Source organism: Aeromicrobium tamlense (genome assembly GCF_013408555.1).
GTDB lineage: Bacteria > Actinomycetota > Actinomycetes > Propionibacteriales > Nocardioidaceae > Aeromicrobium > Aeromicrobium tamlense.
Genome location: NZ_JACBZN010000001.1, coordinates 2352082 through 2408570 on the forward strand (window position 1 = coordinate 2352082; position 56489 = coordinate 2408570).

Sequence of the window (56489 nt, forward strand, 5' to 3'; positions counted from 1 at the left end):
CAGCAGATCCGCCTCAACCGCGGCTGCACGTTCGGCACCCGCGCCGCGGGGCGGCCTCACGTGATCCTCGTCGGCGACTCACACGCGAGGGCCCTGATGCCCGCGTTCGTGGAGATGGCCGAGGCCGGCCACATCTCGCTGGAGGCGCAGGTGCGCGGCTCGTGCTCGTGGACGACCTCCCGCGTCAACCACCCCGACAAGTCCCGCATCCGACCGTGCACGCTCTACCGGAAGAACCTGCAGCGGTGGCTGCTCAGGCAGGCGCGCACCACCGACGTCGTCGTGACCACCGGCTATGCACGCCAGGTCTCGGGCAGCGCGAAGTCGCAGGTCATCAAGATGCGCGACCTGTGGCGACCGGTCATCAAGCGCGGCGTGCGCGTGATCGCGATCAGCGACAACCCGCGACTCACGCGCGAGCCGCAGAAGTGCCTCGTGAAGCACGGCGCGACGCGTGGCGCGAGGAAGTGCGGCGTCTCGACGAAGGCCGGGCTCCACCGCGACCCGTTCCTGCTCACCGCGAAGAAGACGCGGGGCGCCACCGCGCTCGACCTGCGTCCCCGGTTCTGCAAGAAGGGCTTCTGCCCAGCGGTGATCGGCGGCGCGAACGTCTACCGCGACCACACGCACATCACCGTGACCTACTCCAAGACGCTCGCCCCCGTCATCACCGGCAAGTTCCGGGCGATGCGGATCATCCGCTGACCCCCGGCTCGTACAGCGTCAGGCCCTCGCAGAGATCGGGAGCGGCCGTGGGAGGCGTGCACCCGTACGGAGAGTGAACGACGGCGGCCGCGCCGAGGCCCGTCGTCCGGAACACGTCCGCCTCCTCCCCCTCCGCGGTCCCGGGACCGACGACGACGTGGCCCCGTTCGCCGTCCGCCGTGCTGTAGGCGAGGTCCAGCTGCCACGAGCACGCGCAGTCGCGCGCCGACGCCAGGACGTCGACGAACTCGAGGTCGGAGCTGGTCACCTCGAGGGTCTTCGGCTCAGTCTCGGCCCCGGAGACGGGATCGCGCCAGGCCACGCGCTCGTCGTCCAGCGACACGCTCAGGTAGGAGACGTCGGCGACGCCGCCCTTGTCGCCGGTGAACCAGTAGCCGGCGAGGGGCCGGTCCCGCTCGCTGACCCGGACCGTGAACTGGTGGATCGTCACCGGGTCGTCCGTCGCGGCACGCAGCTGGAGGCGGAACATCGTGGTGCCGGCGTCGAAGGCGCCCGCGGCGTCCTCCTGCTCCATCGCGGCCTCGCCGCCCTCGCCCGCGATGTGCTCCTGGGCGTGCTGCCGCACGTCGGGCGCGCCGGGCGGCCACACGTGCTCGTCGCGGTGCTCGGCCTCCACCATGGAGTCGAACTCGTCCGTGGCCAGCACGGTGACCTGGAGCGGGTCACGCCCGGTGGCGTCACGGACCGACGACCACAGACCGGGTCCGAAGTAGGAGACCGCCCAGGCGGCCACGATGGACGCGAGCCCCGCGGCGATCACCTTCGAGCGCTGCGTCAGCCACGAGACGGCCCCGGCATCGCGGGTCGACCGTCCGGCGCGCGCGGCGGATCGACCCGTGCGCTCGCCCCGGCCCGCCATGTCGCCCCCGACCGGAGGAGCCGTTCAGCGGGAGTCGATTCCCGAGACCGGTCCTCCGGCTCCAGCATGATCCCGCGGTCCCGCGGCTGACAAGGGCGTGTCGCGCGCAGGGCTCAGTTGGCGGCGTCGAACGCCTCGAGGATCTCCTTCTTGATCCGGCCGCGCTCGTTCACCTGGTGGCCGTTCTCCTTGGCCCACGCACGCACGTGGGCGAGCTCCTCGGGCGACCGGCCCGAGCCGCTGCCGGTGCTGCCGCGGCGGGAGGAGGACGCCGACGAGCGGGTCGTCGTCCTGCGCCCGGCCTTGATGTAGGTGGCGAGGGCGGACCGCAGCTCGTCGGCCTCCTTCGTCGTCAGGTCGATCTCGTAGGCGGTGCCGTCGAGCGCGAAGGAGACGGTCTCACCCTTGCCGTCCTCGATCTCCTTGCCGGAGATGTCGCTGGAGAGAATGGTGACCACGCGCTGCGCCATGGTTTCTGCCTTTCGCCGTGAATTCCCTATTCGGCGAGAATTGTCATTCCGCCGTCGAATTCACCTTATCGACAGAGAACACGAGAAAGTCGTCCCGTCGATATCGATATCTCGAGAAAAAGAGAATTCAGCGCTCGTTGCCGCGCTTGAAGTTCCCCGTGGCCCGCGCGAGCAGGTGCTGGACCTGGCGACGGTCAGCCGACGCGAGGCGCGCGGCGAGCCGTTCGGCGGCGCGGCCGGACACGGTGGTCACGGTGCGGCCCTGCCAGTCGATGAGGACCGTGCCGTCCTTCGTGACGCGATGGGTGAAGACGTCCTCGGCGAACCGGTCGCGGGCGTCCTCGACCACGATCAGTGCTTCGGGGTGCCCTCGGCGGCGGGAAGCGGCATGCGCTGCGTGGCCTCGATGTCGTGGCCGTCCGTGGCGGTCTCCGGCGGGATCACCGGGACGTGGTGCTTGCTCTTGGCGTTGACGGCCATCGCGAGGATCCAGATGACGACGTACACCAGCGCGGTGCCGCCGATGAACAGGCCGATCCACTCGATCGTGGACAGGGCGTTCTCGTCGACCGGCCAGGAGTCCGAGTCGGGGACGGTGCTGGCCATGGCCGGGGTCGCGGCGGCGACGACGGCGAGCAGGGCTGCGGTGACGGCGGTGATCACTCGGGCGAGGCTCATGGGGCCATGGTATCGGCCACCGTCTGGGCCTGACCGCTCACCCGTAGGGTTGAGGGGTGGAATGGACATGGACCCCTGAGGACGTCGTGGCGTGGCTGCTCGACGTGCCCGGGCGAGCCCTGCTCATCGTGCTCATCGCCATCGCCATGCGGTGGCTGGCGCACCGCTTCATCAACCGACTGACCGGTCGCGCCGCGAAGGGCGCCGTGCCGGGAGTCCTGGCGAACTCGAAGGCCGGCGTCTTCCTGGCCGACCTGCGCAACGGCTCGAGCGAGCGCCGTCGCCAGCGCGCCGAGACGATGGGATCGCTGCTGCGCAGCATCGCCTCGGGCGTCATCTGGAGCATCGCGTTCGTCATGGTGCTCGGCGTCTTCGGCCTGCCGATCGCCCCGCTGCTCACCGGCGCCGGCGTCGCGGGCGTGGCCCTCGGCTTCGGCGCGCAGACGCTGGTGAAGGACTTCCTCTCGGGCATCTTCATGATCCTCGAGGACCAGTACGGCGTCGGCGACGCGGTCGACGTGGGCGAGGCCGTCGGCACGGTCGAGGCGGTGGGCCTGCGGGTCACGCGGCTGCGCGACGTGAACGGCACCGTCTGGTACGTCCGCAACGGCGAGATCCTGCGCGTCGGCAACCACAGCCAGGAGTGGGCGCGCACCGTGCTCGACGTGACGGTCGCCTACGACTCCGACCTCGAGCTCGTGCAGCAGATCCTGCGCGAGGAGGCGCACGGGCTGTTCACCGACTCCACCCTGTCCGCCGTCATCATCGAGGAGCCCGAGGTGTGGGGCGTCGAGCGGTTCGACAAGGACGGCGCGGTCGTGCGCACGGTCCTCAAGACCGCTCCCCTGCACCAGGCCGACGTGGGTCGCGCGCTGCGCAGCCGCGTCCTGCGCCGCTTCGACGAGAACGGCATCCGCATCCCCTCGACCACACTTCCGCCCTCGGGAGGCACCGCATGACCGAATCACCCGCGCAGGAGACGTTCTACGAGGCCATCGGCGGCCGCGCCACGATCGAGCTGATCGTGGACGTCTTCTACCAGGGCGTCGCGCAGGACGAGGTGCTCAAGCCGATGTACCCCGAGGAGGACCTCGGTCCCGCGGCCGAGCGGCTCACGATGTTCCTCGAGCAGTACTGGGGCGGCCCCACCGAGTACTCGCAGCGTCGCGGTCACCCGCGCCTGCGGATGCGGCACGCGCCCTACGCCGTCACCGAGGACGCGCGTGACCGCTGGCTGAAGCACTTCCGCGAGGGACTCGACGCGGCGCGGCTCGATCCCGAGCACGACGCCCAGTTCTGGGCGTACGCGCAGCACGCCGCCAACTTCATGATCAACTCGCCGAGCTGATCAGGACATCGCGGCCGCGAGCGACTCCTTCTCGCGGTCGCTGAACGGGCGCGACGACTGGGTCGCGGCGTCGAAGCCCACCAGCACCGCCAGCGACGAGGCGAACGCGACGCCCTCGTCGCCGAGCTGGGCCTCGATCGTGAACGAGGCGTTGCCGACGCGACCCACGCGTGCCGTGGACTCCAGGCGCGCCTGCGCCGGGATCGGGCGGTGGTAGCGCGCCTCCACGCTGGCGACCACGAAGTTGCCCGGCGTGAGCCGCGTGAGGACGCCGTTGATGAACGGCACGCGGGTCTCCTGGAAGAGCTCGAAGACCTGCGCCTCGTTGACGAGGCCGGTGGCGTCGAGGTCGGTGTGCCGTAGCGCGATCGAGCCGGGCTGGGCCGCGGCGTTGAGCTGCTCCTCGGGCGCGAGGGCGCCGTAGGTGACGTCGACGACCGCGAACTCGTCGTCCGAGCCCTCGACCCCGATGACCTGCTGCACGTGGTCACCCTCGACGCGGCTGGTGACCACGACGGGTCGCCTCCCCAGCAGCATCGGGCGCTTGAACTGGATGTTCATCGCGCCGATCGGGCCCGCCGGCAGCTCCGGGATCGCAGCTCGCGCGTTCTCGGCGTACTTGAGGTAGACGACGTTGTTGACGTGGTTGAGCGAGTCGAGGTCGGCCCACCGCATCGGGATCTCGTGTCGGTACTCGGTCACCCGCGCATCCTGTCACGGCGCCCGGAGTGATGCTCAGGCGCCGAGCGTGTCGTCGATCTCGACGACGGAGTCGCCCTCCTGGACGATCTGGCCCTCCGCGACGAGGATGCTCGCGACGTGGCCGTGGGCCGGCGCGACGACGGGGATCTCCATCTTCATCGACTCGATGATGACGAGCGTGTCGCCGGGACCGACCTGGTCGCCCTCGCGGGCGAGGATCTTCCACACGTTGCCGACGATCTCGGCCTTGGCGTCGATCACGCGTGCTCCAGCAGGCGCAGCGAGGCGGCGAGGCGCTCGCGCGTCTCCTCGGGGTGGATGACGTCCTCGATGATGCCGTTCTCGGCCGCGACGAACGGACGGGCGACGTTCTCGCGGTAGTCGGCGGCCAGCTCGTCGCGCAGCGCGGCGGGGTCCTCCGCGGCGGCAAGCGCGCGACGGTGCAGCAGCGCCACGGCGCCGCCGGGGCCCATCACGGCGATCTCGGCGTTGGACCAGGCCCACGCGTGGTCCGCGCCGAGCGAGGTCGAGCCCATCGCGATGTACGCGCCGCCGTAGGCCTTGCGCACCACGACGGTCAGGCGCATCGACTTCTTGGCCTCGACGTACGCCTTGAGCACCTTCGCGCCCTGCGTGATGATGCCGCGCCCCTCCTCGACCGTGCCGGGCAGGAAGCCGGGCACGTCGACGAGCGTGACGATCGGGATGCCGAAGCGGCCGCAGAACTCGACGAAGCGGGCGATCTTGACCGAGTTCTTCGAGTCGAGGATGCCGCCGCGGACGGCGGGCTGGTTGGCGACGACGCCCACGGGGCGGCCGTCGATCCGGCCGAACATCGTCAGCGCGCTCCCGCAGTACTCCGGCGACAGCTCGAGGCGGGCGCCGTTGTCGAGCACGCCGTCGATGACCTGGTGCATGTCGAAGACGACGCTGGCCTTCTCGGGCACCACGGTCGGCAGCGCCTCCGCCGCGATCGGGTTGACCGGCACGGGGGCGGTCACCGGCAGCGGCGCGTCGGCGTTCGAGGGCACGTAGGACAGCAGGTGGCGGACCGACTGCAGGGCCTCGACCTCGGTCTCGACCTCGAGGTGCGCGACACCGCTCGTGCGGGTGTGCATGCCCGAGCCGCCGATCTCGTCGGCGGTGGCGTCCTCGCCGGTCGCGGCGCGGACGATGTCGGGGCCGGTCAGGAACATGTGGCCGTGACCCTTGACCATGACGGTCCAGTCGGTCAGCGCGGGCGAGTAGGCCGCGGCGCCGGCGCACGGGCCGAGGATCACCGAGATCTGCGGGATGCGCTGCTGGGCCTCCACGTTGAGCGCGAAGATCTCGCCGCAGCCGTGGAGGGCGAGGATGCCGTCGGGCACGCGGGCTCCGCCGGAGTCGTTGACGTAGACGATCGGGAAGCCGCGATCGATCGCGAACCGCTGGGCGCGGCAGATCGCCTCGGCCATCACGGCGCCGATGGCACCGGAGGCGATGGCGGCGTCGTGGCAGGCCACGACGACGGGGCGGCCGTCGACCAGGCCCCATCCGGTCACCACGCCGCTGCCGGCGCCGGGGGTGGCGGCGCGCAGCGGGGCGAGCTCGACGAAGGTGCCCTCGTCGAGGAGGAGCTCGGCGCGCTCGCGTGCGGTGTGCACGCGGGCTCCGCGGGGCTCGACGCGAGCGAAGCGCTCGCGGCGTCGAGTGTCGAGGCCGGCGCGCGGGGCCGACTCCGGGGCGGTCGTCTGGGTCGTCAGCCGGTCGTCCGAAACATGAGGCATTCCTCGACTATAGACCAAACGTGAGGATTCCCTCATATTCGTTCGGCGTGTTTTCGATGTGACCTTTCGCACCAGAGGGGCGTGCGATACGGTGACGACTAAGCAAGCGCTTAGACAACCGAGGAGACCTACGTGTCCGAACCCCGTACCGCCATCATCACCGGAGCCGCCCGTGGCATCGGCGCCGGCATCGCCAAGCGATTCGCCGCCGACGGCTTCAAGGTCGCCGTCCTCGACCTCGACGAGGCCGCCTGCCAGACCGTCGTCGACGAGATCGTCGCGAACGGTGGCCAGGCCCTCGCCGTCGGCGCCAACGTGGCCGACGCCGACGCCGTCGAGGCGGCCGTGAGCAAGGTCGCCGAGGAGCTCGGCGCGCCGACCGTGCTGGTCAACAACGCCGGTGTCATCCGCGACAACCTGCTGTTCAAGATGACCACCGACGACTGGGACCTGGTCATGGACGTGCACCTCAAGGGCTCGTTCCTCATGACGAAGGCCGTCCAGAAGCACATGACCGAGGCCAAGTACGGCCGCATCGTCAACCTGTCGAGCACGTCGGCGCTGGGCAACCGCGGCCAGGCCAACTACTCGGCCGCCAAGGCCGGCCTGCAGGGCTTCACCAAGACCCTCGCCATCGAGCTGGGCAAGTACGGCGTGACCGCCAACGCGATCGCCCCGGGCTTCATCCAGACCGACATGACCGCCGCGACCGCCGAGCGCATCGGCGTGCCGTTCGACGACTTCATCGAGTACGCCTCGAAGGAGATCCCGGTGCAGCGCGTCGGCCAGCCCGAGGACATCGCGAACACCGCGGCGTTCCTGTGCGGCGAGGCCGCCGGCTTCGTGTCGGGCCAGGTCATCTACGTCGCCGGCGGACCGAAGGACTGACGTGACCGCTCCTGACGTCGTCAAGGGCCTCGATCTCGAGGCACTGCGCACGTGGCTGGACGCCGAGGCCCCCGGGGAGCTCCCGGGGGCGCTCAGCGCCAGCCTGATCACCGGTGGCAAGTCCAACCTCACGTACGCCGTCACCAACGGCGAGCGTGACGTGATCGTGCGCCGTCCGCCGCTGGGCCACGTGCTGGCCACCGCCCACGACATGGGCCGTGAGCACCGCGTGATGGCGGCGCTGGCCGGCACCTCCGTGCCCGTCCCGCGGATGATCGCCGAGTGCACCGACGAGTCGGTCATCGGCGCCACGTTCTACGTCATGGAGCGCATGTCGGGCACCGCCTTCCAGCGGGCGTCCGACCTCGAGGTCATCGGAGCCGAGCGCACCCGCGCCGTCACCGAGCGCCTCGTCGACACCCTCGCCGACCTGCACGCGGTGGACTACCAGGCGGTCGGCCTGGGCGACTTCGGTCGCCCCGACGGCTACCTCACCCGCCAGGTCGCGCGGTGGAAGAAGCAGCTCGACTCCTCGCGATCGCGCGAGATCGACGGCATCGACGAGCTGGCCGACCGCCTGACCGCCTCGGTCCCCGAGACCGGCGAGAGCACGATCGTCCATGGCGACTACCGCCTCGACAACGTGCTGGTGGACACCGAGGACGGCGACCGCATCACCACGGTCCTGGACTGGGAGATGAGCACGCTCGGCGATCCGCTCACCGACGTGGCCGTGATGCTGGCCTACCAGCACCTGGCCCTGGACGCCGGACCGTCGAGCGGTCAGGTCACCGACGCCCCGCAGGCGCCCGGCTACCTCTCCCCCGACGAGTCGGTCGAGCGCTACGCGAAGCGCTCGGGCCGCGACGTCAGCGAGCTCGGGTTCCACCTGGGTCTGGCCTACTTCAAGCTGGCCGTGATCCTCGAGGGCATCCACTTCCGCCACTCGGCCGGCCAGACGGTCGGCTCGGGCTTCGACGGGATCGGCGCCATGATCGATCCGCTCGTCCAGCACGGACTTGCGGCTACTTCCAAGTAAGTAAGGGTAGTCTGGCGCGCGTGACGGCCCAGATCCTCGAACCTCGCCGGCGTCCCACGCAGGAGCGCAGCAAGGTCAAGTTCGACAGCCTGCTCCAGGCGTCGCGCGACGTGCTGCTCGAAGCAGGCTTCGAGTCGTTCACGTGCGAGGAGGTGGCTCAGCGCGCCGGACTGCCCATCGGCACCCTGTACCAGTTCTTCGCGAACAAGTACGTGATCGTGTGCGAGCTCGACCGCCAGAACGCCGTCGCGATCCAGTCCGAGCTGGACAAGCTGGCGTCCGAGCTGCCCACGCTCGACTGGCTCGTGCTGCTCGACCGACTGGTCGACCACATGGCTGCGCTGTGGCTGAACGACCCGTCACGCAGCGCCGTCTGGTACGCCGTGCAGTCCACGCCGATCACCCGCGCGACGGCCGAGGTCACCGAGCAGCAGCTTGCGGCCCGCGTCGCCCACGTGCTCGCGCCGCTGACCCCCGGCACCCCGCGCGAGCGCCGCAAGATCATGGCCGAGGTCCTCGTGCACATGTCCTACTCGATGCTCAACTTCTCGGTGCGCGACCTGCAGGAGCACGCCGAGGCCATCATCGAGCTCAAGCGCCTCCTGGGCACCTACCTGCTGGCCGCCGAGGCCGGCGCCACCTGAGCCGACCGCCCCTCCCGAGATGTGCTCCGATTTCCACCTTTCAGCACGGCTGAAAGGTGGAAACAGGAGCACATCTCGTCATAGGGCGGCCAGGACGCGGCGCTCCTCGTCGTCGGTGAGGCCGCACCGGCGCGGCTCGGTGCGGGTCTCCTCCCACGCGAGCGTGTCGGCGAGCGTGTCCTCGAGCGGCCGGGTGACCAGGCCCTCTGCGCGGGCGCGCCGCGTGTCCAGGGTGGCGAAGCCGCGCCACTTCGGGTCGTCGATCCACAGCGGCAGCGACGCGGGCCCCATCCAGTGGCCGATCCCCAGCTCGCGCAGTCGCTCGACCGGCACGCGCCGCGGGGTCGCCGCCGAGCCTGCCACGCGCGCAGCCACGTCGAGCACCGATCCCAGGTCGGTCGTCGGGCCCGTGGCGTTGAAGACGCCCTCGACCTGCCGCTCCGCGAGGTCGACGATCCAGACCGCGAGGTCGCGGACGTCGACCATCGCGCAGGGGAAGTCGAGCTCGTCCGGCACGACGACCTCCGGGCCGACGGGGTGCGCGAGCCTCCAGGGCCAGTAGCCCGTGCGGCCCGACCAGTCCCCCGGTCCGGCGATGAGGCCCGAGCGCACCACGGCCGCCGGGCCCGCCGCCAGCACGGCCTGCTCGCACGCCACCTTCGCGGCGCCGTAGTCCTCGTCCGAGGCCATCGTGTCGGCCTCGAGCGGCGGCAGCGTGGCGGCGTCCTCGGACTGCTCGATCGAGGAGAAGTCGGCGTACGCGTTGCCGCTGGAGACGAGGACGCGGTGGTCGGCCCCGACGTCGCGCACCGCACGCCGCACGTGGCCGGGCTGGCGCGCCACGTCGATCACGCCGTCCCAGCGACGGCCGGCGAGCGGCGCGAGGCCGTCCTCCTCGTCGCGGTCCACGCGGACGAAGGCGGCGCCGTCGGGAGGCGCGGACGAGCCTCGAGCCGCGCACGTGACGCGGTGCCCGCGCGCGAGCGCCGTCCGCGCGATCTCACGACCGAGGAACGCGGTACCGCCCAGCACGAGGAGCTCCATCGCCCCAGCCAACCCCCGCCGGCGGGCGGTGGGAAGCCCTGTTCGCCGACGGCACCATCCCCGCCGGCCCCGAGATGTGCTCCCTTATCGACGTCTCAGACGTGCTGAAAGGTGGAAATCGGAGCACATCTCGCTAGGGGCGGGACAGCGTCACCATGGCGATCGCGGCCGGGCCGTCGTGGCTGAGGCTGACGTGCACCGTGACGTCCTCGAGGTGCTTCGCGACCTCGCCGAGGAGACGGATGCGGGGCCTACCCCAGGCATCGCGGATGATCTCGATCTGGTCGTGCACGTGCTCGCCGACCTGCGGCGGACTTCCCCACAGCGACTCCGACCAGGCCTTGATGAACGCCTCCTTGGCGGCCCAGCGGGCCGCCAGGGACGCCATCTCCTGATCGGGGGTGCGACGCCCGGAGCCAGAAGGAGAGCTCCGGGCGTCGCGGCGCTCGGCAGCAGTGAAGGCGCTGCCCGCGCGGGTACCCGGCTGCCGATGCTGCTCGGCGAATCCGGGCACGTCCACGAGGTCGATCCCCGTGCCGATCACCGGCACGCGTACACCCCGTCCTCGCCGAGGCGACCGCTGTCGTCGAGCAGCAGAGCGGCCTCGCGCTCCCGCACGCCCGAGTCGCCCAGGCGGCGGTCCGCCGGGCGCCGGTACAGCGCGTCGCCTCCGTACATCGCGTCCACGAGGCGCGTGCGACCCTCGATGCGGCGACGCTCCGCCGCCTCGAGGTAGCGGTCGCGCTCGTCGGCCGCGAGCGACTCCACGAACGCCTGCGCGTGCACCACGGCGATGAGGCCGGCCACGTGGCCGAAGCCGAGGCTGGTCAGCAGGCCCGCCTTGAGCGGACCGGTCGCCAGCGGCTCGCGCAGCCACACGAGGTGCTCGTGCTCGGCCAGATCGTCCATGACGCAGTCCAGGCTCCGGTTCGGCGGCACGACGCCGCCCTCCAGCACCTGGCACAGGCCGATGAGCTGGAACGCCGCGGCGCCGCCCTTCGCGTGGCCCGTGAGCGTCTTCTGGCTCATGACGTACAGCGGGTTGCCGTCAGAGCGACCCAGCGCCGCCGCGAGCCGCTCGTGCAGCTCGGACTCGTTGCGCTCGTTGACGCCCGTCGACGTGTCGTGCTTGGACAGCACGCCGATGTCGTCGGCTCCCACGCCCAGCGCGGACAGCGACCGGGCCAGCTGCGACTCGCGCCCACCGCGGCCCGCGGCCAGGGCACCGAGGCCCGGCGCCGGGATCGAGGTGTGCACGCCGTCGGCGAACGACGCCGCGTAGGCGACGACGCCCAGCACCGGCAGGCCCATCCGCGCGGCCAGGTCGCCGCGGGCCAGCAGGATCGTGCCGCCGCCCTGCGACTCGACGAACCCGCCGTAGCGGCGGTCGTTGGCCCGGCTGAAGTAGCGGTCCTCGAGGCCCTTGGCGGCCATCGCCGCGGAGTCCGCCGTGGCCGACATGTCGCCGAAGCCCACGATGCCCTCGACCGAGAGGTCGTCGAAGCCACCGGCCACGACGAACTCGGCCTTGTTCAGGCGGATCTTGTCGACGCCCTCCTCGACCGACACGGCGGTCGTGGCGCAGGCGGCCACCGGGTGCACCATCGCGCCGTAGCTGCCCACGTAGGACTGCACCACGTGCGCGGCGATGACGTTCGGCAACGCCTCCTGCAGGATGTCGTTCGGCTTCGCCTCGCCCAGCAGCGTGTCGATGTACAGCGAGTGCATCGACGTCATGCCGCCCATGCCGGTGCCCTGGGTGTTGGCGACCAGCGTCGGGTGGGTCCAGCGCATCAGCTCGGACGGGGTGAAGCCCGACGAGAGGAACGCGTCCACGGTGCAGACGAGGTTCCACAGCGCCACGCGGTCGACGGCCTCGACCATCTCGGCCGGCACGCCCCACACCGTCGGGTCGAAGCCCGTCGGGATCTGGCCGCCGACCGTGCGGGTCAGCTTCATCTTGCGCGGCACGCGGACCTGCGTGCCCGCCTTGCGGGTGACGGTCCACTCGCCCTCGGCGTCCTGCGCGATCACGGTGTGCTCGGGGTCGGCGTCGCGCATGGCCTGCGCCTCCGCCTGTCCCGAGACCGTGAAGGTCAGGTCCTGATCGAGGTAGACCGACGCCAGCAGCGGGGCGCTGTTGTCGACCATGTCGCCGTCGTCGGCGTACCGGCGCACGCCGACCCGCTCGCGGACGGCGTCCTCGTACCGGTCGGCGATCTCGTGCTCGGGCACGGCCTCGCCGGACTCGGCGTCGTACCAGCCGCGGTTCGTCGCGTCCCAGCTGAGCAGGCCCGTGGACCACGCCAGCTCGAGCACGCCGGCGGCCGAGAGGGTGTCCTCGACCTCCATCTCGAAGCGCGTGCGCGCCGAGCCGTACGGGCCCAGCTCGCCGGCGCCGACGATGACCACGAGGTCCTCGGGGCGGGCGGTGACCTCGGCCCACTCGGGCGTCTCGACCCGGTCGAGGCGCGACGGCGGCGCGGGCAGCGCCGGGATCGTCGCGGTGTCGTCGGACGAGGGCTCGTCCTTCTCGAGCACGACCTGACCGGCGAGGGCCTTCATGTCGAGGTCGGCCTCGCCGAGACCGCCGGTGAGGTCGAGCGTCAGCGGACCCTCGGTCGCGCAGACGCGGGCCTCGGGCGTGCAGGCCTCGAGCAGCGCGGCGGCCATCTCGTCGGGCGACCAGGTGCGGACACCGGCGGCCTCGACGGCCTCGACCAGCGGGTCGTTGCCGCCCATGAGGCCCGTGCCGCGGACCCAGCCGATGATGGCGTGGGCCAGCGTGACCTTGTCGGCCCAGCGCTTCTCCGAGCCCCACTTCGTGACGAGCGCGTCGAGCGCGGCCTTGGCCTCGCCGTAGGCACCGTCGCCGCCGAACATGCCGCGGTTGGGCGAGCCCGGCAGCAGCACGTGCAGGCGGGCGTCGAGGTTGCGGTCGGTGACCGACGACGACAGCGCGCCGACGAGTCGCTCGACCGACCACAGCAGGATGCGCATCTCGAGCTCGGCGCGCGGGCCGGCCTCGGTCGCGTCGCCCATGACCCGGCCGGCCGCGAACGGCACCAGCAGGGTCGGGGTCAGCGACGGCTTGGACACCGTCGTGACACCGGCGGCGGTGCGGGACTGCTCGGCCCCGATCCACTCGACCAGCGCGTCCACGTCAGCGAACGACGCCAGGTTGGCGGGGACGACCCACAGCGTCGCGCCGGCGCGGGCCGAGCGGCGGTAGAGGTCCTTGAAGAACGCGAGCTTCCGCGGCGCGAGCGACGAGGTGGTCGCCACGACCGTGGCGCCGCCGGCGAGCAGCTCGCCCACGACGGACCCCGCGATGGAGCCGTCGGCGGCACCGGTCACGACCGCGACCTCGCCGGCGAACGCTCCCGGCGTGGTGTCGCGGGCGTCCTCGGCGATGCGGGCGAAGCGCTCGTCGCCGGTCCGCGCGAGCCAGTGCTCGGCCTGCTTGGCGACGACCTCGCCGGTGCCCGCGAAGGAGCCCGTGACCTCGTCGCCGTGGGCCAGGCGCGCGAGGTCCTCGCGTGCCGACGCCCAGCGGTCGTCCAGGACGACGGCGTGCTCGGCGTCGAAGACGCCCGCCGTGGCCTTGATCCAGTCCGAGCCCAGCTCGGCCTCGACGCGCTCGACGACCGCGGCCGCCTGCTCGTCGGGCTCGACGGCCTCGGGCACGTCGACCAGGTCGAGGTGCTCGAGCACGAGGCGCGCGGCCGAGGCGAGCACGCCGTCGCGACCGGTGATGGCCGCCGTGAACTCGCCGAGCGCCGCCGCGTCGATCGTGGCGCCGCCGTCTCCGCCGCCGGCCGACGGCATCTGCACCGTCACGCCGTGGCGCGCGGCCACCGCCTGGACCGCGGCGTCGATCGCCGCGTCGACGTCGCCGGCCGAGGCGATGGTCGCCTCGCCGAACGCGCCACCGCGGACGCTCTGGCCCTCACGGGTGACCATGGCCAGCTCGGCCAGGACGTGCGACGCCCAGCCGGCGCCGAGCTGCCACGCACCCGTGACGCGCTCGGCGACCGCCGACTGCTTGCGACCCGTCGGGCCGAGCACCTTCTTGAGGTGGTCGCCGAAGGCCTCGCCCAGGACGGGGCCGAAGGGCTTGTAGGTGCGCGCGAGGGCGTCGACCTGGCCACCGAGGGTGGTGAGGTCGGCCTCCGCGGCGCCGTCGATCGCGCCGAGCGACAGCTCGCCGCCGAGGTCGATCAGCAGCTGGTTACGGCGGCTGGAGGCGCCGTCGGTCAGCGACTCGATCGTGTCGGCCGCGCCGAGCTGGTCGAGACGCAGCTTCGTCCACCAGGCGATGAGCACGCGGGTCGCGTCGGCCGCCGAGAACGGCAGGTCGGCGGCGGTCTGCGTGGCCGGTCCGCCGGCGGGAGCCGCGGCCGGGGCGGCCGCCTGCGGGGCCGTCTCGGTGGAGGTCGCCTCGGGAGCCTCCGGGGCCTCGTCCTCCACCGGCGCCGGGTCCTCGTCGGTCCCGTAGACGGCGGCGGCGTCGCGCTCGACGTTGAGCACCTCGACGCGCGGGTAGCCCGGCAGCTTGAGGGTGCCGGAGGCGAGGTTCGCGACGGTCGGGGCCGAGCCGACGCCGACCTCGACGAAGCGCTCGACGCCCAGTCCGCCCTCCTCGACGGGGGTGAACATGAGGTCCTGCGTCTCGATCCAGCGCACGGGGCTGGCGAACTGCCAGGCCAGCAGCTCGATCAGCAGGTCGCGGCACAGGCGGCCCGGGTCGTCCGACCGCGGGACCGTGGTGCCGACGTACTGCTCGACCTCGCGGATGAACTCCTCGTCGAGGCTGAACGGCCGCGGCACGAGGTTCGGCACGTAGCGGCCCTCGAGGATCGACGGGTCGATCGTGGGCGGCAGCAGGTCCTGCAGCTTGTGGCGGAAGTCCGGCACGCCGCCGTGCAGCACGCGGCTGTGGAACGGCACGTCGATGCCGGGCACGAGGATGAACGCGGCCTTGCCGCCGAAGCGGTCGCGGCGCTCGGACACGTCTTTCTCCAGCGCCTCGAGTCCACGCACCGTGCCGGCGATCGCGTACTGCGAGCCGCGCAGGTTGTAGTTCACGATCTGCAGGAACTCGCCCGACGCCTCGCCCACGCCCTCGACGTAGTCCTTGACCTCGTCGTCGGCCAGGCCGATCTGCGAGGGACGGATGGCCGCGAGACGGTAGTCGCTGCGGCCCTTCTCGTCGCGCGGGACCAGCGTGTGCATGACCGAGCCGCGCTGGAAGACGACCTCCACGACGGCCTCGAGGCTGATGACGCCCGAGACCGCGGCGAGCGCGTTGTACTCGCCCACCGAGTGGCCGGCCAGCACCGCGCCGTCGACGAACGCGCCGCCCTCGCGCAGCTCGGCCATCTGGGCGGCGCCCAGCACGGCCATCGCGACCTGCGTGAACTGCGTCAGGTAGAGCACGCCCTCGGGGTGGTGGTGCGTGACGCCGCGGACGGTCAACTCGGTCGGGTTGTCGCGCACGACCGTGAGGATCGAGAAGCCGAGCGCCGCCCGGGTGTGCTTGTCGGCGCGGTCCCAGACCTCGCGCGCCGCGGGGCAGCGCTGGTAGCCGGCCATGCCCATGCCGGGGCTCTGGATGCCCTGGCCGGGGAACGCGTACGCGGTGCGGGGCGCGTCGAGCACGGCCGAGGCGGCCATGACGATCTCACCATCGGCGCGCACGGTCACGTCGAGCACCTCGCGGCCGTGCGAGAGGCCCACGCGGTCGGCGCGGATCTCGACGTCGGCACCGGGGCGGACGGGCGCCATGAAGCGCGTCGTCCAGCCGGCGATGCGTCGGCCGGTCTCGTCGGCCACGGCGTGCTGCGCGGCGGCCGAGGTCCACATGCCGTGGACGATCGGCTCGCCCAGGCCCGCGAGGCGGGCGGCGGCGACGCTCGTGTGGATCGGGTTGTGGTCGCCCGTGACCGCGGCGAAGGCGCCGAGGTCGGACGGGGCGGTCACGGTCACCTTGGCACGCGTGCGACGCGGGGTGTCCTTGAGCTCGTCGTCGCCCAGGGCGCCGCCGGCGCGCGCCGGGTCGGCGAGGGCCGCCGCGCCCGTGCGGCCGCGGATGGCGAACCGCTCGCGCATCGTGGCGACGTCGCCGACGGTGACGTCGACGGTGACGACGCGACCGTACTGCGACTCCTCCACGTCCACGAGCGCGGCGCGGACCGCGAGCGGGGTGCGCTCGGTGGGGAGGACCTGCGTGGTGATCGCGTGGTCGAGGTGGACCAGGTCGAGCATGCCCTCGACGACCGGCAGGCCGTCGGCGTTGCGGGCGGCGCCGATGACGGCGAACACGGCCGGCCAGGCGAGCCCCACGAGCACGTCGGGCACGCGGTGGCGGCCCAGCACGAGCGGGCCCGCGCTGACGGCGGCGTGGTCGGCGGCGAGGTCCGGGTCCCAGTCGACGTCGAGGTGGGCGACGCCGTCGGAGACCTCGGGCAGCTCGCCGGCGACGGCGCCGCTGACGATCTGCGCCATGGCGGCGACGGCGGCGTCGGTGGAGACGACCGGGGCGTGGCCGCGCGAGGCACTGGACGGGACCTCGATGCGCAGGGTCAGGTCGCGGCCCTGGCCCAGCGGCACGGTCAGGTCGACGGCCGAGTCGCCCGCGGTGGACAGGCGCGCGCCGGTGGCGGCCTGCTCGGCGGTGTCGGCGTCGGTCAGCACCCACTCGGCGCCGAGGCGCTGGACGGGGTTCGTGACCGTGCGGCCGGCCCACGCCACGTCGGGCGCGGCCAGGACGACCGCGAGCGGCGAGGACAGGTGCGCGTCGCCCTCACGGCGACGGCCGGGCACCCGCTGGGGCGCGCGGCCCGAGGCGAGCAGGGCGTCGACGGCGGCGTCCTCGAAGCGCTGGAGCAGCTCGGCGACGGGCTCGTCCACCCGCGTGATGCCGGCGACGCTCGCGGTGCCGGGGATGATGCAGACCTCGTCGGCGCCGTAGCGCGGGTCGTGCGCCTGCCACAGCGAGTCCGAGCGCCACCAGCGGCGCACGTCGGCGTCGATGACGGGCACGAAGTTGACGGGCTTGCCGGCGCGGCGGCAGACCTCGACGAAGAAGGCCTCGTCGGCCGGGTGCAGCGTCACGGACGCGGCGTCGGCGTGCGCCTCGAGCAGGCGCGCGAGGGCGGCGGGGCCGTCCTCGACGTCGGAGGCCTCGGGGAACAGCGTCGCGATCTCGCCGCGGTCCTGCGTGGCCAGACGGGCCTCGGCCCGCTGGAGCATCGCGTGGAAGCGGTCGCGCAGCGACACGTCCAGCCACTGCGCCGAGCCGTCGGCGGCGGTGCCGGAGAGCTCGACGAAACGGCCCAGCCACTGGGCGTACGTCATCGTGGCGACGTCGCCGAAGTACGGCTTCGCGGTGCGGTCGAGCGCCTCGACGATCTCGTCACGGCGGGCGGCCACGGCCTCGGCGTCGCCGGCGACCTCGTCGAGGAGACGGCCGGTGCGCGAGGCGGTGTTGTCGATCTCGTGGATGTCGGCGCCGAGCTGGCTGCGGCCCGAGGCCATGCCGTTCTTCGCGGTGCCCGCGCCCACCCAGGCGCCGGTGCCGCGCGTCTCGACGAGCAGCTGCTTGACCTCGGGGGCCGTCGTGGCCTCCAGGGTCGCCATGGCGGCGGTGCCGACGAGGATGCCGTCGACGGGCATGTCGGGGAAGCCGTGGCGCTGGGCCCACGTGCCGGTCAGCCACGCGGCCGAGGCCTCGGCGGTGCCGATGCCGCCGCCGACGCACAGGACGACGTTCGACTGCGCGCGCAGCTCGCCGTAGGTGGCCAGGATCAGGTCGTCCAGGTCCTCCCACGAGTGGTGTCCGCCGGCGCGGCCGCCCTCGACCTGCACGATCACGGTGCGGTCGACCTTCTTGGCGATCGCGAGGACCTCGCGGATCTGGCGGATCGTGCCGGGCTTGAACACGACGTGCTCGATGCCGGCCTCGGTCAGCTCGTCGACCAGCGCGACGGCCTCGTCGAGCTCGGGGATGCCGGCCGTGACGATGACGGCGTCGATGGGGGCTCCGGCGGCGCGGGCGCGCTGCACGAGGCGGTTCTGGCCCAGCTGCAGGCGCCACAGGTAGGGGTCGAGGAAGAGCGAGTTGAACTGGTAGGTCGCACCCTCGTCGAGCAGCTCGTCGAGCTCGGCGACGCGGGCCTCGAAGATCTCCTCGGTCACCTGACCGCCGCCGGCGAGCTCGGCCCAGAAGCCGGCATTGGCCGCCGCGGCGACGATCGGGGCGTCCACCGTCGTCGGCGTCATGCCGGCGAGCAGGATCGGCGACTTGCCGGTGGCACGGGTGAAGCCGGTCTCGACGGCGGTCGAGCCGTCGGGCAGGGTCACCAGGCGCGGCGCGAACGCCGACCACGCCACGGGGCGCGCCGGCTTTGCGCCGGAGATGGTGAGCTCGCGGTGGCCGCGACGGGTCGTGGGGGCGACGAGTCCGGCACCGCGCACCTTCGTCTCGGTGGCGCTCAGGCGCGAGGCGAGGTCGGCGGGGCCGAGGTCGAGGACCCACTCGGCGCCGGCGTCCAGTGCGGAGGTGATCGAGGCGACCCAGTCGACCGGGTCGACGATCGCGCGCTGCGTGGCGCTGCGGGCGTGCTCGGCGTCGATGCCGATGCGGGCGGCCCAGCCGGCCACCAGCTCGGTGGTCTCGGCGAGGTCGGGGTGGTGGAACGCGAGCGAGGACTCGACCGGCTCGATCACGGGCGAGAACGGGGCGCCTCCGGTGACCTTGCGGTCGCGCTCGTCCTTCTCGCGGGCGGCCTCCTGCTCGAGGCGGGCGGTGGCCGCGTCGAGGGCGGCGGCGGGACCCGACAGGACCACGGCGCGACGGCCGTTGCGGATGTGGCAGACGGCGCCCGTACCCTCCACGAGCTCGGCGACGCGCTCGGGGACGACTCCCGAGACGGCGAGCATCGTGCGGCCGAGCAGGCCGCGGCGACGGCCGACGAGCTGGGCGGCGGTGCCGATGAGGCGGGCCAGCGCGAGCACCTCCACCTCGGGCACGCCGGCGAGCGCCTCGGCGGCGAGCACGCCCTGCGAGTGACCGGCGACGGCGACCGGCGGGTGCGCGGTGACGTCGAGGCCCTGGCGGGCGAGGGCGTGGAGGCCGGCCAGCTGGGCCAGCGTGATGCCGGGGACCGAGGCGGCCGGCGCGGCGACGTCGGCGCCCGCGGGAAGGCCGGGCGCGTCGTCGTCCTCGGCGGACTCCCCGACCGCCAGGACGTCGACCCACGCGACGGGATCGAAGGCGACGCCGGCCCGGGCGAGCTCGGCGGCGACGGGCGCGAGGAGGCGGTCGGAGCGGCGGACGAGGTCGGCGACCTCCGCGTCGAGCGCGAAGTCGCGGACGAGGTCGGCGAGCGGCGTCAGCCAGTCGCCGCCCTGCCCTCCGAGGACCAGGGCCCACGGCGTGCCGGAGCGGAGGTCGTCGAGGAGGCTGTCGGTGCGGCGGTCGCGCGTGGAGGGCGCGTGGAACACGGAGGTGTCGAGCGTCGTCATTCCCCTATCGTGACACAAACATGAGGCTTTCCTCATCTTTGACCCGAGGGTTTCCTCATGTTTTAGATCACATCGCGGCCCGTGGTGCGTGGCGGGTGTGGCGCGAGAGGTTCAGGCGACGTGTAACTGCTAGTTGCACACAGGATTGTTCACATGTGGGGACAAGATCTCCGCCAGACCGTCATCTGAGAGCGGTTATGTGCAGGATTTCGCAAATCGACGGCGAAGGGCCCCGGGACCGAGGTCCCGGGGCCCTTCGTCTCAATCGGTGGTCAGACGCCGCCGGTGAGCAGCAGTCCGCCGTCCACCGTGAGGCACTGGCCGGTCACCCAGGCCGCGTCCTGCGAGAGCAGGAACGTCGTGACGCCCGCGATGTCCTCGGGCAGGCCGAGGCGCTTGAGGGGGTAAGCCGCGGCGACCTCCTCCTCACGACCCTCGTAGAGCGCACCGGCGAACCGGGTCTTCACGACCGCGGGAGCGACCGCGTTCACGCGCACGTTCGGAGCCAGCTCGAGCGAGAGCTCCTGCGTGACGTGGATGACCGCGGCCTTCGACGCGCCGTACATGCCGATCATCGGCGCGGGCTTGAGACCGGCCACCGACGCGATGTTGACGATCGCGCCACCGTGGTCCTTCAGCGAGGCGTTGTACGCCTTCTGCGCCCACGACACCGCGGCGAGCACGTTGACCTCGAAGATCTTGCGACCCGCGTTGAGGTCCATCTCGATCATGGGGCCGTAGGTCGGGTTGATTCCGGTGTTGTTCACCAGGAAGTCCAGCCCGCCGAACTGCTCCACGGCCTTCGCGATGGTCTCGTCCTGGTGCGCGGCGTCGTCGGCCGCACCCGCGACGTACGCCGCGTTGTCGGGACCGAGCTCGGCGACCGCGGCCTCGAGGGCCTCGGTCTTGCGCGCCGTGATGACGACCTTCGCGCCGTCGGCCACGAGGCGCTGCGCGACCCCGAGGCCGATGCCGCGCGACGCGCCCGTGACGATCGCGACCTTGCCGGCGAAGCGACCCTTGGTCACGAAAGACGCTCCAGCACCATGGCCATGCCCATGCCACCGCCGACGCACATGGACTCGACGCCGAACTGCTTGTCGTGCCACTGCAGCGAGTTGATCAGCGTGGACGTGATGCGGGCGCCGGTCATGCCGAACGGGTGGCCGACCGCGATGGCGCCGCCGTTGACGTTGAGCTTGTCCATCGGGATGCCGAGCTCACGCGCCGAGCCCCACGCCTGGACCGCGAAGGCCTCGTTGATCTCGTACAGGTCGATGTCGTCGATGCCCATGCCGGCGTGCTTCAGCGCGGCGGGGATCGCCTCGACCGGGCCGAGGCCCATGATCTCGGGCGACAGGCCGGTGACGGCCGTGGACACGATGCGCGCGAGCGGGGTCAGGCCCAGCTCCTTGGCCTTGGTGTCGGACATGATCACCACGGCGGCGGCGCCGTCGTTGAGCGGGCAGGCGTTGCCGGCGGTGACGGTGCCGTCGGGGCGGAACACCGGCTTGAGGCTGCTGACGGCCTCCAGCGTGGTGCCGGCGCGCGGACCGTCGTCCTTGTTCACGGTCGTGCCGTCGGGCAGCGTGACCTCGGTGATGTCCTTGGCCCAGAAGCCCTCCTCGATGCGCTGCTCGGTGAGGTTCTGGCTGCGGACGGCGAACTCGTCCTGCTCCTGGCGGCTCATGCCCAGGTGCTGCGCGACGTTCTCGGCCGTCTGGCCCATCGCGATGTAGAGGTCGGGCAGCTCGCTGTTGCCGCGGGGGTCGACCCACGTGTCGGCGCCGCCCTCGGCGCGCTTGGCGGTGCGGGCGATGGCCTCGGCGAACAGCGGGTTCTCGGTGCCCGGAATGTCGGCGAAGCCGTTGCCGAAGCGGCTGACGGTCTCGACGCCGGCGGAGATGAACGCGTCGCCCTCGCCGGCCTTGATCGCGTGGAAGGCCATGCGGGTGGTCTGCAGCGAGGAGGAGCAGTAGCGGTTGACCGTCACGCCCGGCAGGTGGTCCATGCCCGACAGCACGGCGACGGCGCGCGCCAGGTTGTGGCCGGCCTCGCCCGCGGGCTGGCCGACACCGAGGTGCAGGTCGGTGATGTCACGACGGTCCAGGCCCGGCACCTTGGCCAGCGCGGCCTCGATCATCTGGACGGTCAGGTCGTCCGGACGCATGTCCTTGAGGGATCCCTTGCCGGCGCGGCCGATGGGAGAGCGCGCGGTGGAGACGATGACTGCTTCGGGCATGATGTAGGCCTTTCGAATGTGCCGACGGGGCGACCCGCCGATGACTAAGCGCTTGCTTAGTGTGACATTCCTGCGTCATGCTGTCCACCATGACCACCGACGCCGCGAACGGTCGCGATCGATCCGCCACGACGCGCGAGCGCCTCCTTGCGGCGGCCGTCGAGGCGTTCGCCACCTCGGGCTTCGCCGGCACCACGACTCGCGACATCGCGTCCCGTGCGGGCATGAGCCCGGCGGCGGTCTACGTGCACCACGCCACCAAGGAGGAGCTCCTCTTCGAGATCTCCCGGCGCGGCCACCGCAGCGCCGTCGAGATCATCGAGAAGGCCTCGCAGTCGGCGTCCGACCCGGCCGAGCGCACTCGCACGATGGTCGCCGAGTTCAGCCGCTGGCACGCGGTCAACAGCCGCGTCGGCCGGATCGTGCAGTACGAGTTCGACGCCCTGACCCCCGAGCACCGCGCCGAGATCGCCGAGTACCGCCGCGCGATCGAGGCGCTCATGCGCGAGGCCCTCGAGGCCGGCGTCGAGGCGGAGGTCATGACCGTGGCCGACCTCAAGGGCACGGCGCTCGCGCTGCTCTCCCTCAGCATCGACCTGGTGCGCTGGTATCACCCGGACGGGCCCACCACGCCCGACGAGATCGCGACCCTGCACGGCGAGCTGGCCCTGCGGATGGTCGGCGCCGCCTGAGCGTCGCCGACCTCAGCGACGCTCGACGCGCGTCAGCGGCGCCCGGCAGACGAGCGCGAACAGCGAGGCCAGACCCAGCACCGCCGCGCAGACGACGATGTTCCCGCGACTGCTGATCGCGTCGGCGAGGACACCGCCCGTCGCGGTGCCCAGTGCCACTCCGGCCATGCTGCCGGTCGAGCCCCAGGCGAAGACCTCCGTGACCCGGCCCTCGGGCGCCGACCTCCCCAGCAGCTCGTAGAACGCGGCGAACATCGGAGCCGCGGGCAGCCCCGCCAGGAGGAGGGTCAGACCCAGGACGAGCGACGTGGTCGCCGCCGCGACGATCAGATGGGTGAGTGCGAGCGCGGCCAGGAAGACGATCAGGCGACCGGCGAGTCGGCCCCGGCCCGCGGCTCGGAGGTTGACGAGCCCGCCCACCAGACTGCCCGTCGCCCAGAGCCCGTAGAAGACGCCGATCAGGTGGGACGCGTCGAGCTGGGCGGAGCGGCGCACCACCGCGACCTCGAGGATGCCGATCGCGATGCCGACGGTGAACGTCACGGCGACGAGGATCCAGACGGTCGCCGGGAATCGGCTCGGGGTCCCCATCACCGGGCGGCTCGACCGGCGCGAGGCCGTACGCGACTCCGGCGTCAGCGCGAACACCGTCGTGAGCACCAGGACGAGACCCGCCGCCAGGACCAGTGCCTCGTGGGTCCCCCGCACCGTCGCCCAGGACACCACGGTCAGGGGACCGAGGATGAACGTCACCTCCTGCAGTGACGCGTCCAGGGACAGCATCCGGCTGAGGTCCACCGGACCGAGCCGCTCGTTCCAGATCGCCCGCGCGCAGACCGCCAGCGGCGGCTGGGTCAGGCCCGTCACCGCGGCCAGGGCCACGGGCACGGCCGGAGCGATGCCGTGCGGCAGCGCGGACAGTCCGACCATCATGGCCGCAGCGACGACCGTGACGGCGAACAGCGGCATCGTCTGGCCCCAGCGGTCGATGCCTCGACCGACGACGGGGGCCCCGACCGCGATGCCGAGGGCGTAGGCCGCCGCCATCAGCCCGCTGACGGTGTAGGTCTGCCCGAGCGTCAGTCCGTGCAGGACGATCACCAGGCCGAGGGCGCCCGCCGGGACCCTCGCGAGGAAGCCGAGGACCAGCGTCCTGACGGCCGTGGCCGGCAGGCCGAGGATCTGCCTCGTCTCCGGGCCGCGGACCTCCATCGGTCTCGACCCGGCGCGCTCCATCACCGCACCCTACTTGAGTTCGACTTCAACTTCACCGAACTCGTCGGGTCCGATCGCGCGGTCCGGACATGACGAAGGGGCCCGCGACGCCGGGGGGTGTGCGTCGCGAGCCCCTCCGAGACAGGGGGTGTGCGGGTCAGGCCTGCAGCACGGCCTCCGCGGTGATGAGCAGCGTGATCTTGTCGCCGATCATGACCTTGTCGCCCTCGAGGGGGATGTTGAAGTCGATGCCGAACTCCTTGCGGCTCAGCTGGCCCTTGGCCTCGACGCCCACACGGGTGCCGCCCCACGGGTCCTTGCCCTCGCCCAGGAACTCGACGTCGAGCTCGATCGGCTTGGTGACGTCCTTGATGGTGAGGTCGCCGGTGACGACGAAGTCGGTGTCGCTCTTGCGGACGACGCCGGTGGACACGAAGGTCATGGTCGGCGTGCTCTCGACGTTGAAGAAGTCACCCGAGCGCAGGTGGTTGTCGCGGTCGGCGGTGCCGGTGTTGATCGAGGAGAGGTCGATCGTGGCGGTGGCACTGGAGGCGGTGACGTCTTCGGCGGTGACGATCGTGCCCTCGAACTTCTCGAACTTGCCGCGCACCTTGCTCATGATGTGGCGGACGGTGAAGCCGATCTCGGTGTGCGTGGGATCGAGCTGCCAGGTACCGGGGGTGATGTCGCTCATTGCTGCTCCTGTGTCAGTCTGTGTCGTCGAGTCGTTGATCGTTCAACATGATCGACGATACACATGATTGAACTTTCAATCAAGTCGTTGAAGATGTAAACTAGTTCACATGACTGACCTGCCCATCGCTTCGGTGAACGACACCCGCTGGCTCGACGAGTCGCAGCAACGCGCCTGGCGCGCGTTCCTGGGCGGATCCACCGTGCTGATGGACCGCCTCGACCGCGACCTGCGCAGCGAGCACGGCCTGTCGATGTCCGAGTACGAGATCCTGGTCCGCCTGTCCGAGGCGCCCGACCGGTCGATCCGCATGGCCGACCTCGCGGCCGCCCTCTCCCACTCCCGCAGCCGCATCACCCACACGATCGGCCGCCTGGAGCGCGACGGCATCGTGCTGCGCATGCAGTGCGACACCGACGGCCGCGGCGTCACCGCCGTGCTGACCGACAAGGGCTTCGCGCTGCTGGCCACCGCCGCCCACACCCACGTGCGCGGCGTCCGCGACTACCTCATCGACCAGTGCTCCGACGAGGACCTCGCCGCCGTGCGCCGCGTCATGGAGGCGGTCCAGGAGGCCATCGGCGGCCGCCGCTTCTGACCCGGCCCCGAGATTTGCTCCATCTTCGACCTTTCAGACGTGCTGAGAGGTCGAAAAGGGAGCAAATCTCGGCGCAGGCGGGGGCTTAGCGGGACAGGTGCCTCAGGTACACGTCCTGCCCGCGATCGAGATCCTCGGCGTGGAGCCTCGCGAACGACGAGAACGCCACCGCGCGACCGTCTGCGGAGATGGCCGGCTCGTCCGAGCCGCCCGACGCCTCGCGGCCGTTGCGACCCACGCTCGCCCGCGTCACGGAGCCGGTCACGCGGTCACGCACGAAGACGTCGCGCGCGACGTTGGCGTCCCCCGCCACGAGCTCCGGGGAGTCGGAGGCAAAGGCGATGAACCGGCCGTCGGCCGACATCGTCGGCGCTCCTGCGACGCCCACGGCACCCTGGGGTGAACGGCTGATCACCTCGGTGAAGCCCGTCGCGAGGTCGTGCACCAGCACATCGGGCAGCCCGTTCCCGTCGCCGGGGCCGTCGTCGCACGAGACGTACGCGATGAATCGCCCGCCGTCGGACACCGTCGGTGCCGCGACTCCACACGGCGCCACCCCCGTGTTGACGGTGGTGCCGAGCCGGACGTCGTGCAGGAGAAGCTGAGGGGCAGCACCCTCGGGCCGAACGGTGAAGGCGACGTGGCGACCATCGCTCGAGAGGGCCGGCGCCGTGGAAGGCGACGCCAGCTCCGAGCCGTCGGGCGCCTGACTCACGCGGGTCGTGCGACCGGAAGCGAGGTCCCGCACGAACACGTCGGTGACGCCGTTGGTGTCGCCCTGCACGAGATCGTCCGCACCGGAGGTGAACACGACGACGCTTCCGTCGGAGGCGAGACGGGGCCTGCCCGAGGGTCCCGAACCGGCGCCACCGCCCTCGGACGCGCTCACCAGCACGGTGGTCCCCCGGTCCAGGTCACGGAGATAGACGTCCTGGCGGCCGTTGAGATCCTCCGGAACGGCAGACGCCCCGGTCACGAACGCGACCCTCGAGCCGTCACCGGAGATCGATGACTGCGCGGACGACTCCGCCAGCTCCGCACCGTCAGACGCGAGCGACGCGCGGACCACCTGCCCCGATCCGACGTCGCGGACGAACACGTCGGCCGCGTCGTTCGCGTCGTCGACCGTGAGGTGGGGGACGAACGAGGAGAACGCCACGGACCCGCCGTCGGCGGACACGGAAGGTGCCCAGGACTCATGGTCCGTCGCCGTGCCGTCCGCGGGACGGCTGATCAGCGTGGGCGGCGGGACGGGACCCTCGGTCACGACGACCGTGCGCGCCGGCGAGATCACGCTCAGTCCGCCGCCGGACGTGCGCAGCGCGACCGCACGTAGCCGCATCGAACCGAGACTCGACGCCTCGACCGAGAGCCTCGCCTGGCCTCGGGCGTCCTGCCAGCCCGATGCGACGGTCACCCACGCTCCGTTCACGAGGCTCTGCACGTCCACCCGGCGATCGGCACGCGCGGGCGTGAAGACCGCTGTCACGTGGACCCTCTCCTCGAGGTACGCGGTGTCCGGCGCCAGCACTTGCGCGGTCTGGGACCTCATCGCGGTACGAGACGGGCTGGACACGGCGCCGAGCCGACCCGATCGCGGCGCGTGGAGGCGGTACCGGCCCTCTTCGGCTGTCGCCATCACCCGCACCGGGAATCGTGCCAGCCCGTCCGCCCGGGAGGTGCCTCGATCGATCGTGCGCCACGCGGTGCCTGACCACTGCTGCAGCTGCACGGGGCGACGGCGGTGCCCCGGCACGATCCCCGAGAGAATCGCCCGCTCGCCGGGGATCACGGACGTGATGTCGAGGGCAGGGCGCACGCGGACCCGGACCGTGCGGGACGTGGCAGGCTTCAGACGCTCGTCACCGGCGAAGCGCACGCGCCAGCGGCGTTCGCCCACGGGTGGAACGAGGCTCAATCGGTAGGCCCGGCGCTTCGTCACGCGGCTCACGGCCTGCGTGTGCCAGCGGGAGCCGTTCCAGAACTGCAGGCGCACGCTCTCGCCCCCGCGGGCTCGAGCGAGCCTGCCCCGCATCACGATGGCGGTGCCGGAGTCGATCGTCGACCGCGTCGGCCCCTCGACGGTCAGCCGAGTCGCCGGTCGCGCCTGCGCCGGCGCGGCCAGACCCAGCAGGGACACGAGCACGGTCATCACCACGATGCGCGGCAACCCCCGAGAGCGCATGGACCCTCCCGTGCCCGGACCGCCCGTCCGCGGTCGTCGCGACAGTCTCACACGTGTCGGCGACGTCACGGACCTGATTCGTCGATCCCGCCCGGACGCGAGCCCGGTGCCCTAGGTTGCGTCCGTGTCCACACGCCTGCGCTGGTCGATCGCGATCGCCTTCGTCGTCCTGCTCGTCGGCGGCTACGCCGCGTGGGTCGGCGCCTCGGCCTGGCAGGCCTCGAAGGTGTCGATCACCGCTGCCGAGCTGGTCGAGTGCAAGGACCCGCGCTCGATCGTCCCCCTGCCCGAGGGGATCGAGGATCCGATCGATCACACCGGTCCCCTCCGCGCGATCAGCGTCGATCGACGGCTCGACTGCGTCCTGCGCACCATGGTCGTCAGCGATGCCGCGGTCCCTGTCGCGGTGGAGTTCCTGGAGTGGCCGTACATGGGTCCGGCCACCGGCATGGGCGTCCGCGCCGAGTGGGCTGTCGGAGGCGGGCCGGGGCTCGTGAAGGACGCCGACAGCTTCAGCGCGAGCACCAGCATCGACGGGGTCTTCGACATGGACGGCTTCGGAGAGCTCTACGACGACGAGCGCACGCCCTTCACGATTCGAGCCCTCTTCAACGCCAGCTGCAACGGCGCAGGGATGTCGTCCGTATCCGACTCGCCTCGCGCCACCATCCGGGTGCTCGGCCGCAGCCATGAGATCGCCGCCACCGGTGCAGGCATCGGCCTCGTGCATTCCGGTCCCATCGACTGCGACGAGGACCTCGGCGACTCCTGACACGAGAAATGCTCCGGTTTCCACCTCTCAGCCCTGCTGAATGGTGGAAATCGGAGCAAATCTTGCCCGAGCGGGACTTCAGTCGCGGGTGAGGCGGCGGTGGGTGACGCGGTGCGGGCGAGCCGCCTCCTCGCCGAGGCGCTCGATCTTGTTGGCCTCGTAGGACGCGAAGTTGCCCTCGAACCAGAACCAGTTGCCCGGGTTCTCCTCGGTGCCCTCCCACGCCAGGATGTGCGTGGCGATGCGGTCGAGGAACCAGCGGTCGTGCGACGTGACGACGGCACAGCCCGGGAAGTCCAGCAGCGCGTCCTCGAGCGAGGACAGGGTCTCGACGTCGAGGTCGTTGGTGGGCTCGTCGAGCAGCAGCATGTTGCCGCCCTGCTTGAGCGTCAGCGCCAGGTTGAGGCGGTTGCGCTCACCACCGGAGAGCACGCCGGCCTTCTTCTGCTGGTCCGAGCCCTTGAAGCCGAACGAGGCCACGTAGGCGCGGCTGTTCATCTCGAAGTTCGCGACCTTGATGAAGTCCAGGCCGTCGGAGACGACCTCCCAGACGTTCTTGTTCGGGTCGATGTTGGCGCGGTTCTGGTCGACGTAGCTGATCTTGACCGTCTTGCCGACCTCGAGCTCGCCGGAGTCCGGCTCCTCGTTGCCCGTGATCATGCGGAACAGCGTGGTCTTGCCGACGCCGTTCGGGCCGACGACGCCCACGATGCCGGCGCGCGGCAGCGAGAAGCTGATGTCGTCCCACAGCGTGCGGCCGTCGAACGCCTTCGTGAGGCTCTTCGCGTCGAGGACGACGTCGCCCAGGCGCGGACCGGCCGGGATGTTGATGTCGGTGGTGTCGATCTTGCGGGCCTTCTCGGCCTCGGCGGCAAGCTCCTCGTAGCGGGCCAGACGCGACTTGCTCTTGGTCTGGCGCCCCTTGGCGTTGGAGCGGACCCACTCGAGCTCGCGCTCGAGCATCTTGGCGCGCTTGGCGTCCTTCTGCCCCTCGATCTTGAGGCGCTCCTTCTTCGTCTCGAGGTACGTCGAGTAGTTGCCCTCGTAGCCGTGGATCTGGCCGCGGTCGACCTCGGCGATCCACTCGGCGACGTTGTCGAGGAAATAGCGGTCGTGGGTGACGGCCAGGACGGCGCCCGGGTAGCTCTTGAGGTGACCCTCGAGCCACTGCACGCTCTCGGCGTCCAGGTGGTTGGTGGGCTCGTCGAGCAGCAGCAGATCGGGCTGCTGGAGCAGCAGCTTGCACAGCGCGACGCGGCGGCGCTCACCACCGGAGAGGTTGTCGACGAGCGCGTCGGACGGCGGGCAGCGCAGCGCGTCCATCGCCTGCTCGAGACGGCTGTCGACGTCCCACGCGTTGGTGTTGTCCAGGTAGGTCTGCAGGTCGCCGGTCTCGGCCATGAGGGCGTCGTAGTCGGCGTCGGGCTCGCCCATCTCGGCGTACGCCTCCTCGAGGCGCTTCATCTTGCCCTTGATCTCGGACACGGCCTCCTCGACGTTCTCGAGCACCGTCTTGCCCTCGGTCAGCGGCGGCTCCTGCTGCAGCATGCCGACCGACGCGTCGGGATCGCGGACGAGGTCGCCGTTGTTCGGCTGGTCGAGCCCGGCCATCAGCTTGAGCAGGGTGGACTTGCCCATGCCGTTCGGACCCACCACGCCGATCTTCGCCCCGTGCAGGAACGAGAGGGAGACGTTGTCGAGGACGACCTTGTCGCCGTGGGCCTTGCGGACGTTGCGCAGAGAGAGAACGTAGTCAGCCATGATGGCCCCAGCCTAGCGAGAACGCCGGAACGACGGCCGACCGGCAGCGCTCAGCGACCGGCGGTGGACAGGCCGTTGCGCCAGCGGTCGTAGCGGTCGAGCTCGCTGCGCAGGCGCGCCACCACGATCCGCTCGGTGGTGCGGTTGATCGCCTCGGTGAGCTTCTTCTCCGCTCTGGCCCCGGCCCGCCGCGCGCCGACCCCGCCGAGCCAGCGCGAGAACAGCGTGAGCGCGATGCCGAACAGCAGGCCTCCGGCGATCAGCACGAGCGGCAGGCTCATGCCGAGCGGCCGGGGCGCACCGGTCCAGGGATCGGGGTCCACGAGGCCGAAGGCGGCCGCGACGGACCACGCGAGCCCGCCGACGACGGCCAGGAACGTGAGCCACTGCAGGGCTCCGACGGCGGTCCACCACAGCGGACGCTGCTTGAGCCCGAGGTCGACGCCGGCGACGGCCTCGTCGAGCTCGTCGATGACGTCGCGCGCGCTCTCGCCGGCGACCGCGTCGACGACGGAGGCCCGCCACGGGCGGGACATGCCCTCGGTGGCGACCTCGGTGGCCTCGCGCAGCGCCAGGTCGGCGCGGGCGCGCTGCACGGACGGCGAGATCGGCATGACCTCGGCCACGGCGTCGCGCGCCGACCGGCCGAAGCCGAGCTCGCGCAGCGGGTCGTGGCGCAGCCGACCCACCCAGCCGATCAGCGGCCAGTCGGTGGCGACCACGGCGCGTCGGGCCATGGACTCCTCGACCGCGTCGGCGATCTGCGGCACGCCGGCGCACTGGACGAACGTCTCGACGAGGGCGTCGCGGACCGGGCGGTCGAGGCCCGGCACGGGCTCCACTCCCCCGGCGTCGGCGAGGCGGCGCGCCACCTGGCGCACGTCGGCGACCAGACGTGCCTGCGAGGCCCGCTTGGAGGTGATCCGGCGACCGATCTCGGCCCGCAGCTCGGGCAGTCCCTTGCCGCTGGTGGCGCTGGTGGCGATCACGGGCACGCCGCGGAAGCCCTCACGCTCGAGAATCAGCTCGAGGTCGTCGACCGCGATCTTGAGGTCGGTCTCGCTGAGCCGATCGGCCTGGTTGAGCACCACGACCGACGACTCCGCGTGCGTCGCCAGCGGCTGGAGGTAGCGCGCGTGGATCGCGGCGTCGGCGTACTTCTGCGGGTCGAGCACCCACACGAACAGGTCGGCGTAGCGCGCGACGTGGTCGACGACCTCCTGGTTCTGGGTGACGACCGAGTCGTGGTCGGGCAGGTCGAGCAGCACGAGGCCCTCGAACGCGTCGTCCTGCGGCGCGTCGAGGATGCTGCGCCGGGCGATCTGGTCGCGGCGGGCGACGCCGATCCAGTCGAGCAGCTCGGTGGCGCCGGCGGGGCCCCACGCACACGCCAGCGGTGTGGACGTGGTGGGCCGCAGGTAGCCGACCTCGGCCAGGTCCAGGCCCGCGAGGCGGTTGAACAGCGACGACTTGCCCGAGCCCGTGGCGCCCGCGAGCACCACGACCGTGTGCTGCGTGGAGAGCTCGAGGCGCTCCTGCGCGTGGCTGAAGGTGGCCTCGGCAGGCGCGACGACGTCGGGGTCGATGACGTCGCCCGCGGCCTCGATCGCCGACTGCAGGGCTGTGACGCGCTCGTCCAATGCACTCATCGCGTCACCGCCTGAAGAAGGGCAGGGTAGGTCGGTGCCGCGATTCGATGCGTGGAATCGTTCGCTCGCTGGCGCTCGCTCATCGCGACCGCCTCCCGCGCGGAGGGGCGACGGACGCGATCGCGGCCTCGAGCTGCCAGTGCGCGGACTCGAGGGCCACGTCGTCGGGCAGCAGGTCGAGGTAGCGCTCGGCCTCGGACTCCAGCAGGTCCTCGAGACGGCGTGCGAGGTCCTTGCCGGCCTGGTCGGCGAGGTCGCGGACGGCCTGGTCGCCGAAGACGGCGTTGAGGACGGCCTGACCCGCGGCGGCGGTGCCGCCGGCGATGCCGAGCTCGGCGCCCGTGAGACCCGCCGTGCCGGCGAACACCACGACCATGAGGGTGACGCCCGCGGCGTTGACGCCCAGCGACAGCGCACGGGCCTTGGTCTTCTTGTCGGAGCCCTGCTCGGCGACGAGCTCGAACACGGCCTCGCGCCACTCGCGCGCGATGCGCTCGGCGCGCACCCGGACGTCGCGCGAGGCACGGTCCAGCCCTCGCTGGCTGTCGAGCAGGGTGCGACCGGCCTGCGTGGAGTCCCAGGCGCGGGCGACCTCCTCGGCGGCGCGCTCGGCGCGGTCGAGGATCAGCAGGTGCAGGCCCGAGACGGCGGCCTCCTCGACCTCCTCGGGCGTGGTGGGCTTGCGACGGAACAGCTTGTCGCGCCACGAGCCCACGGTGCGCTCGAGCTTGCGGAAGATCTCGCCCGAGCCCACGAAGTCCTGCCAGCGCGCGAGCACCTCGCCGCGCAGCATGGTGCCGTCGGTGGCGGCGGTCATGAGATCGGCGTGCGCGCTCAGGTAGACCGACGCGACGTCCTGGCGCAGCTGGGCCGCGGCGTCGACCTGACGGGTCAGCGCACTCTCCAGCTGGCGCGACTCCTGCACGTCGTGCGTGATGGCGCCCTGCAGGGTGCGCAGCACGATCTCGCGGCGCTGGGCCTCGTCGTCGGCGAGGTGCCGCAGCCACGACACGACCTGCGCGACGTCGCCCGTCGGCAGGACGCCCTCGGAGTCGGGCGTGGACTCGGGCACGGAGAACAGCGCCACGTCGGAGAGCCCGTGCTCGCTGAGCATCCGGGCCAGGTGACGCCGGACCTCGCCCAGGGCCTCGGGAGAGGTGCGGTCGAGCACGACCGCGATCGAGGCGTTGCGGTCGGCGGCCCGGCGCAGGTAGTCCCACGGCACCTGGTCGGCGTAGCGCGCGGCCGAGGTGACGAACAGCCACAGGTCGGCGGCCCCGAGCAGCTGCTCGGCCATCTCACGGTTGGTCTCGTCGATCGAGTCGAAGTCGGGGGCGTCGAGCACGGCCACGCCCGGCCACAGCGTGGAGCAGGCCACCTGGCGGATCGTGTTGGCGCGCCGGCTGTTGGAGCCGGTGCGGACGACGTCGGGCAGGACACGGCCCGAGCGGAACCACTCGGTGTCGGCGGGGTGGTGGACCAGCACCGGGGTGCGCGTGGTGGGTCGCAGCACTCCTGTGGCCGACACACGGCGGCCGACGATCGAGTTCACCAGCGTGGACTTGCCCGCGCCGGTGGAGCCGCCGACCACGACCAGCAGCGGGGCGCCGAGATTCTCGAGTCGGGGGACGACGTAGTCCCCCAGCTGCTCGGCGATCTCGCGCTGGAGCGCGCGGTCCTGCTCGACCCCGGGTATGTCGAGTTCCAAGGGCATGGCGACGACCGCTGCCGCCAGTCCTGACAGGCCCTGGAGCAGACCGTCCTCGACCATGGCCTCGCGCTGGGGAATTGCGGCAGGCTCAGTCATCTCAGATCACTACGAATGGTAGTGCAGTGGACACACCCCGGAGTCCCATTCGTCACACCAGCCCCAGATCCGCAGAAGTGGGGTCAGGAGGCGTCGAGCGAGCGGGCCTCGTCGACCAGCATGACCGGGATGTCGCGGCGGACGGGGTACGCGAGGGCGCAGCCGTTGCACACGAGCTCGTCGGCCTCGGCGTCCACGAACAGGCCGGAGCGGCACTGGGGGCACACCAGGATCTCGACGAGGGCTGGATCGAGGTTCACGGCACCACCGTAGCCGAGTCGTCGCGCACGAGCCGCAGCACCGGCGAGCCGTCGTCGGAGGGCTGCTCGGGCGCCGGACGGCCCGCCTCGCGGACGGCCTCGGCCAGTGCCACGAGGTCGTCGTGCGTGGGCTCGGGCTCGGTGAACTCCGGGGCCAGTCGCACCACGCTCCAGCCCTGCGGCGCCGACAGGCGCTCGGCGTGACGCGAGCACAGGTCGTACGCGTGGGGCTCGGCGTAGGTGGCCAGCGGGCCCAGGACGGCGACCGAGTCGGCGTACACGTACGTCAGCGTGGCCACCGCGGAGTTCGGGCAGCCTGCGCGCGAGCATCGACGTTGCAGTCCCACGGGGCGAGGTTAGCCCGCGACCCCAGCGCTCCGCAGTAGGCTCACCGGATGGCCAGCGAACCGGGATCCCGCATCGGCGTCCACGGCCCGCGTCCGGGCTCCGCCCGCGACCGTCGCGGGCGCGGACCGCGCGGCGTGATGTCGCTCCCGGGGCCCCTCTCGCCGCAGGGCGCTCCGGTCCACCGCACCCCGCGCGAGGCGTTCGACGACCTCGTCGCCGAGATCCTCACGCGGCTCGACCACCACTTCGCGCGCGAGCCCGACCACGTCGAGGTCGCCGTCGAGGAGGCGCCGATGCTGCCGCCCGGCTGGGACGAGCCGGTGCCCCGCAGCATCGTCAACCCGGCGCCGGGCGGGTACCGGATCGTGGTCTACCGCCTGCCGATCGTGGGACGGGCACGCTCGGCCGTCGACCTCGAGGAGCTGGTCTGGACCGTGCTGCTCACGCGGCTCGGCGAGGTCTGGCACCACGACCCCGAGGACCTCGACCCGCGCGCCTGAGCAGCGGCACCGGTCAGCGCACGGAGACGCCGGGAGCGACCACCGAGACGGGCGCGGGACGCACCGCCGTGGCGGCGATCCTGCCTCCCCCGGACTTCCAGAGGCCGGCCATGACGCGACGGCCCTCCTGCGGGGTCAGCACGAGATAGGCGGCGCCGTCCTTCGGCGCGGGGACGAGGGCCGAGGCCCCGGCACCGACGCTCACCCGGCTCGTGCCGAGCGACTCCATCGACGCCGAGAAGGACTCGACCTCGACCACGGCGGCCTCCTTGGCCGTGACGACCGTGCGCACGGCGCCGCCGGCGAGCCGGACGGGCACGACCGCGGGACCCTCGATGGCGGCCGACGGCGTCACTCGGGCGACGTCGTCGTCGGTCTCGATCGAGGCGGAGGCCACGACGGGCAGGTCGGACGTGATCGCGAGGGACGCGCGTCGCAGGTCGACCGAACCCGGGACTGCGACGACCCGCGTGGACTCGGGTTCGACCGAGACGTCCTCGAGGCCCTCGGCGGCGAAGGCGCCACCCGGACCGCGGACCGACACCGCGACGTGCGCGGTGGACGTGCCCGGGTTCGCCAGCGCGAGGCGCGTGCCGTCGCCCTCGGGCAGGCCGGCCAGCACCTGCTCGGTGGCGGGGCCCGGCGCGGGGGCGAGCAGGTCGGCACCGCCGGTGCCGGCGTCGAGCGCGATCGCCGTGAGCGAGCCGCGGCGGCGCGAGACGTGGGCCGAGACGGCTCCCTCCCCCGCGGCGACGTCGTCGACCGAGATCTGGCGCCGCTGACCCGGCTCCACCACGAGGCCCGACGTGTCCAGCGACTGGATCGGGCCGTTGGCGCCCCACCAGCTGAGGTCGGCCACGGCGCGGTTCTCGCCAAGGTTGACCAGGGTGATCGTGGCGTCGGAGCGGCCGCGGTCGCCCAGGCCCGCGAACCAGGCCTCGTCGACGACGGGCGGGCAGGCCGCCAGCACCGCGTCGCCCTTCAGTCGGCCGGCGACGTAGCCGACCGATCCGGAGCCCTCGCCGGACTGCTCGAGCACGAGGGCGTCGCCGCCCGGCTCGGCGGTGCGCCAGCGGTCGGCCCGCGCCCACACCGGGTCGGCCGCCGCCTCCTCGGGGATGGGGCGAGCCACGGCCTCGTCGCCCGGCGCCACCTGACCCGCCGCGACGGTCCACCCGGACTCGACGGGGCAGGCCCACGTGGTCTGGCGGACCTCGACGGTCTGGCTGCCGCCGGCCACGACGGGCGGCTCGGGCTCGGGCACGAACGAGATCGCGGCGACGAGCAGCGCCGCCACGAGGGGGAGGACGTAACGGGCGGGGAACCGGCTGCTCATGCGTCGTCCTCCTCGTCCGGATCCGGTCCGGGGGCCGCGTTGCGGCGCACTGGCAGGGCACCCACGAACGCGCCGACCCAGGCCAGCACCCACACGCCTGCGATCCAGGGGCGGGCGGGTCCGGCCTCGGGCGCGGGCTCGGCCTCGATCTCGGAGGTCACCGACCAGACGCGCGAGTCGGGCGAGTCGCTGCCCTTCTGGGCCAGCCCGGGCGCCGCGTCGATCCGTCGCGCGAGGTCGAGGTCGACGTCGGGCGCGTAGATGCTGTCGACGCCGAGTCGCGCCAGCTCGTCGACGTCGTCGCGTGTGGGCGTGGTGACCAGCGAGGTGACGGTGTCGCGCAGGCGGTCCTCGCGCTCGGCAGTGGTGCGCAGCGCCTCGGCCCCGAGGTAGGGGCCGGGGCCCACGACGGCGTCGGCGACGATGCCGGACTCGGAGTCGCCGGTCAGCACGACGGTGGTGCCGGGTCGGGCCGCGAGGAAGGCGGGTACGACGCGGGCGTCACCGGACTCGAGCGGGTCGTCGATGCCGCGCACGACGAGCCAGCCGCCGGCGAGGATCGGGAACGCTGCCAGCAGGGCGATCGCCGGGCGTCGCCAGCGGCGGTGCTTGCGCGTGCGCAGGGCGGGCCAGGCGAACAGCACCGCGGTCAGCAGGCCGCCGAGCCAGATGCCCGCGCCGAGCCCGGACCACGCCCTGACCTCCGGAGCGCCGGGAAACGGCACGTAGGTCGAGATCGAGGCCAGCAGGCCCGTGGCCAGACCGGCGACCGCGACGATCCAGGCGCCGGCGACGGCGCGACGGGTCGCCTCGGGGACGAGGGCCGCGGCGGCGAGCACGATGAGCGGGACCGCGATCCACCACGGCGCCGATCCGGGCCCGCCGCCGGTGCCGGTGACCACGTCCCAGGCGGAGGCGGGCGCGTCGACGGGGTTGCCGACCTCCCACCAGATCCGCCCGGACAGGACACGGTCGAGCAGCCACGGACCCAGCAGCACCGTGCCGATCACGCCGCTGAGCGCGAGGTAGCGCGCGGACGACCGCACCAGCAGCGCGCTGACGACGAGCGCGACGATGCCCAGCGCCCAGGCGACCGGCGCGAACGCCGCGACCAGCGCGATCCACAGGCCGACGAGGGCGGCACGGGTCCACGTGGGCTCGAGCACGAGGCGCAGGAGGACGTTGGCGAACAGGGGCGCCACGACGAGGGTGACCACCGTGCCCAGGCGGCCGCCGGCGATCGCGCCGGTGACGCCGACGACGAGGCCGTACGACACGGCCCACGTCATCCGGACGGCACGGTCGTCGCTGACGAGGCGGCCGAAGCGGTGGGCGGTGAGCGCCGCGAACGGCACCGCCAGCACCGTGAGGATCCAGGAGATGAGTCCCGGCGCGAACCACACCAGCAGCCCGACGAACGCGAGCGGGACCACGTAGGCCGGCGCGACGTCGGCGCTGCCGAGGCCGACCGCGTGCGACCGCTCGAACAGCAGCCGCCACCACGACGAGACCGCGTCGGGCGACGCGGGCAGGACCGGGCTGAACAGGTGACCCGCGGCCACGGAGCGCGCCGCGACGAGCGAGCCCACGAGCAGCACCAGCACCCAGGTCAGCCACGGACGACGGCGCCACCACGGCGGCTGGTCGACGACGACCGGGTCCTCCTCGTCCTCCTCCGCGACGCCGATCGACCGCAGGCCGAGTGAGTCCACCGACTCGGGGCGGACGACGGCCTGCACGGTGGTGGCGGCGACGTCGAGTCCGTGCTGGTACGGCATCCAGAACGGGGCGAAGAGGTCCTTCAGCTCGCGGTTGCGGCGCACGACGTTCGGCTTGCGTCGGCGGCGCGCCGCGATCATCGGCCCGGGATTGGCGAAGACCGTGACCATCGCCATGATCTCGCCGCGGGCCGACCGCAGGTCCTTGCCGAAAAGGAAGCCGACGAACCTCAGCAGCGAGCCCACGAACAGACGGATGCTCAGCGGCAGGAACCGCAGCGGGTCGCTGTTGGCCAGCATCGTGTGCAGCGCGGCGGCACGGCGCTCGCCCGCGTGCTCGCGGACGCCCTTGCGGCGCACGCGACGCCGGTTGGCGGTGGCCTCGGCGTGGAACACGATCGAGCGCGGCGCCGTGCGCACGCGGTAGCCGGCGCGGTTGGCGCGCCAGCCGAGGTCGATGTCGTCGAAGAACAGCGGCAGCCGCGGATCGGTGCCGCCGAGGCGCTCCCACACGTCGCGGCGGACCAGCATGCCGGCGGAGCCGACCGCCAGGACGTCCTGCGGCCGGTCGTGCTGGCCGGCGTCGGGCTCGCCGGACTCCAGCATCGTCTCGCGCTGGCCCGTGCCGGTGACCGTGAGGCCGACCTCGAGGAGCCGCCGGAGCGACGGCCACTCGCGGACCTTGGGGCCGACGATGCCGATGTCGGGGTCGCGCGTGGCCTCGTCGAGGAGGCCGGAGAGCGCGTCGGGATCGCAGATCTGGTCGTCGTGGAGCAGCCAGATCCAGTCGTAGGCCTCGGTCTGCGACTCCACCGCCACCGCGACCTGGCCGCCGAACCCGCGACGGGCGGGGGCGGTGACGATGCGCGAGGCGTGCGCATGTCCCTCGAGGAGGTCGCGCGTGGCCGGGTCGCTGTCGTCGTGGACGAGCACGAGGTGGTCGGGCCGGTGGTGCAGCCGGTCGAGGGCCGCGAGGGTCTGGGGCAGCCATCGCGATCCGCGATGGGCGACGAGAACGGCGAGGACGGAGGGAGGGCTGGCACGCCACGCCGGGACGGATTCGTCCTCGAGGTCGTCGTCGTGCATGATCGCCACCTTAGGCGGTTGCGACCAACCGTCAGGTGTCAGCGGCGCGGGGAGGTCAGGCGCGCTTCTTGAGCTTGCGACGCTCTCGCTCGGACAGGCCACCCCAGATGCCGAAGCGCTCGTCGTGGGCCAGTGCGTACTCGAGGCACTCGGTCTTGACGTCGCAGCTCAGGCACACGCGCTTGGCTTCGCGCGTGGAGCCGCCCTTCTCGGGGAAGAACGACTCGGGGTCGGTCTGAGCGCACAGAGCACGCTCCTGCCACATGAGCTCGGGGTCGTCGCCCTCGATCCAACCGACTAATGACATGCCTGTAATTACAGTCGGATGCCTGCCAAACGTCAAGCCGAATAGCAAATGTCCGGCGATCCTCGGCGTGTCGCGCCTCCGGGCTCCGCGCTAGCGTCGAGGCGTGACCACCACCCTCGCCACCGTCCTGACCCCCACGCCCTCCCCCGTCGTCACGTACTACGACGTCGCGACCGGCGAGCGCGTCGAGCTCAGCGGCGTGACGCTGGCGAACTGGGTGGCGAAGGTCGCGAACTTCCTCGTCGACGAGCTCGACGCCGAGCGTGGCACCCGCGTGCGGATCGGCCTGCCCAGCCACTGGCTGCGCTACGTGTGGATCCTGGGCGCCTGGCGCGTCGGGGCCGTGGTGGCCGACTCCGACGCGCAGATCGGCCTGTCGGGCCCCGAGCTCGAGGCCGCCGAGCCGATCCGGCTGGCGGCGTCGCTGCGTCCTCTCGGGGGCCGCTTCCCCGCCGAGCCCGAGGGCTTCCATGACATCGCGGTGCACGTGCCCGCGAGCCCGGACGTGTTCATCGACCTCGATCCCCCGGCGCCGGACGACCTCGCCCTCGACGTCGCGGGGCGCCGCGCCACGCACGCCGAGCTGCTCGCCGCGCCCGCCCTGACCGCCCGGGTCGTGCGCGAGCCGGGGTCCGTGGCCGACGACGCCGCCGACCTCGCGGCGGCCCTCACCGGCGGCGGCTCGCTCGTGATGGTCGCCGGCGGCGGACCCGACGACCTCGTGCGCATCGCCGCACAGGAGCACGCACGGCTCGACGGGCCGGGACGTTGAGCCGATCCGCGATGGTGGGTGCCCTAGACTCGACGGGGCATCCGGGCCGACGGCCGATGCCCCCGAGACATCACGACAGGAACCACGCATGACCCCAACGGTCGACGACCCGCAGGCCCACGGCCTGACCCGGGTGGGCGGCCGACCCCCGCTGACGGAATACCTGCGGGGAGTCGCGCAACGCAAGGACTTCATCGTCTCGCTGGCGAAGTTCCGCATCGAGGCCGAGAACCAGCGTCAGCGCCTGGGCATGCTGTGGATCGTCCTCAAGCCCATCCTCAACGCCGCGGTGTTCGGCATCGTCTTCGGCATCCTCATGGCCAGCACGAAGTCGGTCCCCGACTTCGTGCCGTTCCTGATCATCGGCGTGTTCATGTTCGAGTTCTTCTCGGCGTGCATGGGCAGCGGCTCGAAGTCGATCACGTCGAACCAGGCGCTCGTGCAGAGTCTGGCGTTCCCCCGCATGTCGCTGCCGATCTCGGTGGTCGTGCAGAAGTTCATGCAGCTGATCCCCACGGTCGGCCTGCTCATGGTCTTCCTGCTCCTCATGGGGCACGTGCCGAACTGGAACTGGCTGCTGATGGTGCCCCTGATCGGCCTGTACTTCCTGTTCTGCATGGGCGTCGCGTTCATCACCGCGCGCCTCACGGTGCACCTGCCCGACCTCACGAACCTGCTGCCGTTCATCACGCGGTTCTTCTTCTACACGACCGGCATCTTCTTCAGCTTCGACATCCGCTTCGAGGGCAACCCGAAGCTGCTCGAGATCGTCCAGTACCAGCCGGTCTACGCCTTCCTGAGCCTGTCGCGCGAGCTGCTGCTCGACTCCGACCCGCTCTACGACGTGCGCCTGCAGTTCTGGCCCATCATCGCCGTCTGGTCGATCGGGCTGTTCCTGATCGGCGTCGTGTTCTTCTGGGCCGCGGAGGAGCGTTATGGTCGCGTCGACTGAGTCCGTGGAGACGGCGGACACCGAGCAGCGCCGGCCCGTCGTCGTCGTGCAGGACCTGCACGTCGAGTACCGCGTCTTCGCCACCGGCAAGCGCGCCACCGAGGCCGACCGCGGCGGCGTGCTGCGCCGCGCCAAGCGCACCCGCACGGTGCACGCCCTCAAGGGCATCTCGTTCACCGCGTACGAGAACGACAGCATCGGCGTCATCGGCTCCAACGGCTCGGGCAAGTCCACCCTGATGCGCGCCATCACGGGTCTGACCCCCGCCACCCGCGGCTCGATCTACGCCAGCTCGCGGCCCAGCATGCTCGGTGTGGGCGCGGCCCTCATCAAGCAGCTGTCCGGCCAGCGCAACGTCATCCTCGGTGGCCTGGCCCTGGGCTTCTCCAAGGCCGAGATCGAGGACCGCTACGACGAGATCGTCGACTTCGCCGGGATCCGCCCGTTCATCGACCTGCCGATGCGCACGTACTCCTCGGGCATGACCGCCCGCCTGAAGTTCGCGATCGCCACGATCCGCGACCACGAGATCCTCATCGTCGACGAGGCCCTGGCCGTCGGCGACCGCAAGTTCCGCAAGCGCTCGGAGAAGCGCATCCGCGAGATCCGCGACAACGCCGGAACAGTGTTCCTGGTGAGCCACTCGATGCAGTCGATCCGCGACACGTGCAATCGCGTCATCTGGATCGAGAAGGGCGAGCTCATGATGGACGGCGATCCCGACGAGGTCATCGCGGCCTACGAGGAGAGCCGCTGACCCCAGCGCTCCCCGCCCCGCCACCGCTTCCCGGTCGGCTCGGCGCCGGGGCCGGGATCAGCAGGTGGCGGCGAGGTCGTCGGTGTTGTTCGCGGCTGACGGCGACTCGGTCTTCGGCGCCTCGGGCGTCTGCTGCGTCTCGGGGGCCTGCGTGGTCGCCGTGGAGTCCGTGGGCTTCGGCTGCGCGGCCTTCTTCTGCTGACGCTCGCTCTTCTTGACCAGGGCCGCGACGTCGGCGCGGATCTGCTCGAAGTTCGGCGTGACGGTGCTGTACTCCGGCGGCACGACCGACAGCGTCGCGATCTGCTGATCCTTGGCCTTGAGGGCCAGGTCGCCGAACGCGCCCAGCTCGGAGGCGGGGATGTCGGTGCTGAGCATCTGCGCGGAGCTCTTGGCGATCTTGCCCGCGTTCAGCACGACCTGCTCGGGGCTGAGCTGCTGGAGCATGGCCTGCATGAGGCACTTCTGGCGGCCCATGCGCGTGTAGTCGTCGGACTGCACGCGGCTGCGCCCGTACCAGAGCGCCTCCTTGCCGTTGAGCTTCTGCTTGCCCGGCTGGATGTACACCTGCTTCCAGGCGTCGTCCTTGCCGAACATCGCGATGGGCTCCTTGATGTCCATCGTCACGCCGCCGGTGGCGTCGACGAGGCTGGAGAAGCCCTTCATGTTCACGAGGACGTAGTAGTTGACCTTCAGGCCGGTGACGCCCTCGACGGCCTCGAGCGTGGCGTCCAGGCCCGGGTCCTTGCTCTTCGGGTAGAGGTCGGACCGGTCGGCCGCGGCGGTGTGCACCGCGTTCAGCAGGCACTCGGAGCCGCAGTTGTAGCCGTAGGGGTAGACCGTCCGCATCGGCGAGTCCTCGGGGAACGGCACGTTCTGCAGGTTGCGCGGCAGCGACACCATGATCGGCACGCCGGTCTCGGCGTCGATGCTGACGAGGTTGATCGAGTCGGGGCGCAGGCCGGTGCGGTCGTCGGCGGAGTCGGCGCCGAGCAGCAGGATGTTGTAGCGGCCCTGAAGCGGCGACTTGACCTCGGTCTCGTGGAAGACCTGCTCCACGACCTCCTTGGAGGCCGAGACGGTGTTCCAGCTCAGGTACGTCGTGGAGGTGACCAGCGCGATGATCGTGACGTTGACGACCGAGATGATGCCGAGTCGCCACCAGCCCAGGCTGCGCACGAGGGCGAGCCGCCAGGCGTCGACGAACAGCAGCATCCAGCCGATCGCCAGGACGAGGGCGGCGACGCGCGCGGTCTGGAGCACGGACGGGTCGGTGAGCCAGTCGATGACCTGGGCGCGATCGGGGCGGAAGCGGAACCAGACCACCAGCAGGGCCGTCAGCACGGCCACCCAGGCGACCATGACGACCGCGCCGAGGCGGCGCGCGCCGGCCAGGAACTGCGCGATGCCGGGCCAGACGACCGTGCCGAGGATCAGCACCAGTGCACGGCGCAGCCCACCGCGCTGCGCGACCCGCGTGGGTCGGGCTCCCAGACCGCTCACCCCGCCACCTCTCCTGCCTGCCGTGGCCGATCGTCCGTGCGCGACCGACGCCCCATTAAACCCTCCGGTTCCCAACGCCGACGAACCAGCGCCGGTCGGGCGGGTCGGCTCAGCAGCTCTCGTTGAGGTCGGCGCTGCGGTTGGCCTTGCGCGGGTCCTTCTTCTGCGCCTCCCCGCCGAGCTCGAGCAGCGGGAGCTTCGCGGTGACGAGGGCGGACTTCTGGACCTCCTCGCGGGCCTCGGAGGTGCCGACGGCGCTGGAGACCAGGCGGCGCACCTTGTCGAAGTCCGGGTTGCCCGTGTAGATCACCGGCGGCACGAGCGAGACCGACGAGATCGGCTGCGACTTCGTCTTGAGCGCGAGGTCCATGAAGACGTTGAGGTCCTGGCGCGGGATGCTCGTGTGCAGCATCGCCGAGCTCGAGTTCGCGATGTCCTGCATGTTCATGAGGACCTTCTGCGGGTTGAGCTGGCGCACCATCGCGTTCATCACGCACTTCTGGCGGCCCATGCGCGACCAGTCGTCGTTCTCCACGCGTGAGCGGGCGTACCAGAGGGCCTTGTCGCCCGAGAGCTTCTGCTCGCCGGCCTCGATGTAGCCGCGGATCGGCGAGCCGATGCCGCCGATCGCGGTGCGCTCGCGCACGTTGAGGCGAACGCCGCCGACCGCGTCGATGAGCTTCGAGAAGCCCTTCATGTTGACCAGCGCGTAGTAGTTGAGCTTCAGCCCCGTGATCTCCTCGACCGCGTCCATCGTGGCGTCGATGCCGGGCTCCTTGGCGTCGAAGAGCTGCGCGTGGTCGTTAGCCCAGGTGTTCACGGCGTTGAGGTAGCAGCCCTCGCAGTCGAAGCCGTTCGGGAACTGCTCGCGCATGACCGAGCCCTTCGGGAAGGGCACGTTCTCCAGGTTGCGCGGCAGGCCGATGATGACGGCCTTGCCGGTCTCGGCGTCGATGCTGGCGACGTTGATCGAGTCGGGGCGCATGCCGCTGCGGTCCTTGCCGGAGTCGGTGCCCAGGAGCAGCACGTTGTAGCGACCCTCGTGCGGCTTGGAGACCGTGTTGGAGGCGAAGACCGTGTCGGTGAAGCCGTTCATCACCGAGACGGTGTGCGCGGCGAAGAACAGGACCGCGGCCGTGGCGACCACGAGACCGGCGTGCAGCGCGGTGGAGATCGCCAGGTGCGGACGGGCGAGCTCGCGCGGGCGGCCGAGCCGCCAGGCGTCGACGATGAGGGCGACCCAGCCGATCGCGAGGCCCACGAGGACCCAGCGGCCGAGGGTCAGCAGGGCGGCGTTGGTGGCCAGGCCGAAGACGAGCTGGCGGTCGAGCAGCGCCAGCAGGACGAGGGCGGCGACGAGCGCGAGCACGCCCAGCCAGATCCGGATCGCGATGCGACCCACGCGCTTGTTGCCCTGGACCAGCTGGGCGGAGCCCGGCATCACGAGGGTCATGGCGGCCAGGGTCAGGGCGCGCCGGAAGCGGATCCGGGCGGTGGCGCTGGCCGGGTCGGCGTAGGTGCCGCCCAGAGCGCTCGTGCGGTCGTCGTGCATCGCTGTCCTCACGGTGGGGAAGAGTCCGAAGGTTCCCTCAGTATCGAGCGCCGCTCCCGATCCCTCGGGATGACGCGCCGGAGGCCGGGCAAGGGAATCGGAGCGAGGTCCGACGGGGTACCTTCACCCCATGCCCCCCTCAGGTCCCAAGGATCCGGACGGATACGACTGGCTGTACGACGATCAGCCCGGTCGGTCCTCGGCGCGCCCCGCGGCGTCCGGCTCCTCGATCCCGCCGCCGAACCTGCCCCCGCCGGGGTCCGGCAAGCGCGGCGCGAAGCCGCCGAAGGAGCGCAAGCCGCGCGGTCGACTGCGGCTGCTGTGGCTGGTCCTCGTGGCCTGGATCGCGTTCCTCGTGCTCGTGCCGGTGGTCGCCTGGTCGAAGATCACCAAGGTCGACGCCACGCCCGACGGCGAACGCCCCCAGGACGAGACCACCACGTGGGTCCTCGCCGGCACCGACAAGCGCCCCAAGGACAAGTCCCGGGGCCGCACCGACACCATCCTGCTGCTGACGTACGGCGGTGGAGGCCCCTCGGTGCTGACGTCGATCCCGCGCGACTCGATCGTCGACATCCCCGGCAACGGCCGGACCAAGATCAACGCCGCGTACGCGTTCGGCGGCCCGCCGCTGCTCGTCGAGACGATCGAGAGCGAGACCGGCCTGGGCGTCGACGGCTACGTCGAGATCGGCTTCACCGGGCTCGAGGACGTCGTCGACGCGCTCGGCGGCATCGAGGTCTGCCCGAAGGACGACATCAAGGACAAGGACGCGAAGCTGAACATCAAGGAGGGCTGCCAGGAGGTCGACGGCAAGACCGCCCTGGCGTACTCGCGCTCCCGCAAGGCGTTCGCCAGCGGCGACATCGCGCGCGGCCAGAACCAGCGCGAGGTCATCGGCGCGATCGGCGACGCGGCCCTGTCCCCCTCCACCGTCCTCAACCCGTGGAAGTTCACGCGTGTGGCCACGACGACCGCGGAGTCCCTCGCCGTCGGCGACGACGTCTCGATGTTCTCGTTCGGCCGCTTCGCGTGGAAGCTCGGCAAGGCGATGGGCGGCGACGGTCGCTCCTGCACCGTGCCGATCGCGGACATGTCGGTGCAGTGGGACCGCGAGCGCGCGGTCGAGTACTTCAAGCACCTCAAGGACGGCACGACCGACGAGCTCGGCGACCTGTGCACCCAGGACGGGCTGCGGAAGTAGCTGTCAGCCGCCGAACGCCTCGGCCGTGAAGGCCGCAACCTGCTTCGCCGAGCGGTCGAGCACGTCGGTGTGCTCGGCGCCGCGGTACGTCGTGTAGGTGAGGTCCAGCCCGCGCGCCCGGTAGGCCTTGGCGAGCGAGTCGGTGAGGACCTGCGGCACCACGCTGTCGGCGGTGCCCTGCACGACCAGGATCGGGCCGCGCACCTCGGGGAAGCTGGGGTCGTTCGCGTCCAGCGGACCACGCACGAGGTCGGCGTCGGCGTTCTTGGCCGCGAACCGGTTCATCGGCGCCAGCCCGAAGCGGTCGGGGCCGAGCAGGTCCATGAGGCACTCCTCGCGCACCTGCGGGTAGAGCTTCACGCCCTTCGCGTTGAGCAGCTCGTCGACCGGGATCTTGCCCGGGTAGGCGACCTCGAGGCCGCGCAGGATCATCGCGACCAGGGCGGCGGGGACGGCGACCTCGCCGGACAGGCCGACCTCGGCCGCGAGCGACATGTGCGAGGGCGGGGCGAAGGCGACCGTGCCCACGACGTCGAGCTCGCGCGTGTAGTGCGGCGCCATCGAGGTGGCCCACAGCGCCGCGTGACCGCCCTGCGAGTGGCCGGCGGTCATCACCCGATCGCTGAGGTCGGGATCGAGCTGGCGGGCGGCGCGCACGATGTCGAGCACGGCCCGGCCCTGCGACGCGCCGATCAGGTACGGGTGGTCGCCGGGGGTGCCGAGGCCCTCGTAGTCGGTGGCCACCACCGCGTGGCCGCTGTCGATCCAACGCTGGAGGCGGGTGCTGGTGGTGCCGATCGCGGCCGGGTCGGCGATGGTCGAATCGGCGCGGGTGGGGGCGCACTGGTCGGCGATGCCGGTGGTGCCGTGCGCCCAAGTGACGACCGGCCAGCCGCCGTCGGGAGCGGTTCCGTCGGGGACGGCGACGAAGCCGGAGGTGGCGACCGTGTCGCCGCCCACGCCCTGCTGCGCGTAGAGGACGAGGCTGACGTCGGCCTGCTCCAGCCCCATCGTGCCCTCGAGCTCGCGCGACCAGATGAGGTCGCCGTGCGCGTACTCCGAGAGGTCCGCGGGCGGCGTGTAGAACGCGGTGCCCTGCGGGGCGGAACGGGGCTCGTCCTCCTCGGCCGTGCAGGCCGCGACGGACAGCACGAGCGCGGCGCTCGCGAGCACCGGGACCAGTCGACGGATCACCGCGTCATCGTACGGCCGCGGACCCGCCCGCCGAGCCGAAACCGACGACCGCGGCGGGTGGGTGCCGCCTCCCCGGCGCCCACCCGCCGCGAGCACCCTCCGGCGTGGATCAACCCCGCGACCGCTGGCGCGACCTGAGCGATCGGACCAGGTCGATGGCCAGGAATCCCACCGCGACGATGCCGCCCGCGACCCAGTCGGGCTCTCCGCTCACCGCCCAGGAGGCGATGACGACCGCTGCCCCGCACGTACCGATCGACAGCGCCTCCCAAGCGATCGCCCCGCCGACGGATCGGCTGCTCATGTCGCGGGCGGGGTCGCGCGTCGGGCGCGCCATCGGCGTGCGACGAGCTCCCATGCCACGGCTGCCACCGTCAGGACGACGGCCAGGGTCCAGAAGTCGCGGACGATCCCGCCAGGCGCCTCCGCGCCTTGGTTGAGACCCATCCAGTAGAGGCCAAGCGCGAAGATCAGCGCGACAGGTGTCCTCATCAGCACTTCTCCCTTCCCACGTCTACTCGGACTCGCACCGTAGGCCCGGCAGCCACCACCGCCAGCAGCGTTTTCCACATCGGCTCCTCCGTCAACGGCGGGACCGGCGGCGGATCGCGCGCAGAGTCAGATCGCCCGCGAGCACCCCGACGAAGCAGGCACCGGCCAGAGCCCAGGCGAACACACCGCGATCGCTGAGGAGAAGGACCATCGCGACGAGCGTCACCGCGAGGACGAGATATGCCACGAGATCGATCCGGCTCAACACTTGACGACCTTCCCACCCACGACCGCCACCGCGACGATCCTGAACTTCAGCTCGACGCACCTTCCCGCCTTCTTGGCCTTCTTGAACACCCCTCGCAGCTTGTAGAAGTAGGCGCTCACGGCGGCGGCGCAGACCGCTTTCACCGCGACCCCTGCCGGGTTCTTCGCAGGGATCAGTCCGCACAGCGTGCTCACCCCCGCCCCGAGCGAGACGAACATCGCGTCGTGCACCTTCTTGGTCTCCTTCTTGCTCAGCTTCACGCACACGGCCGTGCCCAGGTCGCAGAACTTCACCTTCGGGTCGGCGACGACGGGATAGGCGACGCCGCGGGCGCGGTGGTCGACGACCTGGCGGATCGTGCTCCCCCTCAGCTCGTAGCGGGTGGGCACCTGGCGCCCGGCCGCGTCGACGGCCCACGGCGCCTCGACCTGGGCGACGACGGCCCCGTCCGGTCCGACGAGGTCGACTCCTCCGTCGGGCGCCGGCCGCGGGGAGACGTCGCCGCGGAGCCCGAAGTCGTAGGTGGCCGGGGCCTCCGCCGAGTCGATCCCGACCAGCACCTGCGTGCCGGTGCTGGTCGGCGTGACGGCGAGCGACGCTCCCTTGCGCCCCGGCAGGTGGTACCGCCCGTCGGCCTTCTTGGGCGTGGCACCCCTCGCCGGCAGGTCGAGTGCGAGCGAGGCGCCTCCAGCCGTCTCGATCGGCACGGATCCCTTCCTGACGGCGCCCGTGGGCGAGGCGCTCAGCGGGACGGCCGACTCGACCTGGGCGAGCTCGCCGAGGCGGTCGCCGAAGGTGGCGCGCGGCGTGCCGGCCTGTGTCGGTGGCAGGGCCGAGAGTGTGAGCGCGGCCGAGGTGGCCAGGACCGCGAAGGCCCGTGTGACGATGTGCATGAATCCCCCGATTCGGTGATGGGCGAGGCCCGTGACGAACGAACTGACGCACAACTTATTGTGCTTCAGGGGACGCGTCAAGCACCCATTCCCCCGGGTGTGGAGAGGTCAGGTGAGTCGCTGCAGCTGCGGGATCCGTGAGACTCCCGGCGCCGGGAAGAGGCGCATCGCGACGACCAGGATCGCGCAGGCGACGATCCCGTCCATGAACCAGTGGTTCGCCGTGACGGTGACGACCACGATCGTGATCGCCGCGTGCCAGACCGCCAGCTGGCGCACCAGGCCGTTCGCGGTCCGCACCACCACGACGGCGATCAGCACCGCCCAGCCCACGTGCAGGCTCGGCATGGCGGCGTACTGGTTGGCCACCGCACCGCTCGCGCCGTCATACGCCGAAGGGCCGTACTCGGTCATCGAGTCGACGAACCCCCACTGCGGGAACATGCGCGGCGGGGCCAGCGGGAACGCCATGTGCAGCATCACCGCGCAGGTCGTCTGGATGATGATGAGGTTCCGCGCCCAGCGGTACTCGGCCCGGGGGCGCCGGACGAATCCCCACACGAGGAACGCCACCGTGGCCGGGAAGTGCACCCCGACGTAGTAGACGTTGGCTGCCTGCAGCAGGTCGACCGACGGGACGAGGTCCTGGATGAAGGCCTCGTGCGACAGCCGCAGGGCGCGCTCGAGCCCGCGCACCGCGGCGGCGTTCGCGTGCGCGGTCTGCTCCGCGTCGATCGTCACCAGACGACCGACGCGGTACAGCACGTAGACGAGCGCCAGCAGCGTCAGCTCGAACACCGCAGGCAGGATCCCGTCGCGCAAGCGAACGACGACCTCGGACCGCCGCGGGAGGGCCATTGCACCAGACTCTCAAACCACTCCCGGTAGCAACACCCTTGGACGACCCCGAGATCACCCTGAGGGCCGCGAGTGGATCAGAGGGTGGACTGGATGCCGGCGAGCAGCTGGCGCGCCATGACGATCCGCTGGACCTGGTTCGTGCCCTCGTAGATCTGGGTGATCTTGGCGTCGCGCATCATCCGCTCGACCGGGTAGTCGCGGGTGAAGCCGTAGCCGCCGAGCAGCTGCACGGCGTCGGTGGTCACCTGCATCGCGACGTCGGACGCAAAGGCCTTCGCGGCGGCGCCGAAGAACGTGAGGTCCTTGTCGCCGCGCTCGGAGCGACCGGCGGCCGCGTAGGTGAGCTGGCGCGCGGCCTCGATCTTCATGCCCATGTCGGCGATCATGAACTGCAGGCCCTGGAAGTCCGAGACGGGCTTGCCGAACTGCTTGCGCTCCTGGACGTAGCCCAGCGCGTAGTCGAGGGCGCCCTGCGCCACGCCGACCGCCTGCGCGGCGATGGTGACGCGGGTGTGGTCGAGGGTCTTCATCGCGATCGCGAAGCCCTCGCCGACGTCGCCGATGATGCGGTCGCCCGGGATGCGCACGTTGTCGAAGTAGACCTCGCGCGTCGGCGAGCCCTTGATGCCGAGCTTCTTCTCCGGTGCGCCGAACGAGACGCCCGCGTCGGACTTCTCCACGACGAACGCGGTGATGCCCTTCGTCCGCTTCTCGAAGTCGGTCTGCGTCAGGACGGTGTAGTACTCCGACTCGCCCGCGTTGGTGATCCAGCGCTTCGTGCCGTTGATGACCCAGTCGTCACCGTCGCGCTTGGCAGTGGTCCGCTGGTTGGCGGCGTCGGAGCCGGCCTCGGGCTCGGAGAGGCAGTAGCTGAAGCCGCCCTCGCCGCGCGCGAGCTTGCCCAGGTACTTCGCCTTGATCTCCTCGCCGCCGCCGATCTGCACCGGCAGCGAGCCGAGCTTGTTGACCGCGGGGATGAGCGAGCTGGAGACGCACACGCGGGCGACCTCCTCGATCACCAGCACGGTGGCGAGCGCGTCGGCGCCGGCTCCCCCGTACTGCTCGGGCACGTGCGGCGCGTGGAAGTCGGCCGCGATGAGCGCCTGGTTCGCCTCGCTCGGGAAGCGCGCCTCCTCGTCCACGGCGGCGGCGTGCGGGGCGATCTTCGCCTCGGCCACGGCGCGCACCGCCTCGCGGATCGCCTGATGCTCCTCGGACAACGCGAAGAAATCGGACACGCTCGAACTCCCGGGGGTTGAAAAGGTAGGAACTCCGCGCATTCTACGCCGCGGGCTGCCGCGCCCCTCCCGGGGTGACCCGCCGCAGACACCCGGCGGCGTCAGTGACGCTCGAGCGCCTCGACGATCAGCCGGGCCAGCTCACGCGGCTTCGTGAACTGCGGCCAGTGCCCGGTGGGCAGGTCGACGTACTCGACCTCGCGCAGCCGGCCGACCTCGGCGGCCCACGCATCGCCGGCCTCGATCGCGTCGCGCAGCACCTGGGACGGGAACTCGCAGCAGATGATCGTCGCCGGCACGTCGAGGCGGCGATCATCGGCGTAGGAGATTCCGTCGGTCCCGACGCGGATCGGCTGCGGCACGGCCCGCGCCTCGAAGTCGGCCCGGATCGCCTCGTCCATGTCGACGAGGTCCATCTCGGTGAACGTGTCCCACGGCGGCAGCGGGATCTCGTCGCCGTCGGGCGGCAGCTCGTCGTTGATCGGCTCGCCCTCGGGCTGCGGACCCGAGTCGACGTAGATCGCGCGCGCGATCCGGTCGGGGCGCAGGTCGGCGACGCCGTGGATGACCGCACCGCCACCGGAGTGCCCGACCAGCACGACGTCACCATCGAGCGCGTCGACCCGCGCAGCCACGAACTCGACGTGGTCGCGCAGCCCGATGTCCGCGCGGGGCGCGTCGCGCGACTCGAGGCCGGGCAGCGTCAGCGGGTGCACGCGGTGTCCGGCCTCGACGATCAGCGGCGTGACCTCGTCCCACGACGAGGCGTCCAGCCAGAATCCGGGAACCAGGATGATGTCCATGTCTCGGACGCTACTCCTGCGACTGGACGAGGTTTCCCGTCACTTCACGAGGTTTGCGAACCTCGCGAAGTGACGGTTTCCCCGGTTAAGCGGGGAAACCGTCACTCACCGCGGACCACGGCGCCCTTGGCGCGGGCGGCGTCGGCGAGGGTGGCCTGGAAGTCGACCATGGCCCGCGTGAGGGCGGGGTCGCCGGCGGCGAGGATCCGCACGGCCAGCAGACCGGCGTTGCGGGCGTTGCCGATCGCGACCGTGGCCACCGGCACGCCGGCCGGCATCTGCACGATCGAGAGCAGCGAGTCCATCCCGTCGAGGTACTTCAGCGGCACGGGCACGCCGATGACCGGCAGCGGCGTGACCGCGGCGAGCATGCCGGGCAGGTGGGCGGCACCGCCGGCGCCGGCGATGATGACCTCGATGCCGCGCTCGTGGGCGCGGCGTCCGTACTCGAGCATCTCGTCGGGCATCCGGTGCGCCGAGACGACGTCGGCCTCGTACGCGATGCCGAACTCGGCCACGGCCTGCGCGGCGGCCTCCATCGTGGGCCAGTCCGAGTCGGACCCCATCACGATCCCGACGCGTGCGCTCTCGCTCATCCTTCGACTCCGTCCGTCAGCAGGCTCGCGCTGCGCCGGGCCCGGCGGAGCACGTCTTCGAGGTCGTCGCCCACGGCGGTGACGTGGCCAACCTTGCGGCCGGGCTTCACCGCCTTGCCGTAGAGGTGGACCTTCACGTCGGGCTCGGCCGCGAGGGCGACCGCGCGCTGGGCCTCGAGGTCCTCCACGGCGCCGCCGAGGATGTTGACCATGACCGCCCACGGCTGGCGCGGGGTCGTCGAGCCGAGCGGCAGGCCGGTGACGGCGCGCAGGTGGTTCTCGAACTGACTCGTCACGGCGCCGTCGATCGACCAGTGACCCGTGTTGTGCGGGCGCATCGCGAGCTCGTTGACGAGCACGCGGTCGTCGTCGGTCTCGAACAACTCGACGGCCAGCATGCCGACCACGCCGAGCTCCTCGGCGACCGTGCGGGCGATGCCGCGGGCCCGCGCCTCGAGGGCGGGGTCGAGATTCGGGGCCGGCGCGATCACCTCGGAGCAGACACCGTTGACCTGGCGCGACTCCACGACCGGGTAGTCGACCATCTCGCCGGTCGCGCTGCGGGCGACCTGCGCCGACAGCTCGCGGCGGAACGGCACGAGCTCCTCCACCAGCAGCTCGCCCTCGGCGCGGAACGGCTCCTCGAGGTCGGCCTCGGACTCGGCCTTCCAGACCCCCTTGCCGTCGTAGCCGCCGCGCGCGGTCTTGACGATCGCCGGGAACCCGAACGTGACGACGTCGGAAGGCTCGCCCACCTCGGCCCAGCGCGGGCACGGGACGCCCAGCTCGGTGAGACGGCGACGCATGACCAGCTTGTCCTGCGCGTGGATCAGCGCGTCGGGTCCGGGACGGCACTCGTGGCCCTCGGCGGCGAGGGTGCGCAGGTGCTCCGGCGGCACGTGCTCGTGGTCGAACGTCACCACGGGGGCGTCGCCGACCGCGGCACGGAGGTCGTCGAGGTCGGTGTGCGAGCCCACGCGGTGGGCACCGATCACCTGGGCGGCGGAGACGTCGGGACCCTCGGCCAGCAGCGCCAGCCGCAGGCCAAGCGCGATCGCCGGGGGCTGCATCATCCGCGCCAGCTGGCCTCCGCCGATCACGGCGACGTCCGGGGCGGGAGCTTCGTGCGTCACGGCGCCAGCCTAGAGCGAACCGGCCCGGGACCGCGGCGGAGGTCGCTCAGCGGGCGCGGAAGGAGCGACGCTCGGTGACGGTGATCGGCGAGAGGGTGCCGAAGCCCTTGATCGGGCGCGGCGGCAGCGCCCGGGTCTCGAACCTGTCGCCGAGCGCGTCGGCGGTGGACTGGTCGACGAGCACGCGGTTGGCGCGCGCCACCTGCGAGAGCCGCGCGGCGAGGTTCACCGGAGGGCCGAACACGTCGCCGAGCCGGCTCAGCACCGACCCCGTGGCCAGACCGACCCGGACGTCGGGCAGCTTCGGCCGGGCGCCGATCGTCGTGATGATGTCGAGCGAGATCCGCGTGGTGTGCACCGGGTCGTGGTGCACGAAGAGCATCGCGTCGCCGAGCGTCTTGATGACGCGCGCGCCGGCCGCCGTGATGAGGTCGCCGCAGCGCGTCTCGAACTCCTCGACCACCGACGCCAGGGCGGTCTCGTCGAGACGGTTCGACAGTGCGGTGAAGCGCGTCATGTCGGCGAACCCGACGGTCATGTCGGTGGTCAGCAGCGCCTGGTCGTTCTCGCCGAGAGCCGTGAGGCGCGCCGCGGCGGCGGCCAGGTGGCGGCGCCAGACGTGCACCATGAGGCGCTCGAAGCCGGGCACCGAGCTCTGCGCGAGCTCGAGGGCGGCCTCGGCGCGGCTCTGCGACTTGCCCCGCACGATGTCGGCCTCCAGCTGGTCGACGAGGATCGTCACCTGCCAGTCGGCCAGGCGCGACATCGTCTGGCCCAGCGCGCGGGTGAGACGGAAGACGGTCTCCTCGTCGAGGATCTCGTGCTCCATCGCGGTGGCCACGATCGCGACCGCGGAGACGTCGGCGTCGCCGAACGCCATCTCCTCGCCCGGATCCGGGAAGCCGAGGTTGCGCCACAGCCGGGCGGCCTGCTCGGGGGTGAGTCCGCCCCGCTCGGCCGTCTCGGCGTTCGTGTAGTGCAGCTGCTCGGCGAGGATGACGTCGACCAGCTGCTGGTCGTCAGGACTGCTCATCGCGGCGCGCCTCGGGTGCGTGGGAGGCCAGCACGAGCCGCGAGATGCGGCGGTGGAAGTCCTCGATGTGGGGGATGTCGTGCAGCTGCAGGCCGGCCTGCTGGCTGGCGTCGTGGATGATCAGCGTGCCGCAGCGCAGGACCCGGTCGATCAGGCCCTTCTCGTAGGCGACATCGTTGATGCGGGCGAGCGGGATGATCCGGCCGCTGCGCGTCAGGATGCCCTTCTGCTCGATCAGGCGCCGGTTCGTGAGGGTGTAGGTCCAGGTGAGCCAGCGCAGGAACGGCAGCAGCGTGCCCCAGACGAACAGCACCGCCAGGACGACGATCCCGGCCAGTCGCGGAGTGCCTCCGCCCGAGTCGCCGACCGCGCCGGCGAAGTACCCGCCGACCAGCATGATCGCCAGGCCGACGAGGAAGGGCACGATCAGCACCTTGAGGTGGGTGCGGGTCTCGGCCTCGACCACCTCGTCGTCGAGCAGCAGCTTCTCGGACAGCATGCCGCCATGATCCCACGACGGACCGACGGCGGGGATCACGCCGGGCGCAGGTGCGTCACGTCACCGGCCGACCACGGCACGCCGTCGACGACGAGGCAGCCCGACGCGTCGATCCCGGTCGCCTCGCCCACCACGTCGGAGCCGTCGGCGCGCTCGATCCGCACCTGCCGCCCGATCGTGGAGCACGTGGCCGCGTAGGCGTCGGCCAGCTCGGCGGCGCTCGCGGGGTCGCGCCAGAGCTCGAGCCGCTCGCGCAGGCGGCGCAGCAGCACCGGAAGGATCTCGGTGCGGTCGGTGGTGCTCGCGCCCTCCAGCAGCAGCGAGGTCGCCCGCTCCACCGGCAGGTCCTCGGCGGAGAGGCCGACGTTGAGGCCGACTCCCACCACCGCCGCCGCGCCGATCGAGGTCTCGACGCGCTCGACGAGGATCCCGCAGAGCTTGCGACGGTCCTCGACGAGGACGTCGTTGGGCCACTTGAGCGCGGCGTCGACGCCCAGCTCGCGCACGGTGTCGACGACGGCCAGGCCCGTGACGAGCGGCAGCCACGGCCAGCGCGTCGGCGGCACCTCGGTGGGACGGACCAGCACCGAGACGGCGATGCCCGTGTACCGCGGCATCGTGAAGGTGCGGTCGAGGCGACCCCGGCCCGCGGCCTGGTGGTCGGTGGTGTGCACGGTCCACTCGGGCGCGCCGTCGTGAGCGGCCTGCGCGAGGTCGGCGTTCGTGCTGGCGGTCTCGTCGGTGACGTGGACCTCGAACCCGACGGCGTCGGCTCGCAGGCGGTCGCGGTCGAGGGGGGCCAGGTGGGGCTGCTGCACGGGCCCACCCTCGCACAGTCGACGGTGCGCCCAGTCCCTTGATGAGGCTCGGATCACTGCCGGTTAGGGTGTTCGCCATGACCGACGCCCTGCCCGACACCCCGCTGGAGGAGCACCCCGAGCTCCACACCACCGCCGGCAAGCTGGCCGACTACGAACGCCGTCACCACGAGGCGACCGTGGAGGTGGCCGAGCGTGCCGCCGAGAAGCAGCACGCCCGCGACCGCAAGAGCGCCCGTGAGCGGATCGAGCAGCTGCTCGACGAGGGCTCGTTCGTCGAGCTCGACGCGCTGGCCCGCCACCGCGCCACGTCGTTCGGCCTGGACAAGAACCGTCCGCTCGGCGACGGCGTCATCACCGGCTACGGCACGATCGACGGCCGCCAGGTGTGCGTCTTCAGCCAGGACTTCAGCATCTTCGGCGGCAGCCTCGGCGAGGTCTACGGCGAGAAGATCACCAAGGTCATGGACCTGGCGATCAAGTCCGGCTGCCCCATCATCGGCATCAACGAGGGCGCCGGCGCGCGCATCCAGGAGGGCGTCGTCTCGCTCGGCCTGTACGGCGAGATCTTCCGCCGCAACGTGCACGCCTCGGGCGTCATCCCGCAGATCTCGCTCATCATGGGCAACTGCGCCGGCGGTCACGTCTACTCCCCCGCGGTCACCGACTTCACGGTCATGGTCGACGGCACCTCGGGCATGTTCATCACCGGACCCGACATCATCAAGACGGTCACCGGCGAGGACGTCACGATGGAGGAGCTGGGCGGCGGTCGCACGCACAACACCAAGAGCGGCAACTCGCACTACCTGGCCTCCGACGAGGACGACGCGCTCGAGTACGTCAAGGCGCTCATCTCCTACATGCCGCAGAACAACATGGAGGAGCCCGAGGCGTTCCCCGAGGTCGTCGACCTCGAGCCGACCGACCTCGACGTCGCGCTCGACACGCTCATCCCCGACTCGGCGAACCAGCCCTACGACATCCGCACCGTCATCGAGACCGTGCTGGACGACCAGGAGTTCCTCGAGGTCCAGGCACTCTTCGCGCCGAACCTGG

At 71.7% G+C, this 56489-nt stretch carries 53 protein-coding genes (2 of these 53 only partly in view); 15 read left to right on the plus strand and 38 right to left on the minus strand.

Annotated features, from left to right (window positions below):
- A protein-coding gene (locus tag BJ975_RS11705) for an SGNH hydrolase domain-containing protein (RefSeq protein ID WP_179426085.1) crosses the window boundary here: on the plus strand, positions 1-705 show its 3' portion. 327 nt of this gene lie to the left of the window's left edge; only the last 705 of its 1032 coding nucleotides appear in the window; its start codon lies off the left edge, out of view; the stop codon is at positions 703-705.
- On the opposite strand, the gene BJ975_RS11710 is transcribed toward BJ975_RS11705, so the two are convergent.
- The 4 genes from BJ975_RS11710 to BJ975_RS11725 form a co-directional block, all read right to left on the minus strand.
- A complete protein-coding gene (locus tag BJ975_RS11710; RefSeq protein WP_179426087.1) occupies positions 695-1585 on the minus strand; it encodes a hypothetical protein in 891 nt (296 codons plus the stop codon). The two genes, BJ975_RS11705 and BJ975_RS11710, sit on opposite strands and share 11 nt — an antisense overlap.
- A gap of 113 nt (positions 1586-1698) precedes the next feature.
- On the minus strand, positions 1699-2055 hold the full coding sequence (locus BJ975_RS11715; protein ID WP_179426089.1) for a histone-like nucleoid-structuring protein Lsr2: 357 nt from the start codon (positions 2053-2055) through the stop codon (positions 1699-1701).
- Positions 2056-2182: 127 nt separating this feature from the next.
- Positions 2183-2404 (minus strand): hypothetical protein, encoded by a 222-nt coding sequence (locus BJ975_RS11720; protein ID WP_179426091.1) that lies wholly within the window; start codon positions 2402-2404, stop codon positions 2183-2185.
- A gap of 2 nt (positions 2405-2406) precedes the next feature.
- Positions 2407-2733, minus strand: a complete 327-nt coding sequence (locus tag BJ975_RS11725) for a hypothetical protein (protein WP_179426093.1) — start codon at positions 2731-2733, stop codon at positions 2407-2409.
- Positions 2734-2789: 56 nt separating this feature from the next.
- On the opposite strand from BJ975_RS11725, the gene BJ975_RS11730 reads away from it, so the two are divergent.
- Together BJ975_RS11730 and BJ975_RS11735 are read left to right on the plus strand one after the other, a co-directional pair.
- Positions 2790-3692, plus strand: a complete 903-nt coding sequence (locus BJ975_RS11730) for a mechanosensitive ion channel family protein (RefSeq protein ID WP_269305543.1) — start codon at positions 2790-2792, stop codon at positions 3690-3692.
- Positions 3689-4081: a globin gene (locus BJ975_RS11735; RefSeq protein WP_179426096.1), complete on the plus strand. Its 393-nt coding sequence runs from the start codon at positions 3689-3691 to the stop codon at positions 4079-4081. The genes BJ975_RS11730 and BJ975_RS11735 overlap by 4 nt, the downstream gene beginning before the upstream one ends.
- Here the strand turns inward: BJ975_RS11735 and BJ975_RS11740 are convergent, their stop codons facing one another.
- The 3 genes from BJ975_RS11740 to BJ975_RS11750 are packed head-to-tail and all read right to left on the minus strand — an operon-like array spanning position 4082 to position 6549.
- The gene (locus BJ975_RS11740) at positions 4082-4783 is read right to left on the minus strand and encodes a thioesterase family protein (RefSeq protein ID WP_179426098.1); all 702 of its coding nucleotides are present in this window, start codon (positions 4781-4783) and stop codon (positions 4082-4084) included. It abuts the gene before it with no gap.
- 33 nt (positions 4784-4816) lie between these two features.
- Positions 4817-5044 carry a biotin/lipoyl-binding carrier protein gene (locus tag BJ975_RS11745; protein WP_179426100.1) on the minus strand — a complete coding sequence of 76 codons (228 nt, stop codon included), beginning with the start codon at positions 5042-5044 and terminating at the stop codon, positions 4817-4819.
- Positions 5041-6549 carry an acyl-CoA carboxylase subunit beta gene (locus BJ975_RS11750; RefSeq protein WP_179426102.1) on the minus strand — a complete coding sequence of 503 codons (1509 nt, stop codon included), beginning with the start codon at positions 6547-6549 and terminating at the stop codon, positions 5041-5043. Before BJ975_RS11750 ends, BJ975_RS11745 begins: the two co-directional genes overlap by 4 nt.
- A gap of 132 nt (positions 6550-6681) precedes the next feature.
- On the opposite strand from BJ975_RS11750, the gene fabG reads away from it, so the two are divergent.
- The 3 genes from fabG to BJ975_RS11765 are packed head-to-tail and all read left to right on the plus strand — an operon-like array spanning position 6682 to position 9120.
- A complete protein-coding gene (fabG, locus tag BJ975_RS11755) occupies positions 6682-7437 on the plus strand; it encodes a 3-oxoacyl-ACP reductase FabG (RefSeq protein WP_179426104.1) in 756 nt (251 codons plus the stop codon).
- 1 nt (position 7438) lies between these two features.
- The gene (locus BJ975_RS11760; protein ID WP_179426106.1) at positions 7439-8476 is read left to right on the plus strand and encodes a phosphotransferase family protein; all 1038 of its coding nucleotides are present in this window, start codon (positions 7439-7441) and stop codon (positions 8474-8476) included.
- A gap of 20 nt (positions 8477-8496) precedes the next feature.
- Positions 8497-9120 carry a TetR/AcrR family transcriptional regulator gene (locus BJ975_RS11765; protein WP_269305531.1) on the plus strand — a complete coding sequence of 208 codons (624 nt, stop codon included), beginning with the start codon at positions 8497-8499 and terminating at the stop codon, positions 9118-9120.
- Between the two features lie 78 nt (positions 9121-9198).
- Here BJ975_RS11765 and BJ975_RS11770 read toward each other — a convergent pair whose 3' ends face one another.
- The 5 genes from BJ975_RS11770 to BJ975_RS11790 form a co-directional block, all read right to left on the minus strand.
- Positions 9199-10164, minus strand: coding sequence for an NAD-dependent epimerase/dehydratase family protein (locus BJ975_RS11770; RefSeq protein WP_179426108.1), 966 nt, complete (start codon positions 10162-10164; stop codon positions 9199-9201).
- Between the two features lie 133 nt (positions 10165-10297).
- On the minus strand, positions 10298-10714 hold the full coding sequence (acpS, locus tag BJ975_RS11775) for a holo-ACP synthase AcpS (protein WP_179426110.1): 417 nt from the start codon (positions 10712-10714) through the stop codon (positions 10298-10300).
- Positions 10705-19692 carry a type I polyketide synthase gene (locus BJ975_RS11780; protein WP_179426112.1) on the minus strand — a complete coding sequence of 2996 codons (8988 nt, stop codon included), beginning with the start codon at positions 19690-19692 and terminating at the stop codon, positions 10705-10707. Before BJ975_RS11780 ends, acpS begins: the two co-directional genes overlap by 10 nt.
- Positions 19693-19964: 272 nt before the next feature.
- On the minus strand, positions 19965-20720 hold the full coding sequence (locus tag BJ975_RS11785; RefSeq protein ID WP_179426114.1) for an SDR family oxidoreductase: 756 nt from the start codon (positions 20718-20720) through the stop codon (positions 19965-19967).
- Complete coding sequence (locus BJ975_RS11790; RefSeq protein WP_179426116.1) at positions 20717-21934, minus strand: acetyl-CoA C-acetyltransferase; 1218 nt, start codon at positions 21932-21934, stop codon at positions 20717-20719. Before BJ975_RS11790 ends, BJ975_RS11785 begins: the two co-directional genes overlap by 4 nt.
- Positions 21935-22023: 89 nt before the next feature.
- On the opposite strand from BJ975_RS11790, the gene BJ975_RS11795 reads away from it, so the two are divergent.
- The gene (locus BJ975_RS11795) at positions 22024-22626 is read left to right on the plus strand and encodes a TetR/AcrR family transcriptional regulator (RefSeq protein WP_179426118.1); all 603 of its coding nucleotides are present in this window, start codon (positions 22024-22026) and stop codon (positions 22624-22626) included.
- 12 nt (positions 22627-22638) lie between these two features.
- On the opposite strand, the gene BJ975_RS11800 is transcribed toward BJ975_RS11795, so the two are convergent.
- Positions 22639-23862: an MFS transporter gene (locus BJ975_RS11800; protein WP_179426120.1), complete on the minus strand. Its 1224-nt coding sequence runs from the start codon at positions 23860-23862 to the stop codon at positions 22639-22641.
- 136 nt (positions 23863-23998) lie between these two features.
- Positions 23999-24535 (minus strand): YceI family protein, encoded by a 537-nt coding sequence (locus BJ975_RS11805; RefSeq protein ID WP_179426122.1) that lies wholly within the window; start codon positions 24533-24535, stop codon positions 23999-24001.
- Between the two features lie 109 nt (positions 24536-24644).
- Here BJ975_RS11805 and BJ975_RS11810 point away from each other — a divergent pair, with 109 nt between their 5' ends.
- A complete protein-coding gene (locus BJ975_RS11810) occupies positions 24645-25133 on the plus strand; it encodes a MarR family winged helix-turn-helix transcriptional regulator (protein ID WP_179426124.1) in 489 nt (162 codons plus the stop codon).
- 85 nt (positions 25134-25218) lie between these two features.
- Here BJ975_RS11810 and BJ975_RS11815 read toward each other — a convergent pair whose 3' ends face one another.
- The gene (locus BJ975_RS11815; RefSeq protein WP_179426126.1) at positions 25219-27318 is read right to left on the minus strand and encodes a TolB family protein; all 2100 of its coding nucleotides are present in this window, start codon (positions 27316-27318) and stop codon (positions 25219-25221) included.
- A 124-nt stretch (positions 27319-27442) separates the two neighbouring features.
- On the opposite strand from BJ975_RS11815, the gene BJ975_RS11820 reads away from it, so the two are divergent.
- The gene (locus BJ975_RS11820; RefSeq protein ID WP_179426128.1) at positions 27443-28090 is read left to right on the plus strand and encodes a hypothetical protein; all 648 of its coding nucleotides are present in this window, start codon (positions 27443-27445) and stop codon (positions 28088-28090) included.
- A 78-nt stretch (positions 28091-28168) separates the two neighbouring features.
- On the opposite strand, the gene ettA is transcribed toward BJ975_RS11820, so the two are convergent.
- The 5 genes from ettA to BJ975_RS11845 form a co-directional block, all read right to left on the minus strand.
- Positions 28169-29851, minus strand: coding sequence for an energy-dependent translational throttle protein EttA (gene ettA, locus BJ975_RS11825; RefSeq protein WP_179426130.1), 1683 nt, complete (start codon positions 29849-29851; stop codon positions 28169-28171).
- Between the two features lie 50 nt (positions 29852-29901).
- Positions 29902-31500, minus strand: coding sequence for a GTPase (locus BJ975_RS11830; RefSeq protein WP_179426138.1), 1599 nt, complete (start codon positions 31498-31500; stop codon positions 29902-29904).
- Positions 31501-31579: 79 nt separating this feature from the next.
- Positions 31580-33307, minus strand: a complete 1728-nt coding sequence (locus tag BJ975_RS11835) for a dynamin family protein (protein WP_179426140.1) — start codon at positions 33305-33307, stop codon at positions 31580-31582.
- A gap of 83 nt (positions 33308-33390) precedes the next feature.
- Positions 33391-33567 carry a Trm112 family protein gene (locus tag BJ975_RS11840; RefSeq protein WP_179426142.1) on the minus strand — a complete coding sequence of 59 codons (177 nt, stop codon included), beginning with the start codon at positions 33565-33567 and terminating at the stop codon, positions 33391-33393.
- A complete protein-coding gene (locus tag BJ975_RS11845) occupies positions 33564-33914 on the minus strand; it encodes a DUF3499 domain-containing protein (RefSeq protein ID WP_179426144.1) in 351 nt (116 codons plus the stop codon). The genes BJ975_RS11840 and BJ975_RS11845 overlap by 4 nt, the downstream gene beginning before the upstream one ends.
- Positions 33915-33962: 48 nt before the next feature.
- On the opposite strand from BJ975_RS11845, the gene BJ975_RS11850 reads away from it, so the two are divergent.
- Complete coding sequence (locus BJ975_RS11850; protein ID WP_179426146.1) at positions 33963-34415, plus strand: metallopeptidase family protein; 453 nt, start codon at positions 33963-33965, stop codon at positions 34413-34415.
- A 13-nt stretch (positions 34416-34428) separates the two neighbouring features.
- Here the strand turns inward: BJ975_RS11850 and BJ975_RS11855 are convergent, their stop codons facing one another.
- From BJ975_RS11855 to BJ975_RS11865, 3 genes are read right to left on the minus strand one after another with little or no spacing between them, the layout of a single operon-like run.
- On the minus strand, positions 34429-35751 hold the full coding sequence (locus BJ975_RS11855; RefSeq protein ID WP_179426148.1) for a DUF5719 family protein: 1323 nt from the start codon (positions 35749-35751) through the stop codon (positions 34429-34431).
- Complete coding sequence (locus tag BJ975_RS11860; protein WP_179426150.1) at positions 35748-38555, minus strand: glycosyltransferase family 2 protein; 2808 nt, start codon at positions 38553-38555, stop codon at positions 35748-35750. Before BJ975_RS11860 ends, BJ975_RS11855 begins: the two co-directional genes overlap by 4 nt.
- Before the next feature lie 55 nt (positions 38556-38610).
- On the minus strand, positions 38611-38862 hold the full coding sequence (locus tag BJ975_RS11865; RefSeq protein ID WP_179426152.1) for a WhiB family transcriptional regulator: 252 nt from the start codon (positions 38860-38862) through the stop codon (positions 38611-38613).
- Between the two features lie 103 nt (positions 38863-38965).
- Here BJ975_RS11865 and BJ975_RS11870 point away from each other — a divergent pair, with 103 nt between their 5' ends.
- From BJ975_RS11870 to BJ975_RS11880, 3 genes are all read left to right on the plus strand, one after another.
- Entirely contained in the window at positions 38966-39634 is a 669-nt protein-coding gene (locus tag BJ975_RS11870; protein WP_179426154.1) for a TIGR03089 family protein, read from the plus strand.
- Between the two features lie 88 nt (positions 39635-39722).
- Entirely contained in the window at positions 39723-40586 is an 864-nt protein-coding gene (locus tag BJ975_RS11875; RefSeq protein ID WP_179426156.1) for an ABC transporter permease, read from the plus strand.
- A 4-nt stretch (positions 40587-40590) separates the two neighbouring features.
- The gene (locus BJ975_RS11880) at positions 40591-41343 is read left to right on the plus strand and encodes an ABC transporter ATP-binding protein (protein WP_317628332.1); all 753 of its coding nucleotides are present in this window, start codon (positions 40591-40593) and stop codon (positions 41341-41343) included.
- A gap of 57 nt (positions 41344-41400) precedes the next feature.
- On the opposite strand, the gene BJ975_RS11885 is transcribed toward BJ975_RS11880, so the two are convergent.
- Together BJ975_RS11885 and BJ975_RS11890 are read right to left on the minus strand one after the other, a co-directional pair.
- A complete protein-coding gene (locus tag BJ975_RS11885; RefSeq protein ID WP_179426160.1) occupies positions 41401-42846 on the minus strand; it encodes an LCP family protein in 1446 nt (481 codons plus the stop codon).
- A gap of 109 nt (positions 42847-42955) precedes the next feature.
- The gene (locus tag BJ975_RS11890; RefSeq protein ID WP_179426162.1) at positions 42956-44398 is read right to left on the minus strand and encodes an LCP family protein; all 1443 of its coding nucleotides are present in this window, start codon (positions 44396-44398) and stop codon (positions 42956-42958) included.
- 130 nt (positions 44399-44528) lie between these two features.
- Here BJ975_RS11890 and BJ975_RS11895 point away from each other — a divergent pair, with 130 nt between their 5' ends.
- The gene (locus BJ975_RS11895; RefSeq protein WP_179426164.1) at positions 44529-45602 is read left to right on the plus strand and encodes an LCP family protein; all 1074 of its coding nucleotides are present in this window, start codon (positions 44529-44531) and stop codon (positions 45600-45602) included.
- 3 nt (positions 45603-45605) lie between these two features.
- Here BJ975_RS11895 and BJ975_RS11900 read toward each other — a convergent pair whose 3' ends face one another.
- The 13 genes from BJ975_RS11900 to BJ975_RS11960 form a co-directional block, all read right to left on the minus strand.
- A complete protein-coding gene (locus BJ975_RS11900; RefSeq protein ID WP_179426166.1) occupies positions 45606-46796 on the minus strand; it encodes a lipase family protein in 1191 nt (396 codons plus the stop codon).
- 109 nt (positions 46797-46905) lie between these two features.
- A complete protein-coding gene (locus BJ975_RS11905) occupies positions 46906-47100 on the minus strand; it encodes a hypothetical protein (protein WP_179426168.1) in 195 nt (64 codons plus the stop codon).
- The gene (locus tag BJ975_RS11910) at positions 47097-47288 is read right to left on the minus strand and encodes a hypothetical protein (RefSeq protein ID WP_179426170.1); all 192 of its coding nucleotides are present in this window, start codon (positions 47286-47288) and stop codon (positions 47097-47099) included. The genes BJ975_RS11905 and BJ975_RS11910 overlap by 4 nt, the downstream gene beginning before the upstream one ends.
- Positions 47289-47379: 91 nt before the next feature.
- Entirely contained in the window at positions 47380-47556 is a 177-nt protein-coding gene (locus BJ975_RS11915) for a hypothetical protein (RefSeq protein ID WP_179426172.1), read from the minus strand.
- A complete protein-coding gene (locus BJ975_RS11920) occupies positions 47550-48449 on the minus strand; it encodes a hypothetical protein (protein ID WP_179426174.1) in 900 nt (299 codons plus the stop codon). Before BJ975_RS11920 ends, BJ975_RS11915 begins: the two co-directional genes overlap by 7 nt.
- Before the next feature lie 108 nt (positions 48450-48557).
- Complete coding sequence (locus tag BJ975_RS11925) at positions 48558-49307, minus strand: phosphatase PAP2 family protein (protein WP_179426176.1); 750 nt, start codon at positions 49305-49307, stop codon at positions 48558-48560.
- 77 nt (positions 49308-49384) lie between these two features.
- The gene (locus BJ975_RS11930) at positions 49385-50590 is read right to left on the minus strand and encodes an acyl-CoA dehydrogenase family protein (RefSeq protein WP_179426178.1); all 1206 of its coding nucleotides are present in this window, start codon (positions 50588-50590) and stop codon (positions 49385-49387) included.
- A gap of 59 nt (positions 50591-50649) precedes the next feature.
- Positions 50650-51351 (minus strand): alpha/beta fold hydrolase, encoded by a 702-nt coding sequence (locus BJ975_RS11935; protein ID WP_179426180.1) that lies wholly within the window; start codon positions 51349-51351, stop codon positions 50650-50652.
- Between the two features lie 101 nt (positions 51352-51452).
- Positions 51453-51947, minus strand: a complete 495-nt coding sequence (gene purE / locus BJ975_RS11940; protein WP_179426182.1) for a 5-(carboxyamino)imidazole ribonucleotide mutase — start codon at positions 51945-51947, stop codon at positions 51453-51455.
- Positions 51944-53080 (minus strand): 5-(carboxyamino)imidazole ribonucleotide synthase, encoded by a 1137-nt coding sequence (locus tag BJ975_RS11945; RefSeq protein ID WP_179426184.1) that lies wholly within the window; start codon positions 53078-53080, stop codon positions 51944-51946. Before BJ975_RS11945 ends, purE begins: the two co-directional genes overlap by 4 nt.
- Positions 53081-53126: 46 nt before the next feature.
- Positions 53127-54113, minus strand: a complete 987-nt coding sequence (locus tag BJ975_RS11950) for an adenylate/guanylate cyclase domain-containing protein (RefSeq protein ID WP_179426186.1) — start codon at positions 54111-54113, stop codon at positions 53127-53129.
- Positions 54100-54612, minus strand: a complete 513-nt coding sequence (locus tag BJ975_RS11955) for a PH domain-containing protein (protein WP_179426188.1) — start codon at positions 54610-54612, stop codon at positions 54100-54102. The genes BJ975_RS11950 and BJ975_RS11955 overlap by 14 nt, the downstream gene beginning before the upstream one ends.
- 35 nt (positions 54613-54647) lie before the next feature.
- Complete coding sequence (locus tag BJ975_RS11960; protein ID WP_317628331.1) at positions 54648-55430, minus strand: biotin--[acetyl-CoA-carboxylase] ligase; 783 nt, start codon at positions 55428-55430, stop codon at positions 54648-54650.
- Positions 55431-55507: 77 nt separating this feature from the next.
- On the opposite strand from BJ975_RS11960, the gene BJ975_RS11965 reads away from it, so the two are divergent.
- Positions 55508-56489 carry the 5' portion of an acyl-CoA carboxylase subunit beta gene (locus tag BJ975_RS11965; protein ID WP_179426190.1) on the plus strand. The gene runs 623 nt beyond the window's last position, so the window shows 982 of its 1605 coding nt (coding positions 1-982); its start codon is at positions 55508-55510; its stop codon lies off the right edge, out of view.

What these genes read in the sequence shown, in the direction of transcription:
- BJ975_RS11750 (WP_179426102.1), bottom strand. Translation starts at nt 6,549, where the DNA reads ATGCCTCATGTTTCGGACGACCGGCTGACGACCCAGACGACCGCCCCG.
- purE (WP_179426182.1), bottom strand. Translation starts at nt 51,947, where the DNA reads ATGAGCGAGAGCGCACGCGTCGGGATCGTGATGGGGTCCGACTCGGAC.
- BJ975_RS11875 (WP_179426156.1), top strand. Translation starts at nt 39,723, where the DNA reads ATGACCCCAACGGTCGACGACCCGCAGGCCCACGGCCTGACCCGGGTG.
- BJ975_RS11910 (WP_179426170.1), bottom strand. Translation starts at nt 47,288, where the DNA reads ATGAGGACACCTGTCGCGCTGATCTTCGCGCTTGGCCTCTACTGGATG.
- BJ975_RS11835 (WP_179426140.1), bottom strand. Translation starts at nt 33,307, where the DNA reads ATGACTGAGCCTGCCGCAATTCCCCAGCGCGAGGCCATGGTCGAGGAC.
- BJ975_RS11955 (WP_179426188.1), bottom strand. Translation starts at nt 54,612, where the DNA reads ATGCTGTCCGAGAAGCTGCTGCTCGACGACGAGGTGGTCGAGGCCGAG.
- BJ975_RS11805 (WP_179426122.1), bottom strand. Translation starts at nt 24,535, where the DNA reads ATGAGCGACATCACCCCCGGTACCTGGCAGCTCGATCCCACGCACACC.
- BJ975_RS11770 (WP_179426108.1), bottom strand. Translation starts at nt 10,164, where the DNA reads ATGGAGCTCCTCGTGCTGGGCGGTACCGCGTTCCTCGGTCGTGAGATC.
- BJ975_RS11895 (WP_179426164.1), top strand. Translation starts at nt 44,529, where the DNA reads ATGCCCCCCTCAGGTCCCAAGGATCCGGACGGATACGACTGGCTGTAC.
- BJ975_RS11920 (WP_179426174.1), bottom strand. Translation starts at nt 48,449, where the DNA reads ATGCACATCGTCACACGGGCCTTCGCGGTCCTGGCCACCTCGGCCGCG.
- BJ975_RS11830 (WP_179426138.1), bottom strand. Translation starts at nt 31,500, where the DNA reads ATGAGTGCATTGGACGAGCGCGTCACAGCCCTGCAGTCGGCGATCGAG.
- BJ975_RS11865 (WP_179426152.1), bottom strand. Translation starts at nt 38,862, where the DNA reads ATGTCATTAGTCGGTTGGATCGAGGGCGACGACCCCGAGCTCATGTGG.
- BJ975_RS11850 (WP_179426146.1), top strand. Translation starts at nt 33,963, where the DNA reads ATGGCCAGCGAACCGGGATCCCGCATCGGCGTCCACGGCCCGCGTCCG.
- BJ975_RS11925 (WP_179426176.1), bottom strand. Translation starts at nt 49,307, where the DNA reads ATGGCCCTCCCGCGGCGGTCCGAGGTCGTCGTTCGCTTGCGCGACGGG.
- BJ975_RS11860 (WP_179426150.1), bottom strand. Translation starts at nt 38,555, where the DNA reads ATGCACGACGACGACCTCGAGGACGAATCCGTCCCGGCGTGGCGTGCC.
- BJ975_RS11815 (WP_179426126.1), bottom strand. Translation starts at nt 27,318, where the DNA reads ATGCGCTCTCGGGGGTTGCCGCGCATCGTGGTGATGACCGTGCTCGTG.
- BJ975_RS11725 (WP_179426093.1), bottom strand. Translation starts at nt 2,733, where the DNA reads ATGAGCCTCGCCCGAGTGATCACCGCCGTCACCGCAGCCCTGCTCGCC.
- BJ975_RS11890 (WP_179426162.1), bottom strand. Translation starts at nt 44,398, where the DNA reads ATGCACGACGACCGCACGAGCGCTCTGGGCGGCACCTACGCCGACCCG.
- BJ975_RS11715 (WP_179426089.1), bottom strand. Translation starts at nt 2,055, where the DNA reads ATGGCGCAGCGCGTGGTCACCATTCTCTCCAGCGACATCTCCGGCAAG.
- BJ975_RS11795 (WP_179426118.1), top strand. Translation starts at nt 22,024, where the DNA reads ATGACCACCGACGCCGCGAACGGTCGCGATCGATCCGCCACGACGCGC.
- BJ975_RS11905 (WP_179426168.1), bottom strand. Translation starts at nt 47,100, where the DNA reads ATGAGCAGCCGATCCGTCGGCGGGGCGATCGCTTGGGAGGCGCTGTCG.
- BJ975_RS11930 (WP_179426178.1), bottom strand. Translation starts at nt 50,590, where the DNA reads ATGCGCGGAGTTCCTACCTTTTCAACCCCCGGGAGTTCGAGCGTGTCC.
- BJ975_RS11800 (WP_179426120.1), bottom strand. Translation starts at nt 23,862, where the DNA reads ATGGAGCGCGCCGGGTCGAGACCGATGGAGGTCCGCGGCCCGGAGACG.
- BJ975_RS11935 (WP_179426180.1), bottom strand. Translation starts at nt 51,351, where the DNA reads ATGGACATCATCCTGGTTCCCGGATTCTGGCTGGACGCCTCGTCGTGG.
- BJ975_RS11855 (WP_179426148.1), bottom strand. Translation starts at nt 35,751, where the DNA reads ATGAGCAGCCGGTTCCCCGCCCGTTACGTCCTCCCCCTCGTGGCGGCG.
- BJ975_RS11950 (WP_179426186.1), bottom strand. Translation starts at nt 54,113, where the DNA reads ATGAGCAGTCCTGACGACCAGCAGCTGGTCGACGTCATCCTCGCCGAG.
- BJ975_RS11790 (WP_179426116.1), bottom strand. Translation starts at nt 21,934, where the DNA reads ATGCCCGAAGCAGTCATCGTCTCCACCGCGCGCTCTCCCATCGGCCGC.
- BJ975_RS11710 (WP_179426087.1), bottom strand. Translation starts at nt 1,585, where the DNA reads ATGGCGGGCCGGGGCGAGCGCACGGGTCGATCCGCCGCGCGCGCCGGA.
- BJ975_RS11735 (WP_179426096.1), top strand. Translation starts at nt 3,689, where the DNA reads ATGACCGAATCACCCGCGCAGGAGACGTTCTACGAGGCCATCGGCGGC.
- ettA (WP_179426130.1), bottom strand. Translation starts at nt 29,851, where the DNA reads ATGGCTGACTACGTTCTCTCTCTGCGCAACGTCCGCAAGGCCCACGGC.
- BJ975_RS11780 (WP_179426112.1), bottom strand. Translation starts at nt 19,692, where the DNA reads ATGACGACGCTCGACACCTCCGTGTTCCACGCGCCCTCCACGCGCGAC.
- BJ975_RS11810 (WP_179426124.1), top strand. Translation starts at nt 24,645, where the DNA reads ATGACTGACCTGCCCATCGCTTCGGTGAACGACACCCGCTGGCTCGAC.